This is a genomic window from Paraburkholderia sp. 35.1, assembly GCF_050436525.1.
Classification (GTDB): Bacteria; Pseudomonadota; Gammaproteobacteria; order Burkholderiales; family Burkholderiaceae; genus Paraburkholderia; species Paraburkholderia tuberum.
In genome coordinates, this window is record NZ_JBNDMJ010000002.1 from 1,835,389 (window position 1) to 1,893,059 (window position 57,671).

49 protein-coding genes and 2 pseudogenes (2 of these 51 only partly in view) are annotated in these 57,671 nt (G+C 64.7%); 14 read left to right on the forward strand and 37 right to left on the reverse strand.

Annotated elements, in window-relative coordinates:
- A protein-coding gene (locus tag OKW27_RS14455; RefSeq protein WP_429333886.1) for a YceH family protein crosses the window boundary here: on the forward strand, positions 1-470 show its 3' portion. 226 nt of this gene lie to the left of the window's left edge; the window shows 470 of its 696 coding nt (coding positions 227-696); its start codon lies off the left edge, out of view; its stop codon occupies positions 468-470.
- A 49-nt stretch (positions 471-519) separates the two neighbouring features.
- Here the strand turns inward: OKW27_RS14455 and OKW27_RS14460 are convergent, their stop codons facing one another.
- From OKW27_RS14460 to OKW27_RS14485, 6 genes are all read right to left on the reverse strand, one after another.
- Positions 520-1,038 carry an SLATT domain-containing protein gene (locus OKW27_RS14460; RefSeq protein WP_429333887.1) on the reverse strand — a complete coding sequence of 173 codons (519 nt, stop codon included), beginning with the start codon at positions 1,036-1,038 and terminating at the stop codon, positions 520-522.
- Between the two features lie 22 nt (positions 1,039-1,060).
- A complete protein-coding gene (locus OKW27_RS14465; protein WP_013091688.1) occupies positions 1,061-2,104 on the reverse strand; it encodes a rod shape-determining protein in 1,044 nt (347 codons plus the stop codon).
- Between the two features lie 146 nt (positions 2,105-2,250).
- Positions 2,251-3,108: an IclR family transcriptional regulator gene (locus OKW27_RS14470; RefSeq protein ID WP_429334599.1), complete on the reverse strand. Its 858-nt coding sequence runs from the start codon at positions 3,106-3,108 to the stop codon at positions 2,251-2,253.
- 90 nt (positions 3,109-3,198) lie between these two features.
- Positions 3,199-3,927, reverse strand: coding sequence for an SDR family NAD(P)-dependent oxidoreductase (locus tag OKW27_RS14475; protein ID WP_429333888.1), 729 nt, complete (start codon positions 3,925-3,927; stop codon positions 3,199-3,201).
- Between the two features lie 13 nt (positions 3,928-3,940).
- Entirely contained in the window at positions 3,941-5,242 is a 1,302-nt protein-coding gene (locus OKW27_RS14480; protein ID WP_429333889.1) for an MFS transporter, read from the reverse strand.
- Between the two features lie 105 nt (positions 5,243-5,347).
- Entirely contained in the window at positions 5,348-5,869 is a 522-nt protein-coding gene (locus OKW27_RS14485) for a 2,4'-dihydroxyacetophenone dioxygenase family protein (RefSeq protein WP_090809981.1), read from the reverse strand.
- Between the two features lie 276 nt (positions 5,870-6,145).
- On the opposite strand from OKW27_RS14485, the gene OKW27_RS14490 reads away from it, so the two are divergent.
- Positions 6,146-7,564, forward strand: a complete 1,419-nt coding sequence (locus OKW27_RS14490) for a trypsin-like peptidase domain-containing protein (RefSeq protein WP_090809983.1) — start codon at positions 6,146-6,148, stop codon at positions 7,562-7,564.
- 63 nt (positions 7,565-7,627) lie between these two features.
- On the opposite strand, the gene OKW27_RS14495 is transcribed toward OKW27_RS14490, so the two are convergent.
- The 5 genes and pseudogenes from OKW27_RS14495 to OKW27_RS14515 all read right to left on the reverse strand — a co-directional run bounded on the left by OKW27_RS14495 (position 7,628) and on the right by OKW27_RS14515 (position 16,387).
- Positions 7,628-9,109 (reverse strand): efflux transporter outer membrane subunit, encoded by a 1,482-nt coding sequence (locus OKW27_RS14495; RefSeq protein WP_429333890.1) that lies wholly within the window; start codon positions 9,107-9,109, stop codon positions 7,628-7,630.
- Positions 9,102-12,299, reverse strand: coding sequence for a multidrug efflux RND transporter permease subunit (locus tag OKW27_RS14500; protein ID WP_429333891.1), 3,198 nt, complete (start codon positions 12,297-12,299; stop codon positions 9,102-9,104). Before OKW27_RS14500 ends, OKW27_RS14495 begins: the two co-directional genes overlap by 8 nt.
- Positions 12,300-12,310: 11 nt before the next feature.
- Positions 12,311-13,519 (reverse strand): efflux RND transporter periplasmic adaptor subunit, encoded by a 1,209-nt coding sequence (locus OKW27_RS14505; protein WP_429333892.1) that lies wholly within the window; start codon positions 13,517-13,519, stop codon positions 12,311-12,313.
- A 379-nt stretch (positions 13,520-13,898) separates the two neighbouring features.
- A pseudogene (locus tag OKW27_RS14510) lies at positions 13,899-15,366 on the reverse strand (amino acid permease).
- A gap of 361 nt (positions 15,367-15,727) precedes the next feature.
- Positions 15,728-16,387 carry a hypothetical protein gene (locus tag OKW27_RS14515; RefSeq protein ID WP_429333893.1) on the reverse strand — a complete coding sequence of 220 codons (660 nt, stop codon included), beginning with the start codon at positions 16,385-16,387 and terminating at the stop codon, positions 15,728-15,730.
- Positions 16,388-16,799: 412 nt separating this feature from the next.
- On the opposite strand from OKW27_RS14515, the gene OKW27_RS14520 reads away from it, so the two are divergent.
- The gene (locus OKW27_RS14520; protein ID WP_429332122.1) at positions 16,800-18,227 is read left to right on the forward strand and encodes an ISNCY family transposase; all 1,428 of its coding nucleotides are present in this window, start codon (positions 16,800-16,802) and stop codon (positions 18,225-18,227) included.
- A 657-nt stretch (positions 18,228-18,884) separates the two neighbouring features.
- On the opposite strand, the gene OKW27_RS14525 is transcribed toward OKW27_RS14520, so the two are convergent.
- Positions 18,885-19,307 carry a hypothetical protein gene (locus OKW27_RS14525; protein WP_429333894.1) on the reverse strand — a complete coding sequence of 141 codons (423 nt, stop codon included), beginning with the start codon at positions 19,305-19,307 and terminating at the stop codon, positions 18,885-18,887.
- 45 nt (positions 19,308-19,352) lie between these two features.
- On the opposite strand from OKW27_RS14525, the gene OKW27_RS14530 reads away from it, so the two are divergent.
- Both OKW27_RS14530 and OKW27_RS14535 read left to right on the forward strand, forming a co-directional pair.
- Positions 19,353-19,745 (forward strand): hypothetical protein, encoded by a 393-nt coding sequence (locus OKW27_RS14530; protein ID WP_429333895.1) that lies wholly within the window; start codon positions 19,353-19,355, stop codon positions 19,743-19,745.
- A 254-nt stretch (positions 19,746-19,999) separates the two neighbouring features.
- Positions 20,000-20,404 (forward strand): helix-turn-helix domain-containing protein, encoded by a 405-nt coding sequence (locus OKW27_RS14535; protein WP_090809994.1) that lies wholly within the window; start codon positions 20,000-20,002, stop codon positions 20,402-20,404.
- Positions 20,405-20,474: 70 nt separating this feature from the next.
- Here the strand turns inward: OKW27_RS14535 and OKW27_RS14540 are convergent.
- Positions 20,475-21,431: pseudogene (locus OKW27_RS14540) on the reverse strand (pyridoxamine 5'-phosphate oxidase family protein); the annotation flags it as partial.
- A 43-nt stretch (positions 21,432-21,474) separates the two neighbouring features.
- Complete coding sequence (locus tag OKW27_RS14545) at positions 21,475-22,116, reverse strand: glutathione S-transferase family protein (RefSeq protein ID WP_429333896.1); 642 nt, start codon at positions 22,114-22,116, stop codon at positions 21,475-21,477.
- Between the two features lie 109 nt (positions 22,117-22,225).
- Here OKW27_RS14545 and OKW27_RS14550 point away from each other — a divergent pair, with 109 nt between their 5' ends.
- Together OKW27_RS14550 and purU are read left to right on the forward strand one after the other, a co-directional pair.
- Complete coding sequence (locus OKW27_RS14550) at positions 22,226-23,140, forward strand: LysR family transcriptional regulator (RefSeq protein WP_090810000.1); 915 nt, start codon at positions 22,226-22,228, stop codon at positions 23,138-23,140.
- Between the two features lie 136 nt (positions 23,141-23,276).
- Positions 23,277-24,152, forward strand: coding sequence for a formyltetrahydrofolate deformylase (gene purU / locus OKW27_RS14555; protein ID WP_184046876.1), 876 nt, complete (start codon positions 23,277-23,279; stop codon positions 24,150-24,152).
- 58 nt (positions 24,153-24,210) lie between these two features.
- Here purU and OKW27_RS14560 read toward each other — a convergent pair whose 3' ends face one another.
- The 10 genes from OKW27_RS14560 to OKW27_RS14605 all read right to left on the reverse strand — a co-directional run bounded on the left by OKW27_RS14560 (position 24,211) and on the right by OKW27_RS14605 (position 36,672).
- Complete coding sequence (locus tag OKW27_RS14560) at positions 24,211-25,068, reverse strand: glycine betaine ABC transporter substrate-binding protein (protein ID WP_090810004.1); 858 nt, start codon at positions 25,066-25,068, stop codon at positions 24,211-24,213.
- A gap of 183 nt (positions 25,069-25,251) precedes the next feature.
- On the reverse strand, positions 25,252-26,442 hold the full coding sequence (locus OKW27_RS14565; protein ID WP_429333897.1) for a 2Fe-2S iron-sulfur cluster-binding protein: 1,191 nt from the start codon (positions 26,440-26,442) through the stop codon (positions 25,252-25,254).
- Positions 26,443-26,476: 34 nt separating this feature from the next.
- Entirely contained in the window at positions 26,477-27,763 is a 1,287-nt protein-coding gene (locus OKW27_RS14570; protein WP_429333898.1) for an aromatic ring-hydroxylating oxygenase subunit alpha, read from the reverse strand.
- A gap of 73 nt (positions 27,764-27,836) precedes the next feature.
- Complete coding sequence (locus OKW27_RS14575) at positions 27,837-28,616, reverse strand: electron transfer flavoprotein subunit beta/FixA family protein (RefSeq protein WP_429333899.1); 780 nt, start codon at positions 28,614-28,616, stop codon at positions 27,837-27,839.
- Positions 28,613-29,800, reverse strand: a complete 1,188-nt coding sequence (locus OKW27_RS14580) for an electron transfer flavoprotein subunit alpha/FixB family protein (RefSeq protein WP_429334600.1) — start codon at positions 29,798-29,800, stop codon at positions 28,613-28,615. Before OKW27_RS14580 ends, OKW27_RS14575 begins: the two co-directional genes overlap by 4 nt.
- 7 nt (positions 29,801-29,807) lie before the next feature.
- Positions 29,808-31,733, reverse strand: coding sequence for a (Fe-S)-binding protein (locus OKW27_RS14585; RefSeq protein WP_429333900.1), 1,926 nt, complete (start codon positions 31,731-31,733; stop codon positions 29,808-29,810).
- Between the two features lie 2 nt (positions 31,734-31,735).
- A complete protein-coding gene (locus OKW27_RS14590; protein ID WP_429333901.1) occupies positions 31,736-33,799 on the reverse strand; it encodes an FAD-dependent oxidoreductase in 2,064 nt (687 codons plus the stop codon).
- Between the two features lie 25 nt (positions 33,800-33,824).
- Positions 33,825-34,364: a DUF5943 domain-containing protein gene (locus tag OKW27_RS14595; RefSeq protein ID WP_429333902.1), complete on the reverse strand. Its 540-nt coding sequence runs from the start codon at positions 34,362-34,364 to the stop codon at positions 33,825-33,827.
- A gap of 43 nt (positions 34,365-34,407) precedes the next feature.
- Entirely contained in the window at positions 34,408-35,379 is a 972-nt protein-coding gene (locus OKW27_RS14600; protein WP_429333903.1) for a dipeptidase, read from the reverse strand.
- Between the two features lie 18 nt (positions 35,380-35,397).
- Positions 35,398-36,672 (reverse strand): serine hydroxymethyltransferase, encoded by a 1,275-nt coding sequence (locus tag OKW27_RS14605; protein ID WP_429333904.1) that lies wholly within the window; start codon positions 36,670-36,672, stop codon positions 35,398-35,400.
- A 418-nt stretch (positions 36,673-37,090) separates the two neighbouring features.
- On the opposite strand from OKW27_RS14605, the gene OKW27_RS14610 reads away from it, so the two are divergent.
- Positions 37,091-38,086, forward strand: a complete 996-nt coding sequence (locus tag OKW27_RS14610) for a GlxA family transcriptional regulator (RefSeq protein ID WP_429333905.1) — start codon at positions 37,091-37,093, stop codon at positions 38,084-38,086.
- A 320-nt stretch (positions 38,087-38,406) separates the two neighbouring features.
- Positions 38,407-39,588: a class C beta-lactamase gene (gene ampC, locus OKW27_RS14615; RefSeq protein ID WP_429333906.1), complete on the forward strand. Its 1,182-nt coding sequence runs from the start codon at positions 38,407-38,409 to the stop codon at positions 39,586-39,588.
- Positions 39,589-39,600: 12 nt separating this feature from the next.
- Here ampC and OKW27_RS14620 read toward each other — a convergent pair whose 3' ends face one another.
- Genes OKW27_RS14620 through OKW27_RS14645 form a run of 6 tightly spaced genes read right to left on the reverse strand, consistent with a single transcriptional unit; the run spans position 39,601 to position 46,572 of the window.
- The gene (locus tag OKW27_RS14620; protein WP_429333907.1) at positions 39,601-39,864 is read right to left on the reverse strand and encodes a hypothetical protein; all 264 of its coding nucleotides are present in this window, start codon (positions 39,862-39,864) and stop codon (positions 39,601-39,603) included.
- A 31-nt stretch (positions 39,865-39,895) separates the two neighbouring features.
- Entirely contained in the window at positions 39,896-40,552 is a 657-nt protein-coding gene (locus tag OKW27_RS14625; RefSeq protein WP_429333908.1) for a sarcosine oxidase subunit gamma, read from the reverse strand.
- Positions 40,542-43,544, reverse strand: coding sequence for a sarcosine oxidase subunit alpha family protein (locus OKW27_RS14630; protein WP_429333909.1), 3,003 nt, complete (start codon positions 43,542-43,544; stop codon positions 40,542-40,544). The genes OKW27_RS14625 and OKW27_RS14630 overlap by 11 nt, the downstream gene beginning before the upstream one ends.
- Entirely contained in the window at positions 43,541-43,876 is a 336-nt protein-coding gene (locus OKW27_RS14635) for a sarcosine oxidase subunit delta (RefSeq protein ID WP_018425086.1), read from the reverse strand. The genes OKW27_RS14630 and OKW27_RS14635 overlap by 4 nt, the downstream gene beginning before the upstream one ends.
- Before the next feature lie 17 nt (positions 43,877-43,893).
- A complete protein-coding gene (locus tag OKW27_RS14640; protein ID WP_429333910.1) occupies positions 43,894-45,138 on the reverse strand; it encodes a sarcosine oxidase subunit beta family protein in 1,245 nt (414 codons plus the stop codon).
- A 39-nt stretch (positions 45,139-45,177) separates the two neighbouring features.
- Entirely contained in the window at positions 45,178-46,572 is a 1,395-nt protein-coding gene (locus OKW27_RS14645) for an L-serine ammonia-lyase (protein ID WP_090810029.1), read from the reverse strand.
- Positions 46,573-46,896: 324 nt separating this feature from the next.
- Here OKW27_RS14645 and OKW27_RS14650 point away from each other — a divergent pair, with 324 nt between their 5' ends.
- Entirely contained in the window at positions 46,897-47,979 is a 1,083-nt protein-coding gene (locus OKW27_RS14650; RefSeq protein ID WP_184046846.1) for a GlxA family transcriptional regulator, read from the forward strand.
- Between the two features lie 31 nt (positions 47,980-48,010).
- On the opposite strand, the gene OKW27_RS14655 is transcribed toward OKW27_RS14650, so the two are convergent.
- The 5 genes from OKW27_RS14655 to OKW27_RS14675 all read right to left on the reverse strand — a co-directional run bounded on the left by OKW27_RS14655 (position 48,011) and on the right by OKW27_RS14675 (position 52,860).
- Positions 48,011-49,003 (reverse strand): GlxA family transcriptional regulator, encoded by a 993-nt coding sequence (locus OKW27_RS14655; protein ID WP_429333911.1) that lies wholly within the window; start codon positions 49,001-49,003, stop codon positions 48,011-48,013.
- 20 nt (positions 49,004-49,023) lie between these two features.
- On the reverse strand, positions 49,024-49,926 hold the full coding sequence (gene choW, locus OKW27_RS14660; RefSeq protein ID WP_429333912.1) for a choline ABC transporter permease subunit: 903 nt from the start codon (positions 49,924-49,926) through the stop codon (positions 49,024-49,026).
- A complete protein-coding gene (locus OKW27_RS14665; protein ID WP_429333913.1) occupies positions 49,919-51,094 on the reverse strand; it encodes a quaternary amine ABC transporter ATP-binding protein in 1,176 nt (391 codons plus the stop codon). The genes choW and OKW27_RS14665 overlap by 8 nt, the downstream gene beginning before the upstream one ends.
- Positions 51,095-51,353: 259 nt before the next feature.
- Entirely contained in the window at positions 51,354-52,481 is a 1,128-nt protein-coding gene (locus tag OKW27_RS14670) for a VIT1/CCC1 transporter family protein (RefSeq protein ID WP_429333914.1), read from the reverse strand.
- Between the two features lie 67 nt (positions 52,482-52,548).
- Positions 52,549-52,860 (reverse strand): hypothetical protein, encoded by a 312-nt coding sequence (locus OKW27_RS14675; protein WP_176078901.1) that lies wholly within the window; start codon positions 52,858-52,860, stop codon positions 52,549-52,551.
- Between the two features lie 198 nt (positions 52,861-53,058).
- Here OKW27_RS14675 and OKW27_RS14680 point away from each other — a divergent pair, with 198 nt between their 5' ends.
- Together OKW27_RS14680 and OKW27_RS14685 are read left to right on the forward strand one after the other, a co-directional pair.
- Positions 53,059-53,565 carry a hypothetical protein gene (locus tag OKW27_RS14680; protein WP_429333915.1) on the forward strand — a complete coding sequence of 169 codons (507 nt, stop codon included), beginning with the start codon at positions 53,059-53,061 and terminating at the stop codon, positions 53,563-53,565.
- A gap of 245 nt (positions 53,566-53,810) precedes the next feature.
- On the forward strand, positions 53,811-54,188 hold the full coding sequence (locus OKW27_RS14685; protein WP_429333916.1) for a BON domain-containing protein: 378 nt from the start codon (positions 53,811-53,813) through the stop codon (positions 54,186-54,188).
- A gap of 18 nt (positions 54,189-54,206) precedes the next feature.
- On the opposite strand, the gene OKW27_RS14690 is transcribed toward OKW27_RS14685, so the two are convergent.
- Positions 54,207-54,776 carry a helix-turn-helix domain-containing protein gene (locus tag OKW27_RS14690; RefSeq protein ID WP_184046833.1) on the reverse strand — a complete coding sequence of 190 codons (570 nt, stop codon included), beginning with the start codon at positions 54,774-54,776 and terminating at the stop codon, positions 54,207-54,209.
- A 185-nt stretch (positions 54,777-54,961) separates the two neighbouring features.
- Here OKW27_RS14690 and OKW27_RS14695 point away from each other — a divergent pair, with 185 nt between their 5' ends.
- The gene (locus tag OKW27_RS14695) at positions 54,962-56,356 is read left to right on the forward strand and encodes an LLM class flavin-dependent oxidoreductase (protein ID WP_429333917.1); all 1,395 of its coding nucleotides are present in this window, start codon (positions 54,962-54,964) and stop codon (positions 56,354-56,356) included.
- Between the two features lie 47 nt (positions 56,357-56,403).
- Positions 56,404-56,967, forward strand: a complete 564-nt coding sequence (locus tag OKW27_RS14700) for a flavin reductase (RefSeq protein WP_429333918.1) — start codon at positions 56,404-56,406, stop codon at positions 56,965-56,967.
- A gap of 221 nt (positions 56,968-57,188) precedes the next feature.
- Here OKW27_RS14700 and OKW27_RS14705 read toward each other — a convergent pair whose 3' ends face one another.
- On the reverse strand, positions 57,189-57,671 hold the 3' portion of the coding sequence (locus OKW27_RS14705) for a DUF1501 domain-containing protein (RefSeq protein ID WP_429333919.1). The gene runs 663 nt beyond the window's last position; the window shows 483 of its 1,146 coding nt (coding positions 664-1,146); its start codon lies off the right edge, out of view; its stop codon occupies positions 57,189-57,191.

Sequence of the window (57,671 nt, forward strand, 5' to 3'; positions counted from 1 at the left end):
TGAGCCTCGTGTTCGAGGGCAGCAGCAGCCGCGTGCCGCGCTTCGAGCACAACATGAACCGCGTGCTCGGGCTGCCGGGACAGTCGATCGCGCTGCTGACCACGCTGCTGCTGCGCGGCGCGCAAACGGCCGCCGAATTGCGCCTGAACAGCGCGCGCCTGCATGGCTTCGCCGATATTTCGTCGGTCGAGGCGTTCCTCGACGAACTGGCCGCGAACGATCCGCCTCGCGTCGTCCGGCTGCCGCGCATGGCGGGCGAGCGTGAGAATCGCTGGATGCATCTGTTGTGCGGCGAGTTCAGCATCACCGAAGCCGCGCAGTCCGCGCTCGCCGAGGACGACAGCGTGCCGCTGTCGGCATTCGAGGCGCTGAAGGCCGAGCAGAAGCGTCTCGCCGATGAAGTCAGCCGTCTGCAAGCCGTCGTGCGGCGCATGGCGACCGAGCTGGGTATCAACGCGGACGATCTGTGATCTGAAACGGAAACGAAAGCGAAGGCGAAGGCGCGCCCCGCCGCCTGTTTCACGCATCACGCCGACGCGGCCTATCCGCCAGCAATGTGCGCTGCGTGCGATAGAAGATCCGCGGCGGCACGTTCGGCGAGTCTTCGGCGAGACGGTCGAGTTCGGTACGGATCCCGGTGAGGTAGTGCGCTTCGCGCGCATCGGCGTCACCGGCAAACACCGCTTCGAGCCGCCGACGCACCGCGCCGTAGCGCGCACCGGCCGCGCGATGCTTCTCGGCACGCTCCGCATAGCGCAGGAACGTCTGCAACGCGGCCGACAGCGCCGCCGCCACGCTGACGAGCCCAACGACTATCCGCATCTCGATCGACACCGGCGGCGCGCTCAACGACGCGAACACCGCCGTGCCGACGAACGCGGTCAGCGCGGTCACGAGCCAGCCCATGCGGCGCTCGCGCGCCGACAGCAGATCCGCCATGTCGTAATGGCTCATCTGCGATTCGCGCGCGCGGCGAATCCATTTCAACAGCAGCTCGGTTTCGTCGGCGGGCGGCTCGTAGGCTGGCAGGGTCGTCATCGTTCAGCGTTCGGCACGCGCATCAATCGTAGGAAAACGAGCTGCCGAACTTCTCGATCCGCTCCAGCGCCATGCCCGAGCCGCGTACGACGCAGGTCAGCGGCGCCTCTGCAACGAACACCGGCAGGCCGGTTTCCTCGGCGAGCAGACGGTCGAGATCGCGCAGCAGCGCGCCGCCACCCGCGAGCGTGATGCCGCGCTCGGCGATGTCCGCGCCGAGTTCCGGCGGCGTCTGTTCCAGTGCGATCTTCACCGACGACACGATCTGATTCAGCGGATCGGTCAGCGCTTCGAGGATTTCGTTGCTCGACACCGTGAAGCTGCGCGGAATGCCCTCGGACATGTTGCGGCCTTTGACTTCCATCTCCATGACCTCGGAGCCCGGAAACGCGGAGCCGATTTCCTTCTTGATCGCCTCGGCGGTCTGCTCGCCGATCAGCATGCCGTAGTTGCGGCGGATGTAGTTGACGATGGCGTCGTCGAACTTGTCGCCGCCGACGCGCACCGAGCCTTTGTACACAATGCCGCCGAGCGAGATCACGCCGACCTCGGTGGTGCCGCCGCCGATATCGACGACCATCGAACCGGTGGCATCCGACACCGGCAGGCCGGCGCCCGTCGCCGCGGCCATCGGTTCCTCGATCAGATAGACCTGCGAGGCGCCCGCGCTATGCGCGGCCTCCTTGATCGCGCGGCGCTCGACCTGGGTCGAACCGCACGGCACGCAGATGATGATGCGCGGCGATGGCGCAAACAGCCGCGACTCGTGCGCCATCTGGATGAAGCGCTTGATCATCTGCTGGGTGATGTTGAAATCGGCGATCACGCCGTCTTTCATCGGGCGGATCGCCTCGATGTTGCCCGGTACCTTGCCGAGCATCTGCTTCGCTTCGCGGCCCACGGCGAGGATGATCTTCTTGCCGTTCGGCCCGCCTTCCTGGCGGATCGACACGACCGACGGCTCGTCGAGAACGATGCCCTTGCCGCGCATGTAGATCAGCGTGTTCGACGTACCGAGGTCGATTGCCAGGTCGTTGGAAAAGTAGCCGCGCAGAAAACCGAACATGCGTATTCCTGTCTTTGCGAAGGCGGGCGCGTGAGCGCCGCCGGGAGCTTGTCGGGGTCTGCCGCTTGCACGCGGCGGGCGGCCAGAGCGGCCGCGCGACAGCAAGAATAGCAGTTTATCGGCGGGCGCGGCCGCACTATCGTCCGCTATCTGCCGCTCGCCGGCCCCAGCCGCGCCGCGATCGTGCGGCATGCCGCAAGCAGCGGCTCGATGTAAGTGGCTTGCACATCGTCGCGGCGGCGGAAGGTCGGCATGCTGATGCTCACGCAGCCGGCCGCGCGGCCGTCCGGGCCGCGAATCGCGGCGCCGTAGCAGCAGATCGATACTTCGTTCTCCTCGCGGTCTTCCGCGTAGCCGCGCTGCGCGGTCGCGTCGAGCTCGCGGCGCACGGCGTCGAGGTCGGTCAGCGTGTGCTCGGTGAAACGCTCGAGCGGCGCGTTCTTCAGCAGCGCCTCGCGCTCGGCCACGCTGAGTGTCGCCAGATACGCCTTGCCGACCGAACTCGACGTCAGCGACACGCGCGTGCCGATGCGCGATGCCATGCGCACCGCGTGCGGGCTTTCGAGCTTTTCGATGTAGACCATCTCGCCCTGGCTGGGCACCGCGAGGTGGATCGTCTCCGATGTGAAGTCGCGCAACGCCATCAACGCATCGACGGCCGCGAGCCGCAGATCCGAGCGCTCCCAGCTATGGCTCGCAAGGTTGATCAGGCGCGGTCCGAGGCCGAAGGTGTTGGCGCTGCCGCTCGCGACGATCAGCCCTTCAGCCTGCAAAGCCGCGACGATGCGATGGACGGTCGGGCGTGGATAGCCGCTCGCCGCGCTCAGCTTCGCGACGTTGGGCGGCGTTGGCGCATCGGCGATCAGTTGCAGCACCGCGATGAACTTCGAGAACGCGGCGGCGCCGGCGACGGCCCTGGAGTCGGCTTTGTCGTCGGCGTGCCCGACAGCATCATGGTCGGCGGCGCCGGCGTGGGAACGGGGTTTGGAAGCGGAACTCGACATCACACAGAGGTAGGGCAGAGCAGGGGTACGCAATTATGCCTTTATCGATGGCGTCAAACGACGGCGGCGCCGCTTCACGCGCCGACTCGATCACGCGACGAGATATCCGCCGTCGACCGGCACGATTGCGCCCGTCATGAACGACGCCGCCGGCGAGCACAGGAACACCGCGACCTGCGCGACTTCCTCCGGCGTGCCCCAGCGACGCAGCGGCGTACGTTCCAGGATCGCCAGCGAGCGGCCATCGTCGTCCTGCAACGCCTGGGTGAGCGGCGTTGCGATCCAGCCCGGCGCAACCGCATTGACGCGAATGCCGTCGGCGGCATAGGCGATCGCGAGTGACTTCGTTAGCTGCGCCACCGCGCCCTTGCTCGCGCTATAAGCCGGCACGAGACCGCCGCCGAAAAAACTCAGCATCGACGCCGTATTGACGATGCAGCCCGCCGACGCCTTCAACGAGTCGCGCGCGGCGGCGCACACGCGCATCGTGCCGTTCAGATTGATATCCATCACGCGTTCGAACACGTCGAGCCGATGTTCTTCGACGCGGCTGATCACGCCGGCGCAGTTGACCACGATGTCGAGGCGCTCGAACGCGTTCACCGCGGCCGTGACGGCGTTGCCCGAGCGGACATCCAGCGTGACGCGCGCAATCTCGCGATCGAGCGTATCGGGCGTGCCTTCGGGCAGCGGCAAACCAGCCGCCACCGTGTGCGCGCCAAGCTGCGCGAGCGTGTTGGCGATCGCCGCGCCGATACCGGACAAGCCGCCGGTCACGAGCGCGGTCTTGCCTTCGAGGAGCTGGTTCTGGAATGTCATGGGAGAAGCCGCCTCAGGTGGGTTGGGTCTCGATCGAGCTCGCGAGCGGCGCGGGCGCCACTTCCTGGACGACGAACAGATAGACGAGCGCCGCCGCGAACGCGACGGCCGCGCTGATCAGCAGCGCGTTGACGAACGAATGCGTCCGATCGACGACGATGCCGGTGATCACCGGCGCGAACGAGCCGCCCAGATAACCACCGAAGTTCTGCATGCTGCCGAGCGACGCCACCAGATGTCGCGGCGCGGCGACGCTGACGAGCGCCCATGCGCTGCCGCTCGACAGGTTCACGAACAGCATCGCGAGCGACACGTAGACGATCGCGAGCGTCGTGCTCGGTGTGTAGGCGGCCGGCACCGTGAATGCGGCGGCGCCGACGAGACCGACGCACAGCGGCCACTTGCGGCTGCGGATCGGCGCCATGCCGCGCTTCAACAGATAGTCGGCGATCACGCCGCTGCTCGCCATGCCGATCGTGCCGAACACATACGGAATCGCGACGAGCCAGCCGGTGTGCGCGATGCTCAGATGACGCTCACGCTCCAGATAGCCGGGCAGCCACGTCAGATAGAGCCACACCATGTAGATCACGCCCATGAAGCCGAAGATCATGCCCCACGTGTTGCGCAGCTTGAACAGCGCGCCCCATTCGGACCAGCTGAGGCCCTGCGGATTCTCCTGGCCGGTCGCGCCTTCGTTCAGATGCGCGGTTTCTTCTTCGGTCAGCGCGATTTCGCTGCGATTGCGATAGACGAGGTACCACGCGAGCGCGACGACAACGCCGGCCACGCCCATGATGACGAACATCGTTCGCCATCCGAAGGAAAGCATCAGCACCGTGAGCAGCGGCGGCGCGATCATCGGCGCAATGGTGGATGACGAGATGAAGGTGCCGATCGGCGTGCCGCGCTCGCGGACCGCGAACCATTCGCTGACGACTTTGGCGCCGGCAGGAAACAGCGGCGCCTCGGCGATGCCGAGCACGACGCGCGCCGTGAGAAAGTGATTGAGCGTCTGGATGAAGCCGCCCGCGACCTGGGCGATCGACCACACGAGCATGCCGAGGCCGAGCATCACGCGCGATCCGAAACGGTCCAGCAGCGCGCCGACCGGCAACTGCGCGAACGCATACGACAACGAGAACGCGGACAGCAGCAGCCCCATCTGCGAAGCGGACAGATGCAATTCCTCGCTGACCAGATGATTCGCGATCGACAGCGTGCTGCGGTCGAGATAATTGACGATGCCCGCCACCGTCAGAAAGACGACGGCGACCACCTGGATACGTTTCAGACGCTGCGACTTCTGAAGCATGTTTGTCTCCTGCGCAATGGGTCCTGCTGTGTGGGAATGGTGTTGCCGTGCCTGTCGGTATTGCGGTGTCCTGGCTGTTGGTTCTGTTGGGGCTGGCGCGGCCTTTTACCGGACGAACTGCTCGACGTAGTCTTCGCCGAGGCCCACCGCCGCGTAGTGCTTGCGGCACATGTCGATCTTCGTGAATACGTCTTCGTAACCGGTGTAGTTCCCGTACGGATCGCAATAGAACATCACGCCGTTGACCTGGAAGTACGTGATCATTTCCTCGACGTCCTCGGGCACATATAACGTATGCGTTTCGCCCGGCGGCTCGTACACGTAGCTGCCTTCGGTCGCGACCCAGTCATGCTCGAGATAACGCCAGCGGCCCTTGAGCACCATGCCGTGCACGGCCTGCGGATGACGATGCCGACTCAACACGCCCGAGCGGCGTACGCGCAGCAGATTCATCCAGTATCCCTGCGACGCATTCAGGCACAGTGGGCGGAACGACACGTTTTCTGCCTGCGGGACCCACACGCGTTCGTCGGTCGGAATCGCGAAGGGCACGACGATTTCCTTTTGCGCTTCCTTCGGGAACGGTAGCTGGTAGGGCGTCAGGTCGGATTGATTGGCCTCTGGCATGGGAAATTCCTCGCGAAGTGTGCAGAAAAAAGCAATGTCCACATTGTGGATAAAAAGTCCATAATATGGTTATTATCGGAACCGCTTTGGGTGGGGTCAATCCTGGGGAAATTACTGGTCAGGCACGATAAAGCGACGCCGCCGCACGACACGGAAAAAGCGCCTAAAACAAGGCCTGCGCGCGCATTCTGATCGAACACCATCTTTAAGTCTGCTTTAAGTGGAGGCCACTACATTACGCATCCTCCACGTAACCCTCCGCAAGACTCCCTGACTATGACCACCAAAAACTATTGGCGCGGTAGCGCTGCGATCTGCGTCGTCCTCGCAATCGGCGGCGCGTACGCTCTCAGCCATCGCAATGCCGATGCGTCGGTGAACGACGCGCAGGGCCCGACGTCGTCGCTGCACGCGGCGGCGGATGTCGTCGGCTCGCGCTCGTCGGCACCGGACTTCTCCAGCATCGTGACGCGCTATGGCCCGGCGGTCGTGCATATCGGCGTGAAACAAGCCGCGTCGGTCGACGAGAACGGTCAACGCAAGAGCGGCGGCGAAGCGCTCGGCTCGGGTTTCATCATCAGCCAGGACGGGTACATCCTGACCAACAATCACGTCGTCGACGGCGCGACCAGCGTGACCGTGAAGCTCACCGACGGTCGCGAATTCCACGCGCGCGTGATCGGCAAGGACAAGGCCACCGACGTCGCCGTCGTCAAGATCGACGCGACCAATCTGCCGACCGTGAAGATCGGCAACCCGGACAGCAGCAAGGTCGGCGAATGGGTCGTGGCGATCGGCTCGCCCTACGGCTTCGACAGCACGGTGACCTCGGGCATCATCAGCGCGAAATCGCGCTCGTTCTCCGACGATAGCCCGATCCCGTTCATCCAGACCGACGTGCCGGTCAACCCGGGCAACTCGGGCGGTCCGCTGTTCAACCTGAACGGCGAAGTGATCGGCATCAACTCGATGATCTACTCGCGCACCGGCGGCTTCCAGGGACTGTCGTTCGCCATCCCGATCGACGCGGCGATGCACGTGAAGGACCAGCTCGTGAGTACCGGTCACGTCAGCCGCGGCCGCATCGGCGTGGGCGTGCAGCCGCTCAGCGCCGACAAGGCCAAGGCGCTCGGCCTCGACTCGACGGGCGGCGCACTGGTCGGCTCGGTCGATCCGAATGGTCCCGCGCACGCAGCCGGTCTGCGCCAGGGCGACGTGATCGTCGGCGTGAACGGCAAGCATATTGGTAACACGACCGAATTGATCGGTCAGGTCGCGCAACTGTCGCCGGGCAGCAAAGCGACGATCAGCGTGTGGCGCAACGGCGGCGAAAGCAAGCTGGCGGTGACGGTGGGCGCGCAGCAAGCGTCGGACATGGCGTCGGCCGCGCCACGCGAAGAGCAGCAGGAACAACCGCAGCAGCAAAACCGTCCGCGTCTCGGCGTCGCCGTGCGTGCGCTGACTCAGGACGAACAGCAGCAAGCGCAGCTGCCGGGCGGCGTGGTGGTGCAGCAGTCCACCGGTCCGGCCGCCGAAGCCGGCATTCAGGCGGGCGACATCATCGTTGCCGTCGACGGCAAGGTGATTCACGGCGTCGAGCAACTGCGCCGCATGATCGCTCAGGCGGACGACAGCGTGTCTGTCACCGTGGTGCGCGATGGTGAACAAGCATCGGTCGACGTAACGCTTGGCTGATGAGTAGAACCCGCCGGTGCAATGCCGGCGGCGGGCACGACGCGCTGCTGTGGCGCGCGTGCCTCAGTTGGACGGTTGGCCCCCCTCAGCGTGAGACGTGCTTTGCGAGACGTCCCGCGGCTCGTCGGGCCCGCCCCCCAATGCGACGTAAAGCGACACCCCGTTCTGCAAGGCCGTCGCCCGAAGCTGGATCAGCTGCTGCTCGGCGGCAAACTGATTGCGTCGCGCATCCACCACCTCGAGATAGATCGAGATCCCGTTTTCGTAGCGCAGCTCCGCCGTTTCGGCGAGTTGCCGCTGCGCCTGCACCGCCTGTTCCTGCGCCGCGATCTGTTCCTTGTAGCGTTGTCGCGCGACCAATGCGTCGGACACTTCACGAAACGCGTTCTGCACCGTGCGCTGATAATCGGCGACCAGTTCGTCGCGTCGCGCGCGCGCCTGCGATAGTTGCGCCTGGCGCTGTCCCGCATCGAAGATCGGCATGCCGACCAGCGCGCCGAACGACCATGCCTGCTTGGCCGGCACGAACAGATCGCCGAGTTCGGGCGACACATATCCGAAGCTACCCGTCAGCGCGATGCGTGGAAAAAAGTCCGCGCGAGCGGCGCCGATGTCGGCATTGGCTGCGCGCAGTTGCTGCTCGGCCTGCTGGATGTCCGGCCGGTCGATCAGCAGTGCGGAGGGCAGGCCCGCATCGAGCTCGCGGAACTGCGCGGCGTCGGCGATCGGCGGCGCCGGCGGTAGCGACCCGCTGAGCGGGCCGCCGATCAGCACCTCGAGCAGATGGCGCTGCTGCGCGGTGGTCCGTTGCAGCTCGGCCAGCTGCGTCTGTGCCTGCGTGACCAGAATGGCCGCCTGGTCATAATCGACCATCGACGTGACGCCCGCGTCGAGCCGCATCTTCGCGACTTCCAGCGCGTAGCGCCGACTGTCGAGCGTCTGTTGTGCAAGCTCGATGCCTTCCTCGCCCGAGCGGATCGCGTAGTAGTTCGACGCGACATTGCCGATCAGTGACAAACGGAACGCGTGCTGCGCGTCGACAGTGGCCAGATATCGACGCCGCGCGGCTTCGCTGGTGTTGCGCACGCGCCCCCAGAAGTCGAGTTCGAACGACGTCACCGCGGCCTGCACGTTGTACTGGTTGAACTGGACCGAGATGTCCGTGTTGTCGAACTCGGGATCGAACGAACCGAGTGGCGCCCTGGTGCGGGTCGCACCCGCGTTCGCATTGACCTGCGGCAAACGCGCGGCGTTCTGGATGCGATAAAACGCGCGCGCCTGCTCGATGCGCGCGATCGACGCGGCGAGATCGCGGTTATGCTCGAGCGCCGCCTCGATCAGCAGCTTCAGTTGCGGATCGGCGAAGAAGGTCTGCCAGTCGACTTCGCTTGCCAGATGCGCGGCGGCCGGATTGGCGGTCTCCGTCGTGTCGAAACGATCCGCGATCGGCAATTGGGGCTGCTGATAGTTCGGCGCAAAGTTGCAGGCGGCGAGCGAGCAGCAGAAGAGGGGCAGCACCAGGCGCACATGAAGGCATTTACGCATCGCGCTGCCCTCCACCCGAATCGCGCGGCATGGCTGTCGGCAGATCGTCATCGTCGAGATCGGTGCTGCGTTTCTTGCGGCTCAGCCAGCGTCGCGCGGCGACATAGAACAGCGGCGTAAAGAAGACGCCGAACATCGTCGCGGTCAGCATGCTGCCCATCACGCCGGTGCCGACCGCGCGGCGGCTCGCCGCGCCCGCGCCGGTCGCGAGCACGAGCGGCAGCATGCCCAACACGAACGTGACGCTCGTCATCAGAATCGGGCGCAGACGCTGCTGTGCGCCGCTTTTGGCGGCGGCTAGCGCGTCCCTTCCTTCGGATTCCTCCTTGATCGCAAATTCGACGATCAGAATGGCGTTCTTCGCGGCAAGGCCGATGATCGTCACGAGGCCGATGTTGAAATACACGTCCGCGGACAGTCCCCGCAGCATCGTCAACAGTACCGCGCCGATCACGCCGAACGGGATGATCAGCAACACCGCGACCGGAATCGCCCAGCTCTCGTACAGCGCCGCGAGCAACAGGAACACGACCACGAGCGACAGCCCGAGCAGCATGCCGATCTGGCCGCTCGCCTGTTTTTCCTCGAGCGCGGTGCCGGTCCATTCGTAAGTCAGGTTGCCGGTCAACACGTGCGACGCGATGCGCTCCATCTCGGCGATCGCCGCGCCGCTCGAGCGGCCGGGCGCGGCCTGACCCGACAGCGTCGCGGACGGAAAGCCGTTATAGCGTTCGAGCTGCTGCGGTCCGGAAATCCAGCGCACGCGCGTGAACGCCGAGAACGGCACCATCTCGCCGCGGTTATTGCGCAAGCGCAGCGAAGTCACGTCCTCGGCACGCATGCGTTGCTCGGCGTCCGCCTGCAACAGCACGCGCAGCACGTTGCCCTCGAACACGAAGTCGTTCACGTAGTTCGAGCCGAACGTCAGCGCAAGCGCCTGGTTGACCTGACCGATTTGCAGGCCTAATGCGCGCGCCTTCACGCGGTCGATGTCGACATACAGTTGCGGCGCTTCCGGCATGCCCTCGGCGCGCACGCCCGTGAGAAGGGGGCTTTGCGACGCCTCGATCATCATCCGCCGCGCGGCCTGTTGCAGCGCTTCGCCGCCGATGCCGCTGCGATCCTGGATCTTCATCGTGAAGCCGGTCGCGTTGCCGAGCGACGGAATCGGCGGCGGGTCGAGCGCAAAAATGATCGCCTCGGGAATCTGCCGAAACGCCGCATTCGCGCGACGCACCAGCGCGCTCGCCGAATTGGCCTCGCCCGAGCGCTCGTCCCACGGCTTCAGATCGACGAACGACAGAGCCGCCGATTGCCCTTGGCCAAAGAAGCTGAAGCCCGTCACGGACGCGACGTTGCGCACTTGCGGCTGGGTTCGCAGAAACGCCTCGACCTGGTCGATCGCGTGCTGCGTGCGCTGGTCGGTCGAACCCGGCGGGCCGGTATACGTAATGAAGATATGCCCCTGGTCCTCGGTCGGCAGAAAGCCCGTCGGCAGCCGCGTGAAGAAAAACACGGTGATCGCGCAGGCCGCGACGAACACCAGCAGCCAGCGCAGCGGCGAGCGCAGCATCGCATCGACGCCCACGATATAGCGTGTGGTGCCCGCGTCGAGCCCACGATTGAAGCCGTCGAACACGCGATGCAGCAGACGCGAAGCCGCGTTCTTCGGCCGCTCTTTGGCGGCCGCCTCGCTGCGCAACAGCGCCGCGCACAACGCCGCGCCGAGTGTCAGCGCCAACATCGTCGACAGCAGGATCGACACCGCGAGCGTGACCGAAAACTGCCGGTAGATGCCGCCCGTCGAGCCCGGAAAAAACGCCATCGGAATGAACACCGCGACGAGCACCAGCGTACTCGCGATCGCCGCGCCCGATATCTGCCCGATCGCCTTCACCGTTGCGCGCGGCGCGCCGAGCCCTTCCTCGCGCATGATGCGCGCGACGTTTTCGACGACGACGATCGCGTCGTCGTTGAGGATACCGATCGCGACCACCATGCCGAACAGCGACAGAATATTGATCGACAGCCCGAACAGGTAGAGCCCCGCGCACGTGCCGATCAACGCGATCGGCACCACGATCGTCGGGATCACGGTCGCGCGCCAGTCCTGCAGGAACAGGAACACCACGACCGTCACGAGCAACAGCGCCTCGACCATCGTGCGGATCACGCCATGCACCGAGGTCGTGATGAACGGCGTGGTGTCGAACGGCACGGTCCACGCGACGCCGCGCGGGAAGATCGGCTGCAATTCGGCCATGCGCTGGCGCACCGCGTTGGCGACTGCGAGCGCGTTCGCGCCGCTCGCGAGCTGGATCGCGATCCCGGCCGACGCCTTGCCGTTGACGGTCAGGCGGTTGCCGTAGCTGTCGTTGCCGAGCTCGACGCGCGCGACGTCGCCCACCCGCACGGTCGAGCCATCCGGATTCGCGTGCACGATGATTTCGCGGAACTGCTCGGGCGTCGTGAAGCGGCTTTGCGTGACGATCTGCGCGGTGAACTCGGAGCCCGGCGCGATCGGCTGATCGCCGAGGCTGCCGCCCGCGGTCTGGCTGTTCTGCTCCTGGATCGCCTGCAGCACCTCGCTGGCCGACAGCCCAAAGCCCGCGAGCTTGCGCGGATCGAGCCAGATCCGCATCGCGTACGACGAGCCGAACAGCTGCACGTCGCCGACGCCGTCGATACGGCGCAGCTCGTTGACGATGTTGTTCGACGCGAAGTTGCCCATCGCGACGGCGTCGGTGGTGCCGTCGGTCGCCTGCAGTGCAAGCAGCATCAGAAAGCCCGACGACGCCTTCGTCACGCTCAAGCCGATCTGACGGACTTCGAGCGGCAGGCGCGGTTCGACGCGGCTCAGACGGTCCTGCACCTGAGTGCGCGCGATGTCGAGATCGGTGCCGGGCTTTAGCACCACGGTGATCTGCATCGTGCCGTTCGAGCGGCTCACCGACGACATGTACAGGAAATTCTCGATGCCGTTCAGCTCGTCTTCGACGATCGACGTGACGGTACGCTCGAGCGTGCTCGCGTCCGCGCCGCTGTAGACCGCGCTGATGGTGAGCGACGGCGGAGCGACGTCGGGGTACTGCTCGACCGGCAGCAGCGCGAGCGCGATCGAGCCGAACAGCACGATGAAAAGGGCGATGACCCACGCGAAGACCGGCCGGGCGACGAAGAATCGATTCATCGGCGAGCCCGTCAGTGCGCGGTCGAAGCGGGAGCAGGGGACGCGGCCGAATGCGCCGCTGGCGACGCATCGGGGGCGGGCCGCGCGTCGACCCGTTGACCGGGCTGCACCTTCTGCCAGCCATCGACGATCAGGCGCTCGCCGGGCTTCAGACCGTCGCGCACGGTCCAGCGTCCTTCGCCCTGCTCGCCGAGATCGATATTGCGGCGGACCACGGTGCCGTCGTCGGCGACCAACGCGACGCTTGCAATGCCGTGGTCGATCTGCACCGCGCGCTCGGGAATACGGATGCCCCGCACATTGCCCGCCGCGATGATGCGCCCGCGCACGAACTGTCCCGGCAACAGCGTGCGGTCCGGATTCGCGAACTGCGCGCGCACCGTCTGCGTACCGGTCGACGGATCGACGACGAGATCGGCGAAGTCCAGAAAACCGCGCTCGTTGTAGAGCTGGCCGTTGGCAAGGATCAGTTGCACCTCGACGTGCTTCATGCTGGTCGGCTTGCGCGCGCCCGACTGGATCTCCTGCTCGACGTCGAGCATTGCGGTATTCGACTGCGTGAACACCGCGTTGATCGGCGTCAGTTGATTGACCTGCGTGAGCAGCGTGGCCGCACCCGCGCTGACGAGCGCGCCTTCGGTGACGAGCGCGCGGCCCGCGCGTCCGGCGATCGGCGTGCGTACGATGCAGCGATCGAGCCGCAGTTGCGCAAGCGAAACCGCAGCTTGCGCATCGGAGACATTGGCCTGCGCCTGCTGCATCGTCGCGAGCGCGGCGTCGTATTCCTGCGCGCTGACCGCATGACGGCCGACGAGTGGCTTGAACCGGTCCACCACCGACGCCGCGTTGTCGCGCACGGCGGTCGCGCGCGTGAGCGCGGCCTGCGCCTGCTGCAACTGCGCGCGATAGTCGCTCGCGTCGATCTGGAAGAGTGGGGCGTTGGCCGGCAGGTCCGTGCCTTCCCGATAGAGCGTGCGCTGGACGATGCCGTCGACGCGCGCGCGAATCTCGGCGGTGCGCACGGCCTCGATGCGGCCAGGCAACTCGACGATATCGGCGACAGGGGTGGTGGAAACCGTTTCGACCAGCACGGGAACCGGTGGCATCGACGCGGCGGTGGGAGTCTGCGACCGCTCGTTGCAGGCGGCAAGCAGGAGCGGCAAACCGGTGATCAGAAGCGATACGGCACGACTACGCAGGCGGAGTGCGGAGCAAAGCAAGAGAAACTCCTTTGATCAAGGCAGTCTTTTTTGCGCGTGAGATCGGTGACGGTTTTAACGGTTTGCGGTCGAATTAACTATTCAGAACGTGTGTGGGTGCGTTAATGCGGGGAAAAGATTTCTATTGATCCTACCGTGTCTGGGTGGCTTGTCAATTTATTCTTGGTGGCCGCGAGTGGAATGGACTCGCGACCACCAGGCAACCACCAGGCGGCGGACACAGCGGTCACGACCGGGGGATTCCCGCTCGCAGACGAGATCTTGAATGGTAATTGTCAATTACATGTCAATTGCCATCCAGCAATTGCCGCAATTCAAAGGCATGCAATTGTCATCGAAATCGATGCGCCTGAAAATAATATTCCGAGTCGCCACACACTCACGTACGTTTGCGCTCCGGATGCCGCAACGCCGAATGGTTGCGGCCGTATGACAGATAAATCGTCATGCCGATCACGAGCCACACGACGAGCCGCAGCCACGTGACGAGCGGCAAGCCCACCATCAGCAGCAGGCAGAACAGAATGCCGAGCACTGGCACGACCGGCACGCCGGGCGCCCGGAATGGACGCGTCGCCTCGGCGTCGCTGCGCCGCAGATAGATCACCCGCGCCGCACACGAGGACGAACGCGAACAGGGTGCCGATGCTGACCATCTCGCCGAGCACGCCGATCGGTGTCAGCGCCGCGACGATCGCGACGACGGTGCCGATCAGGATCTGACTCAGATAGGGTGTATGCAGACGCAGATGGACCCTCGAGAAAAAGTGCGGCAACAAACCGTCTTGCGACATCGTGAAGAAGATGCGGCTTTGTCCGTAGAGCAGCACGAGTATCACGGTGGTCAGCCCCGTCAACGCGCCGATTTTGATCAGGATCGAGAACCACGTGAGCCCGATCACGTCGACGCCCTTGGCGATCGGATCAGGAACGTTCAGCTCGGGGTACGCAACGAGGCCGGTCAGCACGCCGGCGACGAGGATGTACAGCACCGTACAGATGATCAGCGAGCCGAGAATGCCGATCGGCATGTCGCGCTGCGGCTGTCGCGCTTCCTGCGCGGCGGTCGACACCGCATCGAAGCCGATGAACGCGAAGAACACCACGGCCGAGCCGCGCAGAATACCGCTCATGCCGAAACTGCCGAACTGGCCGGTATTGGCAGGAATGAACGGATGCCAGTGTTCCGGCTTGATGAAAAACACGCCGACGGCGATAAACGCGACCACCACGGTCAGCTTGATCGCGACCATCACGTTGTTGAGCCGCGCCGACTCCTTGGTCCCCAACACGAGCAACGTGGTCAGGATCGCGATGATCAACACCGCCGGCAGGTTGATCACGCCGGTGACCGTCGAGCCATCGGCCAGTTTGACGACGGTGCCGGGGGCGGCGGCGAGGGTAGGTGGAATGTCGATGCCGACATTGCGCAACAGGCTCACGATATAGCCGGACCAACCGACCGCGACGGTCGCGGCGCCCATCGCGTACTCCAGGATCAGGTCCCAGCCGATCATCCACGCGAAGATCTCGCCGAGCGTCGCATACGTGTACGTGTAGCTGCTCCCGCACACGGGCAGCATCGCCGCAAGCTCCGAATAGCACAGGCCGACGAACGCGCACGCGATGCCGCCCAGCACGAACGACAGCGTGATGGCCGGCCCCGCGAACTGCGCGGCGGCGGTCCCCGTCAGCACGAAGATGCCTGCGCCGATGATCGCGCCGATGCCCATCGCGGTGATACTCGTCGCGCCCAGCGTTTTCGACAGGTGACGGCCTTCTTCGGCGTCGGCGCTGGCGACGATATCAGCAACGGTTTTGCGTGCCATGTAACCGGTATCGGCCATGATAAGTCGTCCCTTTTCAGTGTTGTTCAGGCACGAACCGGTTAGGCTGCCATCGGCTCGTGGAGCACGACAAAAACATCCGTCGCCGCGCACGGCAATGGCCACGGCAAGTGCGGAGAAAGCATCTAACGGAAAATTCAGTCTATGCCGGATTAAAGGCAAAGTGAAATCCGCTTGCTTTGTCGGCGCGATAGGGCAGTGCGATGGCAGGCGCGCGCAGCGGCGGGCGTGCCGCGGGCCGTGGTGCATTTGTGCATTGCGATCGCAAGCAAGGCCTCTGGTTCGATTCAGGAGGACTTACGATGTGCGATTTCGGAATCGGCAAGCCAACGTGGACGATTTCAGGCTTGCGGGGCGGTCCTCAGCCGATCCGTCCGCGCCGCAGCACGCCGCTCAGACCGAGCGAGTGGCCTGGGTCGTAGTAGTGAATGAGGAGCGTGCGCCGCTGTCCGTTCTGTACGTCGAGGTTCGCATGCTGAAGTGCGAAGCCGTTGAATTCGTAGACGCTGCCCGGCTTGACCGGAATGCGCTTGCAGTTGCCGACCCGCAGATCATGCAAGGTATGCCAGCTGCGCCAGCTGAGCGGCAGGCTTTGCAGGAAGCCATGGCGCATCTTGCAGATCACGTTGGTCAGCGTCGTTACGGACAGGCGCGGCTTGCGGTACATCACGAGGTCGCCGTTGTGAACTCCGTCGGGTGCGAGCTGAAGCGGAATCAGCAGCGTCAGCAGGTGCGAGTCGTAGTGGCGGCAGTGGCTCTCGGTCAACGAAGTCTTGCTCGCACAGCGCAGTACGTGGAACGGCTCAGTCGGTAAGTTTGTCCGACCGAACTTCGCGGCCATCGCGCGCGCATTCGCGCAGATCGTCTGTTCGAGTTCGCGAAAGGCCTGACCGCGACGCAGCATCTCTGCAATCTCTGCGCCGGACTGCGAGCGCGGTGCCGTCGTGCCAAACAGGTGGTCGATGAAGTCGTTGATTTCGACGATCGTCTCCTGCGGAATCACGTCATCAAAAGACTTCAAAGCGACGCTTTTGTCGATTCGAATCCGCTTAGTCTCTGTATGCCCACGCACGTCTGTCAGGGTGTCCATAGCCCAAATTTCCATTCGCTTTTTATTCTACGACCGTATTGCAAAATATCCCCTACGAGGCGCGCACAATGTGCGCCAGCGTACATAAAGCCCTCAGGCGATTGAGCTCGATCATTAAATCTAAAGCGGACTTCTCTGACAGCTTTGGTAAATCTCGTTGGGCCGATTTGGAAAATGCTGCGACTGCGACGCTTCAGCTTTGCTTAGGTACGACATTACAGTTTTGCCGTTACATCACATGTGGGAGCAAAGTAGTAGTGTCGTACCTGAGCAAAGTACAGATGTCGTACCCCAGGGATCTGTAGCGCATGCTGGTGCGGTTTTCCTGCCTGTGGAGACCGCCATGACGCGCACCGGGACGATCACGATGAGCATGCAGGAGCTTGACCGGCTGAAGGTCATTGAGGCGGTTGCCGAGGCGCGGCTGATGACCTGGCGCGCTGCTGAACGGCTGGGTTTGAGCCGACGCCAGGTCGAGCGGCTTGTGATCCGCTACCGCGACGAAGGCGCCGCTGGGCTCGTTTCGCAGCGGCGCGGCGTGCGCAGCAATCATCAGTTGCCGCAGACGGTGCTTGACCGGGCGCTCGGACTGATCCACGAGTGCTACGCGGATTTCGGGCCGACGCTCGCGTGCGAGAAGCTGCGTGAATGCCATGGGCTGGTGCTGTCGAAGGAAACCGTGCGGCACCTGATGACGGACGCGGGCCTGTGGGTGCCGCGCAAACAGCGACCGCCGAAGGTCTATCAGCCGCGTGCCCGACGCGCCTGTTTCGGCGAACTGGTGCAGATCGACGGCAGTGACCATCACTGGTTTGAGGAACGGGCACCGGCGTGCACGCTGCTGGTGTATGTCGACGATGCCACCAGCCGGATCATGGCGCTGCACTTCACAGCGACCGAGTCGACTTTCAGCTACTTTGAGGCGACGCGCGCGTATCTCGAAAGGCATGGCAAGCCGGTGGCGTTCTACAGCGACCGCGCCAGCGTGTTCCATGTCAAGAAGCGCGCGGAGACGGCGGGCAAAGGCGTCACGCAGTTCGGCCGCGCGATGTACGAGCTGAACATCGACGCGTTCTGCGCCAACAGCAGCCCCGCCAAGGGGCGTGTCGAACGGGCTCACCTGACGCTGCAGGACCGCCTCGTGAAGGAACTGCGTTTGCGCGATATCAGCACCATCGAAGCCGCGAACGCTTATGCCTGCGCCTTCATGGCCGCTTATAACGCGCGTTTCGCGAAGCTGCCTAGAAGCACGTACGATGCGCACCGGCCGCTGCGCGCCGACGAGAATCTCGACACGATCCTGACGTGGCGGGTCCAGCGCAAGGTGTCGGATGCGCTGACGCTGCTGAACGATCGCGTGATCTGGCTGCTCGACGATACGCCGGCGACCCGCAGGCTGATCGGCCGCTACATCGACGTGTGGGAGTATCCGGACGGGCGCCTTGAGATCCGCGCGGACGGCGTCGTGCTGCCCTGTGTGCCGTACGACAAGCTCGCGGAGATTGATCAGGGTGCCGTGATCGAGCACAAGCGCCTCGGTCATGCGCTGCAGGTCGCGCAAGCCCTGCAGGCGCAGCGCGACAACCGCCGGATCTCGGGCTCGCCATCACGTACGAATCGTGGTGCGGCGGTACGCAAACCCAAACCCTCACCCGGCACGAAGAAGCAACGCGCATTCACCCGAGCCGACCTGAACCAGGCAATCGTGCAGATCGCACAGCAGTCGAAGACGCCTTCAACACCTGGCCAACGGTCTGCACGCACTCGCTGAACGGACTGACACGCCCTGCCCGTTCAAGGCTGTCCTTCGACACTACGTGGATTCAAACCGTTAAAGACAGACTCAAACCCGACATCAAGACTACGACATCTGTATTTAGCCAGCCCTGCGACATTTCTATCTGGCCTCGACATCACAAATGTTGATAATTTATCTTATGTCAAATTGTGGATGCTTCAGAAAAATGCTTCCAGTACGCATCGCACAGGCCACCGTCGATGCGCGTGCCGCGTGTCGGCCCTCCGCCACAAGTGATGCACACACCGGTGCCCGGTGACCATCGCGAATCGTCCGAACCGCGGCTCTTTCGCCTGCCACAACTGACGCCGGGTGCAGCCCGATTCAGTGACCAACAAAACTGGCGCAACAATTCAATTCCAATTTTTATGGGCGGCCCCCCCCAATCAGAGCCCTCATGAATTAAGACGCGGCCGTGCGTACAGATTAATTTACGCACGCCACATGCCGAAATTAGACAACTGTTAAATACTGCTTTGCGCACCACGAGAATAAGCTTGGTAGCGAAAGCCAATGCCGCTATCGCAGCTCGCGCGGATTTTTTATCGTCGGCTATTGCCTTGTGGCTTAGAGACGTTTCGCATTTCTCTCAACCGGCGAGCGTGTCGTCGTTGAGCGACTGTGAATGGGCTACGTGCATTTCGACGTGGCATACGGGCGCAACGTGTTCGCCACCCTCCCACTTGCCGCGATCTGAGATGCATGTTCGAACACGCGCAGACGCTCGGCATCCGCAATCAGTCGCTTCTTCGTCATCGAGCGTCCCGCCGATCCGAAGCCCATCACCTTTTCGTACTCACGCGGCCTGCCGTGCCTGAAGCGATTAAAGAAGTCATCGCCCGGCAGGCCGTTGTCGAGGCTCATCAGGCAGCCGTAGTCGAGCGACGCGCAATCGCTCAGTGAACGCGCCGCGTTCTCCAATGCGCGATAGCGGCTTTGCAACGGTTCGTCGCGACCGAAAAGCGCGTGCAGTTCCTGATAAGTCACGAGTCTTTTGCGTTTCGCGGCACGCAGTAGCATCGCGGCAATATCGCGGGTCCTATCCATGTTCATGTCGTTCTCCTTACCGCCAGCTTGCAAGCGCCCAAATGGCAACCGATGAAAGCGCTGTCAGCTTTTATCGCGGTTATGCGTATCGAGTCGGAAACTACCCCCACAAAATACTTCCGGTGTTCAACGACGCAGCTAAAATTAAGCGGGTGGTTACTGGAGTCACGCTTCACAACGCCACTCTGCGCGAATGTCCCGTTTACATATAATCCGCTGGAAAAACGCCGCGAAGGATTTTCAATCTTCAGCACCTTTTTTGCAGCTTTCCGGCGAATCGCCATCCTGCATCGAAAGATGCATTCCAATTACATTCGCAAAACAGGAATCCGCGCACTCAAACGGTTCAGTCTTCCGAGCTGCTGCCCGCACTTAAAAGCGCCTGACGTCAAGCCGTATGCGGCCTGGCGCTATCCGGGCTGCCAGAGCGAGCCGACTGTTTAAAATCACGTCAATCAGGTTAGCAAACGTTAAATTCAATCGCAAGAGAGATATTTAGTATTTTAGAAAGAAAACATCGTGTAACCGCCTTACGGGCGGATTGCGTGATTTTCTATCAGAGGAAAGACGCGATTGATTTTTTATTCTTTTGGACACAGCGGGCGACTTTTCGATTATCTGTAGGTGGCGCGCCCTCCTCACTGTCTACCCCATAACCGATTGCAGTCCGGTCAGCGACCCAACGGCGGAGTTCTCCGATGCATCGACCAAATGACGATTTGCCGACCGTCGCGCGGCGTCTCACGGCGGGCAAGAAACTGCTCGACGGCGTCGCCGCGGCCGAGGTCGCGAGACAGATGGGCATGGCAAAGACCACCGTCGAGCGATATCGCAAGCTATTGGAGCAAGGCGGGCTCGAGGCGCTGAGAAACATGAGTGTCGGCGGCCGCCATTCCGCACTCGCGGTGGCTGATCTGGACTGGTTGGCCCAGGCGCTGAGGGCCTCGCCGCGGGACTATGGCTTCGACGCCGACGGCTGGAGCAATGCGCGCATGCGCGAGCTGATAAGCCGTCAGTTTGGCATTTCGTACTCGCGAGTCTATGTATGGCAACTGGCCACCAGACTCGGCGTGTCTTATCGGCTCGGCCGGAATGCGCAGTAAAACGGTGGCCGTACCCAGCTAAAGCACGCGCGTGCGCATCGGCTCAGGCGCTTTCTCGAACCTTTGGCAGAAACTGCGGCGCCAGTTCGACCTCCGACCATTGGAACGGCAACGCGCCGCGACTGCGCCGCACTTCGCTCACATGAAACCGCACGAGTCGCTGCGCGCCCGCAAATGCCGCGAGTTCGTCGCCGTCCCAGATGATCTCTGCTCGCACCGCCAGATAAAGCAGATCGCCGGTTGCGAAGTCGATAAACAGCAGACCCGCGCGCGGATCGTGCACGAGGTTGCCGATCGTGTTGAAAAAGCGGTTGCCGCTGTAGTCGGGCGTGGTCAGCGTAGTTGCGTCGTCCACGCGCACGAAGCCCGGCGCACCGCCGCGATGGGAAACGTCGATCCCCTTTCCCGGGCCCGCTTCCTCGCTCAGATTCGCGCTGGCGATAAAGAACGTGTCCGCGCTCGCGAGCAACTCGCGGTCGGCACTGCTCAGAAGCGTGGCGATCTCGGGCTGCGCGCGCGTCGCGGCCGGGTCCCGCTCGATGAAAGACGGCGCGCGGCTCTGGATATACTTCGGGCAATTGCCGAAGCTCTGCATGACTTCGACCTGCAACGTGTCGCCTGCCACGGACCGGACGACGCCATTTGCCCGATTGCGCCGCCGCGTACGCGGCTCGATGCCCAGCGCACCGAGCTGCGCGCCTTCCCGCCAACCCGCGGCGAGCGGATCGCCAGCCAATGTGCCACCTTCGATGCGCAGTGTCCGCGCATCCGGTGACGAGACGAAACCCGGCGCACCCGCACGCAGCGTCGCCCACGGCTGAGCGCTCGCATCGACGCCGCCAATCACGACGAACGGCTGCGCGGCAAAGAACTCGCGATGCTGCTCAGGCATGAATCGGCGAATGCCCCGACGTCCCATCGACTCGGCCACCTCACGCACACCCGCGCGCTGCTGCGCATCCTGCTCGCCGGCATGAAACGGCGACGCGGCGCTTGCCCAGTTATTCAACGGGACGAACTCGGACATGATCGGACTCCTTTGCAAGATCTGACGCAGCCGTCAACGCGTATCACGCCGCCAGCAAGCCCGCCTTCGTCGAAGGCATCGCGATGAAACGCGGCAGTGCCTCCACGCGCTGCAGCCACGTGCGAATGTTCGGATACGGCTGCAACGACACGCCGCCCTCGGGCGCGTGAGCGATATACGTGTGCGCGGCGATATCGGCGATCGTGACGTTCGCGCCAGCCACGAACGGCTTACCGGCAAGCTCCTCGTCGATCACGTCGAACAGCTTGACGGCGATCTGCTTCGCACGTTGGTGGTCGAGCGGCGCGCCGAACACGGTCACGAGCCGCGCCGCGCACGGCCCGTAGGCGATCTGGCCAGCCGCGAGCGACAGCCAGCGCTGCACCGCCGCGGCGCCGCGCGGATCGTCCGGCAGCCACGATGCGTCGCCATAGCGCTTCGCCAGATAGACCAGAATCGCGTTCGAATCGAACAGCGTGAGCTCGCCGTCCTGAATCGTCGGCACCTGACCGAATGGGTTCAGCGCGAGGTACTCGGGCTTGCGGTTGTCGCCCGCCTTCATGTTCAGCTCGATGACCTCGAACGGCAGATCGAGCAGCGTCAGAAACAGCTTCACGCGATGACCGTGGCCTGAAAGCAGCGTCGTATACAGCTTGATAGGCTCGGTGGGTCTGGCAGCGGGCATGGATGGCTCCGGATACGTTGAATGACACGCCCAGCATAAGGCGTAGGCACTGTCGCGCGGAAGCCCGATAATCCGGGAAACACAGTCAAGCGAGAATGGACAATCGATCATGGCCGATGTGCGCAACGTGAACCTGAACCGCCTCGCGATCTTCGTCGCGGTCATCGACGCGGGCTCGCTGAGCGCCGCCGCGACGCGGCTCGGGCTCGCGAAGACGATGGTCAGCACGCACATGCAGAGGCTCGAGGCGGAAGTCGGCGCGAGCCTGCTGGTGCGCACCACCCGGCGGCTCGGCGTCACCGAGGCGGGCCGCACGTTCTACGAGGCGAGCGTGAAGATTCTGCGCGCCACCGAGGACGCGCTGAACGCGCTGGGCGGGGAAACCTCGCCGGTGCGCGGCACGCTGCGCGTCAGTGCGCCGAACGACTACGGCACGCTCGTCGTCGCGCCCGCGCTGGTCGAATTGCGCCGCACGCATGCGCAGCTCGACGTCGAGCTGCTGAGCAGCGACCGCTACGTCGATCTGATCGCCGATGGCATCGATGTAGCGATCCGGCTTGGTCGCCTCGCGGATTCCAACTATCGCGCGGTGAAGCTCGGCAGCTTCGTCAAATGGCTCGTCGCGAGTCCGGAGTTCCTGCGCACGTGGGGCATGCCGGGCACGCCGGCCGCGCTGGAGACGCTGCCCTATTGCGCGTTGTCGGTGCTGCCGCATCCGTTGACGCTCGATTTGCGGCACGTCGACGGCAAGATCGCGAGCGTGCGCTGCGCGTCCGCGTTGCGCGTCAACACGGCCGATGCCTGCCGCGCGGCGACGCTCGCGGGCGGCGGCATCGGTCTGTTGACGGATTTTTCGATCGCGGACGACGTCGCGGCGGGACGGCTGATCCGGCTGCTGCCCGAATGGGCGAGCGCACCGGCGAGCATTCAGGCCGTGTTCCCGCCGACGAGTCACCCGCCGGCGAAGGTGCGCGCGTTGATCGATACGCTGAAGCGAAGGCTCGCGGCGGAGCCTGCGGATTAGCACGGCCGATCCTCCTGGCGCTCCCATTCCAGCGCAACGGCGGTTAGCTTCTATCCGCGTTATCGCCCGATTTGCTCTACTGCGACGATGCGCGCCGCACCCCGCGGCCTCGCCTGATCGTCAATGTGGAGAGCTTATGTCCGCCATTTCCCGTCCTGCTCAAGGGGTTCTCACCGTCGCGTGTCCGAGCGCGGCGGGCCAGGTTGCCGCCGTCGCTGGCTTTCTCGAACGGCATCGTTGCTATGTCGACGAACTCACCGTATTCGACGACGAACTGAGCGAGCGCTTTTTCGTGCGCTGCGTGTTTCACCACGTCGATCGCGACGATGCGCTGCAGATCGCCACGCTGAAGCAGGAATTCGCGCCGATCGCCGAACGCTTCCGGATGACGTGGGCGATCCACGATCTGTCGAGCCGGCCGAAAGTCCTGATCATGGTTTCCAGGCTCGAACACTGTCTCGCCGACCTGCTGTTTCGCTGGCGCATGGGCGAACTGAAGATGGACATCGTCGGCATCGGCTCCAATCATCGCGATCTCGAACCGCTCGCGCGAGCGCACGGCCTGCCGTTCCATCATCTGCCGATTACAGCCGACACGAAGCCACAACAGGAAGCCGGCCTGCTCGAGCTGTTCGATACGTCCGGCGCGGAACTGCTGATTCTCGCGCGCTACATGCAGATCCTGTCCGCCGAAACGAGCCGGGCGCTCGCCGGGCGCGCGATCAATATCCACCATTCGTTCCTACCCGGTTTCAAGGGAGCGAGACCGTATCATCAGGCCCATGCGCGCGGCGTCAAGGTAATCGGCGCCACCGCGCATTTCGTCACCGACGATCTCGACGAAGGTCCGATCATCGAGCAGGGAGTCGAACCGGTCGATCACTCGTACAGCCCCGAACGGCTGCTGACGACCGGACGCGACGTCGAATGCATTACGCTCGCGCGCGCGGTCAAGGCGTTCGTCGAGCGACGTGTGTTCATCAACGGCGAGCGCACCGTCGTGCTGCGGTAAACAGAAAAACGCCGCTGAAAAGCGGCGTTTTCGTGTGCTGCGCCGACGCCAGGCCGAGTTACTTCACCCAGCTATCCACCCGGTCCGCATGCGCGCTGACCCACGCGTCGGCCGCTGCGGCCGGCTTTTCGCCATTCTGCGTGGCCAGCATCACCGTGTCGATCTCGCCCGGCTTCCATTGGAACTTCTTCAGGAACGCGACCACTGTCGGCGCTTTTTTCTCGAGTTCGGGATTCACCACGCTATCCACGTGCTCGGCTTCACCGAATACCTTCTTCGGATCGTCGAGGAATTTCAGCTTGTACTTGGCGAACATCCAGTGCGGCTTCCATCCGGTCACGATGATCGGCTTGCTGGCCGCCTCCGAGCGCGCCAGTTCGGCGGTCATCGCGCTTCCGGAACTCGGCATCAGCTGATAGTCGAGCCCATAGGCCTTGATCGCCTCGCTGGTTTTCTGCATCACACCCGCGCCGGCGTCGATGCCGACGATGCGCGCGCCGAACTCGGCTTTCTTCGCCTGCAGATCGCCGACGCTCTTCACGTCCGCGTTGTCCGGCACGATCAGACCGATCTTCGCGTCGTTGAAGTTCGGCCCGAGGTCGACCACCTTGTCCTTGAAGTTGTTCCAGTAGGCGCCGTGCGTGACCGGCAGCCACGCGGATAGCGTCGCGTCGAGATCGCCGCGCGCCACGCCCTGCCACATCACGCCGGCCGCCACCGGCACCAGTTGCACCTGATAACCGAGGCGTTTTTCGATCACCTCGGCGGCCACGTTCGAGGTCGCCACGCTATCGTCCCAGCCCTCCACGTAACCGATCTTGATGGTCGGTTTCGAATCGGCCGACACGCCCGCACTGACCGCCGCCAGCATCACCCCCAACGCGCTTGCCACCACTACCTTTCCGATCAGTCTCATCGACGTTCTCCCGTTGATCCATTTGCCCATTGACGCGTTTGCCATCGAACCGCACATCGCGTATTTAGAATCGCCAACCAGAATTGCCGGGTAGCGTTGTTTTTCGACATGCAGTTGTCCGCATGCGACATCCACGCAAATCCGCCCAGTGTTTGCCGTGTTGTTGTGGTGTGATCAGTCGTATTACTTGTCGACGACGAGATCGGTCAGCGGCTTGCTACAGCACAGCAGCACCATGCCCTGATCGATCTCGCGCTGACGGATACCGCCCGCGTGCTTCATCGCCACTTCGCCGGACACGAGCTTCACCTTGCAGGTGCCGCACATGCCTTGCGTGCACGACGCCGGCAGCCGCACGCCCGCCTGCTTCGCCGCATCGAGCACATGCTGGCCGCCGCCGCACTCGATCTCGCGATGACTGCGCGTAAAGCTCACCTTGAAACGCGTGGCGGTTTCGGCCGGCGCGCACGTATCGCTCAGCGTGTGCGCGAGATGCGCTTCGGCCAATTGCGCGGCCACTTCGCTGACGGTCTCGAACGAGAAGCTTTCCTCGTGATAGTGCTGGCGATCGAAGCCGCCTTCATCGAGCAGATTGCGGACCGCCTGCATATACGGCGCGGGGCCGCACGTGAAAATCTCGCGCTCCAGAAAATCCGGCGCAATCAGTTTCAGCAGCGGCAGCGTCAGAAAGCCGGTGATGCCGGGCCAATTGGTGCGCGTGCCCACGCGTTCGCAGACGAACGCGGTGCGGAAATGCGCCTGATTGGCGGCGATCAGATCGAGCTCGCGCGCGAAGATGATGTCGTCCGGCGTGCGCGCGCTGTGCACGAAGACGATATCGCTGTCCTCGCCGAGTTCATGATGCGCGCGGCTCATCGACATCAGCGGCGTGATGCCCGAGCCCGCCGACAAAAACAGCAACTTGCGCGCCGGATGCCGCGCGCAGGTGAATTCGCCGGCTGGGCCCAGCACGCGTACCTGCATACCGGCATGCAGATGGTCGTGCAGCCAGTTGGACACCGGGCCGCCCGGCACACGCTTGACGGTGATCGAAATCGTATGCGGCCGGGTGGGCGCAGACGAGATCGTATAGCAGCGATTGACGCGCTCGCCGTCAATCTCCAACTCCAGCGTGATGAATTGCCCCGGCTCGAACACGAACGCCCGACCGGATGGCGCGCGGAAGAAGAAACTCTTCACGTCGTGCGTTTCGCCGCGGACCTGGCAGCACTCCAGCGTGTCGTCGGCGTCGCTGTTCCAGCACGCCGGCAGCGCGTCCCAGAAGCGCGGCTGCGTGACGCGGCTCGGCGCGTCAGCTGGATTCTGCAAAGTCTGCTCGATGTCCGGTTGAAACATGGCCTGATCGCGCATCATGGTTGTCCCCCCGCTTCTCATTGCGGTCTTGCGCTCAGCGCACGAACGACACGACTTTCTCGTCGTGCACCGCCCGTGAGTTCCCGTCGTAATCCCCGAGACGGCCGATATACCACTCGCAGAACTTTTCGACGAGTCCTTCGGTGAACGGCGAATAAGGACCCGGCTCATACGCGCTGCTCGTCGCGCCGCGCTGCGAATATTCGACGAGCGCGCGATCCTGGTCGTTGGTCGCGCGCCACACGGCGGTCAGATTGTCGAGGTCGTAATCGATGCCTTCGCGCGCGTCCTTGTGCACGAGCCATTTGGTGCGCACCAGCGTCTTGCCGGCCGACAGCGGAATCACCGAGAAACTGACGATGTGGTCGCTCATGAAGTGATGCCACGAGTTCGGCTGGGTCCAGAACGACAGGCCGCCGAGATCCGCATGCTTCAAACCGCCGAGCAGCTTCTTCGAGGCGACCTTCGCGTCGAGTGTCTGCGATTCGCCGTCGCGATCGAGCGGCAGACGTTGCGTACGAAACCCGGTGACCAGGTCGGCGAGCCGCTCGATTTCCGCCGACGGCAACTGCATCGCCTCCCACTGCGCGGTGCGGCGCGCGACCGTCGTCTCGAACGCGGCCATGCCCTCCTCGTTCGCCGGCGTGCGCTGATAACCGAAACCGTATTCGTACAGCGAGATGGTCAGCTCCGGATGGTTCGCCACGCAGTGATAGCACTCGCGATTGTTTTCCATCGTCAGCTTCCAGTTGCCTTGCTCGATGATGTCGATCGACGCGGCGATCTTGCAGCCGGCCAGATCGTGCGGCAACAGATACGGTTCCATCGCGGCGCGCATCACGGCGAAATCGGCGGGCGGCCGCTCGGCGAGGCAGATGAAAATCAATCCGGCGAGATTTTCGACATGCACCGCTTTCAGACTATGTTTGCAGCGCTCGAACTGCTCGCCCATGTGCTCGGCGAACATCAGGTCGCCATTGAGGCTATACGTCCAGCTGTGATACGGACAGACGATATTGCCGAGCGAGCCCTTGCCGGTATTGCACAGACGCGCGCCGCGGTGGCGGCATACGTTATGAAACGCACGCACCCGCATGTCGTCGTCGCGCACGATCAGGATCGAATCGTCGCCGATCTCGACCGTCACATAGTCGCCCGGTTCGGGCACGTCGGGCTCGACCGCGACCTGAATCCAGTGCCGACGGAAAATCGCATCGATGTCGAGCGCGAAAATATCCTCGCTCGTATAGAACGGCGCTTCCAGCGTGTAATTCTGCTTGCGGCGTTCGATCATTGCGCGAACGTCTGCGGAAACTTTCATTGTTTGCTCCGTTGCGTGTCACGTCTGGCGCCGCGCCAGGCCCTCCTGGTCGCATGCTGGCCCGAGCCGGAATTCAGTAATCCACCAGTTGATGCTCGCGCAAATACGCGAGTATCACTTGTGCTTTTTCGACGGAACTCCCTTCAATTACGACGCTGCCGCCGCGGCTCTCGGTCGTCGTCGCCGACAGCATGCGCGCGTGGCCCGAGCGCTTTTCGGCGGCGGCGAGGCGCACCGGTTTCGCTGTGGCGGGGCCGATCGTCCATGCGGACTGTTCGGGAGTGGTGCCGTGCCGCGCGTCGGCGACCGGCGCGACGGCGCGCTCGATCGTGCCTTCGCGCATTCGTGCATACGCGTACGACGTCGCGACGTTCGCGAGCGGATGCACGGCAACCAATGCCGGCAGCCGCACTTCGACGCGCCGTCGTAGGCCCTTCGGCATGAACTGCCGGACCTGCGCTCGACCGTCGCGCAGCGCCAGATCGACGGCGGCGCCGACGAGCGGCACCGCCAGCGCATGCGCGACGCGATACGGCAGCATGCCGCTATCGAAACCGCCTTCGGCGCGCGTGCCGGTCAGCACCAGCTCGTAGTCACGCAAACGCCCGACGAGTTGCGGCGCAGGATCGGCGTCGGGCGGCATCTCGAGCACTTCGACCGAACCCGCGCCGAGCGCCAGATACTCGTTCAACGCGGCGTTCGACGGATCGCCCGCGTGCAGCACGTCGAGCGTCGCGCCATGCGTTCTGACGAGCGACAGCGCCAGCGTCAACGCCGCCGCATCGTTGCGGCTGTAGCGCGCGACGCCGCTGACCGGGTGACGTCCGACTGAAACCAGCACGGCGATCTTCATGCGAGCACTCCTTCGGCAAGCTTGCCCGGCCGCAGCAGCGCGGCCGAGGTGGCGCGGGCACCGCGCGCCGCGGCCGCCGCCTCGTTGAGCGCCGCGATGGTTTCCTGCGCGTCGGCGATCACGGTCAGATTCGCGCGCTTCGCGATCGGCGCGCTCGCGTCGAGATTCACCGCGATCACATGGCGGCAATCCTTGATGCCTTGCAGATGCTGCACCGCCCCCGAGATGCCGAACGCGATATACACGCTCGCCTCGACGGTCTTGCCGGTCGCGCCGATCTGCTTGTCGCGCGTGAACTTGCCGTCGTCGACGGCAACCCGGCTGGCACCGATCGCCGCGCCGAGGGTCGTCGCGAGTCGCTCGAACGCGGGCACGTCGCTGACGCCGTTGCCCGCCGACACGATGAAATCCGCCTCTTCCAGCGCGACCTGCGCGGCGTCGATTTTGTCGATGCCGAGATCGTGTATCGCGCGTTGCGCGACCGTGCTGTCCGCTTCGCGCTCGAAGCGCCACGCGACCCGCTCGCCCGCGCCGACGAACGGCAGCTTCGGATCGACCGCATTCGGCTCGAGCAGCACGACCTCGGGCAGCGCGCGGCTGGCGAGCGCCGAATTCGCGCGAATATAGGTGCACACGTGCCCGGCAGAGATCTCGACGACGTGCGTCGCGACGCTTGCATCGGCCTCCGCCGCATAGCGGCGGCCGAGGTCGCCGTCGCCGGTCGCGTTGTCGGGCAGCAAGACATGGGCTGGCGCATAGGCCGCGACGCAGGCCGCCAGCGCATTCAGTTCATCGTCCGGCGCGTACGTGCGGCGATCGAACATCGGCAATTCGATCAGCTTGTCGGCGCCGAGCGCGGCGGCATCGCCGGTGAATTCGCCGAACACCAGCAGCACGACTTCGCTGTGCGTGTCCGCGATCAGCGCGGCGGCCGCGAGCGTCTGGCGCGCATGTTCATCGAGCGCGCCGCGCTCCGCGTGCGCCGCGACCAGCAGCACATGGCGCGGCGCGGCCGTCGTGCGGCGCGGCTTCGGCTGTTCGCGATGCGCGGCGTGACGCGCATCAGCCAGCGACGCACTGCCGCCGGCGTCCGCGATGCCAACGACGCCGAGCGTGATGCGCCTGAGTCCCTGTGCCGTCACCGTGAACGGCCGGCGCGGATCGATTCGTTTGAGCGTATTCATCATCGCGTTACTCCAGCGCCGCGGCGACCAGTTCGGCCACGTCCAGCACTTCCGGTCGCGGCCCCACCACCCCTTCGAGCATCGCGGTGCAATTCGGGCAGCCGACCGCGACGATTTCTGCGCCGCTCGCGCGCGCGTCGTCGATACGGATGTCGGGAATCCGCCGTTTGCCGGGAATATCGATGAGCGGTGCGCCGCCGCCACCGCCGCAGCAGCGTCCACGCAGGCCGTGACGCTCCATCTCGACCACCTTGATACCGATGCTCTTCAGCACCCGGCGCGGCGCTTCCGTCTCGCCGTTGTAGCGGCCCAGATAGCACGGGTCGTGATACGTGATGTTGCGCTCCGCGACGGCGGCGGCCGCGCGCGGCGACAGCTTGCCGCTCGCGATCAGTTCGTCGATCAGCGCCGTGTGATGCTGGACCTGATAGAACCCGCCGAGCGCGCGATACTCGTTGCGCAGGCTATGCAGCACATGCGGATCGGCGGTAACGATGCGCGCGAACGAGTACTGCGCGAGCGTCCCGATCAGCGTACGGGCCAGTTGCTGAAACGTCGCTTCGTCGCCGAGCCGCCGCGCGGTGTCGCCGGTATCGGTCTCGACACCGCCCAGCACCGCGTAATCGACGCCCGCGCGGTTCAGCACCTTGACGAGCGCGCGCAGCGTGCGCTGATAGCGCATGTCGAACGCGCCTTCGCCGGCGATCAGCAGCACGTCCACGTGACGGCCCGGCTGCGCGAGCTGCACCTGCAGATCGACGGCCCAGTCGTAGCGCGCGCCGATGTCGTAGCCGTTGAGGCTGCCGGTTTCGCGCAGATTCGCGAGCGTCGCCGGCCCCTTGCCCGGCACGCTGCCTTCGACGAGCGTCTGATTGCGGCGCATGTCCACGATCGCGTCCACGTGCTCGATCAGCATCGGGCACTCCTGCACGCAGGCGCGGCAGGTCGTGCAGGACCACAGCGTGTCCGCTTCGATCAGCGTCGAGATCAGCGGCTTGGCGGGCGCGCCCGCGTGCTTGCCGACCGGAATGCCGGGCGTCGGGCTGCCTGCGTACTGCGCGTCGGTGCCGCCGACCATGCCGGTTACCAGATCCTGAATCAGCTTCTTCGGATTGAGAGGCTGACCGGCCGCGAACGCGGGGCACGCCGCTTCGCATTTGCCGCATTGCACGCAGGCGTCGAAGCTGAGCAACTGGTTCCAGCGGAATTCGACCGGCTTGCCGACGCCGTATTCCTTCGCGTCGAGCAGCGGGGTTTTAAGCGCGGTGGGCGGCACGGCATCGCCAGCGTGGCGCGCTGCGGTGGAATCGGCAAAGCGCTCCTGACGCGGATGAAACGCGAGATGCAGCAGTCCGGCCAACGCATGTTTCATCGGGCCGCCACGCGCCGCGCCGAACGTCATCGTGAACGCGCCCGCCGCGATCAGCAGCGCGACGATCACCGCGAGCGCACCGGACATCATCGTCGCCGGAAGCGCGATGAACAGCGCGAGACCGAGCGCGAACGCGCCCAGTAGCAACGGCAACTGATCCCACGGGCCGCGCGAGAGTCGCGCCGGCACCGTCTTCGCGCCATGCCGGCGGCACCACACGAACACCGTGCCGATCAGCATCGCCAGCGCGGCGAGAAAGATCAGTTTGTCCAGCCACGCCGAGTAGATCGCGAGACCGTAGTTGACGAACACGAGCGCCATCGCGAGGATCGCTCCGCCCGCCGTGGCAACGTGCGTGCGGGCGATATACGGATCGCGCGCGACCACATGATGCAGGTCGACGAAGTAACGCTTCGGGATCGCGAGCAAATTGGCCCAGCCATAGGCGCCCGCGACGGTCGCACGGCCCTCGCGCCAGTAGGCGGCGCGGCGCGCCAGCGCGAACGCGAGACCGGCCACCGACACCCACAGCAGGACGGTGATGACAAACACGGGGCTCATCGTCAGAAATCCTTGCAAAGGCGCAGCGCGTCGTAGATCGCGCCGTGAATGTTGTGCATCGAGATGCAGTCGCCGACCCGGAACAGCAGGAAGCGGCCGTCGCCGAGCTGCTCGTCGAGACACGGCTGCGGTTCGGACGCGAACAGTTTGTGCACGTCGACCTGGCCGCGATTGACCGATTCAGGCTTCAGCTGCCAGTAAAGCCGGTCGTTCGGCGTACTGCCGTTTTCGATCACCACCTGATCGACCGCGCGCTCCTCCTGCTCCTCGGTGTACTCGTTGCGGATCACGGCGATCTTCTTGCCGTCCTCCTCGTACACCCTGTCGAGCCAGTAATTGGGCGTATGGATCACGCCTTGCGCGTACAGACGGCGATAGAAGATCGGGAACGTGGTGCCGCCGACGTCGTCGGCGACCTTCACGTCGGGCGTGACGATCTCCACGTTGGCGCCGCGGCTCGCGATGAAATCGGCCACACCCGCCCCCGCATGCGTGCTGACGCCGTCGTACACGAGCACGTTCCTGCCCGGCTCGACTTTGCCGGCCAGCACGTCCCACGAACTGACCGCGAGCCCCGCGTCGACGCCCCACGCCGCGACCTGCGACGTGAACGCCGAACCGCCGGTGGCGAGCACGACGATGTCGGGCTTCTCGGCCATGATGGTCCGCTCGTCGGCGGCGACACCGAGGCGGCGGTCCACGCCGAGGCGCTTCGTCTCCATGTCGAACCAGCGCACGATGCCCGCCATCTGCTCGCGCTGCGGCGCTTTCGCCGCCAGCATGATCTGGCCGCCCACGTGATCGCTCTTTTCGAACAGCACCACGTCGTGACCGCGCGACTTCGCGACGCGCGCCGCTTCGAGCCCCGCCGGCCCCGCGCCGACCACCACGACCTTGCGCTTCGGCCCGCGCGACCTGGCGATCACGTGCGGCATCGTCGCTTCGCGCGAGGTCGCCGCGTTCTGCACGCACAGCACGTCGAGCCCGTTGTACTGACGGTCGATGCAGTAGTTCGCGCCGACGCACTGCTTGATTTCGTCCTCGCGGCCATCGCGGATCTTGATGACCATATGCGGATCGGCGATCTGGGCGCGCGTCATGCCGACCAGATCAACCATGCCGCCCGCGAGCAAGCGCTCGGCCTGGCCGGCGTCGCGAATGCTTTGCGCGTGCATCACCGGCACCTTGACGACCTGCTTGATGCCGGCCGCGAGGTGCACGAACGGCTCGGGCGGCAGCGCCATCGGCGGCATGCAGTTGGCGAGCGTATTGTGGGTGTCCGCGCCGGAACCGATCACGCCGAGATAGTCGATCAGACCGCTTTCGCTCATCGCCTGGGCAATCTCTTTCAGCTGCTCGTGATCAAGCCCGTCTTCATGGAATTCGTCGCCACACATGCGCAGGCCGACGCAGAAGTCGGCACCCACGGCCGCGCGCACCGCCTGCAACACTTCGACGCCGAAACGCAGGCGGTTTTCGAGCGAGCCGCCCCATTCGTCGGTACGGAAGTTGGTGCGCGGGCTCCAGAACTGATCGATCAGATGCTGGTGCGCCGCCGAGATCTCGATGCCGTCCATGCCCGCATCCTTCACGCGCTTCGCGGCCGCCGCGAAGTCGCCGATGATGCGGCGGATCTCTTCGACCTCGATGATCTTCGCGTTGCCGCGATGCACCGGCTCGCGCACTCCCGACGGCGACATCAGATGCGGCCAGTGCTCGCCGTGAAACGCCGAGCGGCGTCCCATGTGGGTGGCCTGAATCATGATTTTCGCGCCATGCGCATGCATCGCTTCGGCGAGCCGCGCGAGCGGATCGACGATCCGGTCGGTGGCGAGATTCACCGACTTCCACCAGCCTTGCGGGCTGTCGATCGACACCGGGCTCGAACCGCCGCACACGGCGAGTCCGACTCCGCCCTTCGCCTTTTCCTCGTAGTAGCGGATATAACGGTCGCCGGGCAGGCCACCCGGCTCCGCATAGACCTCCGCGTGCGCGGTACTGACGATGCGATTGCGCAGCGTCAGCTGGTTCAACGTGAGCGGCTTGAAAAGGTTCGGGTAACGCATCGCGATCGACCTCGGAATGCCCGGATTAGATTGACGCGAGCGGCGAGACTTCGAACACGCAGTGCTCGTGTCCCTCCGCCGCGCAGCGTGCTTCTTTCGACTGCGACGGCGGGCCCTTGCGCGCGCCGTCGGGCGCGGTATCGTTGACCCTGTCCATCGCGCCCGCGAACCAGCCGGCGAACATGTAGCAAAGCTTGCCGGTCTTGCCCGGTTGCGCGAGCACGAACGACGAGTGCCGCAATTCGATCCGCGCATGCGAGCTGGCCGGATCGGCTTCGATGATCCTGAAGATGCCCCAGCCGCGCTGCGACAGACGGTTCAGGTAATGCTCGAATACCGCCATGCCGGCAAGACCATGTTGCTTCGCTTCCTTCTCGCACCAGAAGTAGGCGGACTTGTGACCGGCCTTGTAGAGAATCCCGGCGTACGTATCGCGGCCGAGCGCTTCCTCGACGGCGACGTGGTTGTTGGTGAAGAAGTGGCGCGGCACGTACAGCATCGGCAGCGCGTCGGTGGTCCAGACGCCGGTGTCGGGATCGACGTCGATAGGCAGTTGCGGTTGCATGGGAAGGCTCCGTTTTTATCCGCTATAAAAGAAGGGGTAAAGCTCACACCGTCCAGACTTCGCCGAACACCCTTACCCAGTTTTCGCCCATGATCTTGCGGATGCGCGTCTCGCTCCAGCCGGCGCGTTCCATCGCGGCGGTCAGGTTCGGAAACTCGCCGATCGTGCGAATGCCTTCGGGATTCACGACCTTGCCGAAGTTCGTCAACTGGCGATAACGGCCCTTGTCGTGCGTGATCCAGTCGAAAAACTCGGTGCTGTAGCCCTGCGTGAAATCCGTGCCGATCCCCACCTGGTCCTCGCCGATCAGGTTCACCACGTACTCGATCGCCTCGATATAGTCCTCGACGGTCGCGTCCGGTCCGCGCTTCAGGAACGGCGGGAACATCGTCACGCCGACGAAGCCGCCCGCGTCCGCGATCTCCTTCAACTGCTCGTCGGTCTTGTTGCGCGGATGCTCCTTGAGCCCGGACGGGCAGCAATGCGAATAGCAGACCGGCTTCTTCGACGCCGCGATCGCCTCCGACGACGTCTTGCCGCCCACATGCGACAGATCGACCATGATGCCGACGCGGTTCATCTCCTGAATCACTTCGCGCCCGTAGCCGGACAGACCGCCGTCACGTTCGTAGCAGCCGGTGCCGACCAGGTTCTGCGTGTTGTAGCAAAGCTGCACCACGTTGACGCCGAGATCCTTGAACGCTTCGATATAGCCGAGGTTGTCCTCGAACGCATGCGCGTTCTGGAAGCCGAAGATGATGCCGGTCTTGTTCTCTTCCTTGGCGCGGAAGATGTCGTCGGTGGTGCGCACCAGCGTGAGGATTTCGCTGTATTGGCGGATTTGCTGCTTCATTTCGGCGATGTTGTCGACGGTCTTCTGAAAATTTTCCCAGACCGACACCGTGCAGTTCACTGCGGTCACGCCGCCCTTGCGCATGTCCTCGAACACCGAGCGCTCGAACTTCGAAATGTTCAGCCCGTCGATGATGATGCTGTTCTCGTGCAGTTGACTCATCGTTTGCTCCACGCGTACTCAGTAAATGGGAAAGCGCTCGCACAGCGCGAAAATCTCGCGGCGCACGCGTTGTTCGGTTGCGGCATTGCCTTCGGGCGACACGCGCAGCGCATCGAGCACCTCGACGATCAGACGCCCGACCTCGCGAAACTCGCTGACGCCGAAGCCGCGTGTCGTCCCCGCCGGTGTGCCGAGGCGGATGCCGGAGGTGATGGTCGGCTTCTCCGTATCGAACGGAATGCCGTTCTTGTTGCAGGTGATGCCCGCGCGCTCCAGCGCCTGTTCGACCTGATTGCCCTTGAGCCCCTTCGGCCGCAGATCGACCAGCAGCAGATGGTTGTCGGTGCCGCCCGTCACCAGATCGACGCCGCCCGATGTGAGCACCTCGCCCAATGCCCGCGCGTTCGCGAGCACGCTGTCGATATAGGTTTTGAAGTCCGGCTGCAGCGCCTCGCCGAATGCGACCGCCTTGCCGGCGATCACGTGCATCAGCGGGCCGCCCTGCAAGCCGGGGAACACGGCAGAGTTGATCTTCTTTGCGATCTCCTCGTCGTTGGTCAGCACGAATCCGCCGCGCGGACCGCGCAAGGTCTTGTGGGTGGTCGACGTGACCACGTGCGCATGCGGGACCGGATTGTCATGGCGGCCCGCCGCGATCACGCCGGCGATATGCGCCATGTCCACCATCAGCTTCGCACCGGCGCCATCGGCGATCGCGCGCAGCCGCACGAAGTCGAGCGCGCGCGGATAGGCGGAGAAGCCGGCGATCAGCAGCGTCGGCTTGTGCTGTTGCGCCAGTTCCTCGATCTGCTCGTAGTCGATCAGCATCGTGTCGCGCCGCACGCCGTACTGCACCGCGTTGAACCACTTGCCCGACATCGCGGGTTTCGCGCCGTGCGTCAGATGGCCGCCCGCGTCGAGCGACATGCCGAGCACCGTGTCGCCGGGCTTCGCGAGCGCGAGCATCACCGCGCCGTTGGCCTGCGCGCCGGAATGGGGCTGCACGTTGGCGAACTTCGCGTCGAACAGCTGCTTGATGCGATCGAGCGCCAGCGTCTCGATCGCGTCGACGTATTCGCAACCGCCGTAGTAACGCTTGCCCGGATACCCTTCCGCGTACTTGTTGGTCAGCACCGAGCCCTGCGCGTCGAGCACCGCGCGCGAGACGATGTTTTCCGACGCGATCAGCTCGACTTGCGACTGCTGACGCTCGAGCTCTTTCAGAATGGCGCCGCGCACGGCCGGGTCGCGCGCCGCTAGCGAGTCGTCGAAGAAGGGATTCGGGTTCGACATGGAAGGTCCGTGAGATCGTTGACGGGAAGGCCGCTACGGGTTGCCGGCGGAATCGCGCTACCGCTTTGCCTTGGGTCTATTCTTGACGGTCGCCCGGCGCGTCTATTTACGAATTCAGACGCGTTCTTTGCCTTTTCCGCCATGCGCAACCTGTTTCGACAAGTCGGCGCGATCCGCGCGCTCAGCGCTGCACTACAACGCAGTATTCCTGCGCCGATCGGGTGCGCTGCAAGGGCGTCGCCGCGCTGTTCCGGTGCCGCGCGGATGCTTTCATCAGTCGATTGCTTAGCTATTCCAGGCTTTGTGCGCAGTATCCAAGGGTTTAGCCTGATGGCACGGTAGTTGCCCTGATACTCAGAATTCAGATAGTCGCCCTCCCCACGGCGACGCGACATTTACATCAGGAATCACCGTTCCCATGTCCACCGATCGCACGGCATCGTTGTCGCATTTCGCATTCATGCCGGTCCCCAACTTCACGATGATCGCCTTCTCGAACGCGATCGAAGTGCTACGCATGGCGAACTATCTGACCGGCCAGACGCTTTACCGCTGGTCGATCGTGAGTCCCGCCGGCGGGCCGGTCATGGCGAGCAACGGGTTATCCGTCGATACGGGGTCGGTCGAATGCGTCGGGCAACCCGACATCGTGTTCGTGGTCGGCGGCATCGACGTGCAGCGCTCCACCACCGCCGAGCATCTGTCCGCGCTGCGCCGTTTCGCGCGCATGGGCTGCGTGCTGGGCAGTCTTTGCACGGGCACCTATGCGCTCGCGCGCGCCGGCCTGCTGGCCGGTTATGCGTGCGCGATCCATTGGGAAAACATGTCGGCGCTGAAGGAAGAGTTTCCCGATACGCGCTTTCTGAAAGAGCTATTCGTGATCGATCGCGATCGCGTGACCTGTACCGGCGGCGTCGCGCCGCTCGACATGATGCTGAACCTGATCGCGCCGCGTGTTGGCACCGCTCGGGTCACGCAGATCGCCGAGCAGTTCATCGTCGAACACGTGCGCGACACCAGCGCGCAGCAGAAGATGCCGCTCGTCGCGCGGCTCGGCTCGGCCAACAAATCGCTGTTCGAAGTGATCACGCTGATGGAGAACAACATCGAGGAGCCGCTGTCGCGCGAAGAACTGGCGCGGCTCGCCGGCATGTCGCAACGGCAGTTGCAACGGCTGTTCCGCGAACATCTGGGCATGACGCCGACGCACTACTATCTGACACTGCGCCTGCGGCGCGCGCGCGAGTTGCTGTTGCAGACCGACATGTCGATCATGCACATCACGATGGCCTGCGGTTTCCAGTCGGCCTGCCACTTCTCGAAGAGCTATCGCGATGCGTTCGGCACCGCGCCGACGCGCGAGCGTCGCAAGCAGGTGCCTTCGCTATCCGGTGCGCCAGTGATGGCGGCTTGATCAATGAACAGAAGCGCCGCGTGCCCGGCAGGTCACGCAGCGCTTTAGCGGCCAATCAAACTCAAGCCGCCTTCAACAACCCGGGCGGGTCGATCACAAACTTCTTCGGCGCGCCGCCGTCGACGTCTCCATGTTCGTGAGCGGCACGCCGCACACGCTGCGGGGCGCACCGTTTCACCAGCGTAGCGGCCTACAACTTTTTCTTTACCCCCGCGCAACATATCCTCGTTTGCCATCGGTTCGCAAAAGCCCGATAGTGCTGCCTCAGCCGAATCGCCGATCTGCCGATTCACACTCCCCCGACCGAGGACCCGTTTGCCATGAAGACCCGAGCGCTCAAACTGATAACAACCGCTACGTTCGCGCTGTTCACGCTCTGCGCGATCTCACCCGTCGGCCACGCGGCCGAGCCCACCGCCGCGCAACTCCAACCGACCATCGATGCCGCGATCAGGCCGCTGATGGCGAAGTACCATATCGCCGGCATGGCGATCGGCGTGATCGACGACGGCAAGCCCTACGTCTACAACTACGGCGTCGCATCGACGCAAACCGGCAAGCCGGTCACACGCGATACGCTGTTCGAACTCGGCTCGGTCAGCAAGACCTTCACGGCGACGCTCGCGTCGTATGCGCAGCTCGACGGCAAGCTGTCGTTGTCGGATGGCACGGAGCGCTATCTGCCGACGCTGCGCGGCCGCCCGTTCGGCAAAGTCAGCCTGCTGAACCTCGGCACGCACACGCCTGGCGGTCTGCCGCTCCAGGTGCCGGACGACATCCATAACGACGCGCAATTGCTGCGGTACTTCCACGACTGGGAGCCCGCTCATGCGCCCGGCACGTTCCGCACCTACTCGAATCCCGGCATCGGCACGCTCGGCCTGATCACCGCGAAGACCATGGGACAGGATTTCACCGTGCTGATGCAGCAACGCGTGTTTCCGGCGCTCGGCATGAAGAACAGCTACATCGACGTCCCCGCGGCGAAAATGCCGGACTATGCGCAGGGCTATGCGAAAGACGGTGCGCCCATCCGCCTGACGGGCGGCGTGATTTCCGCCGAAGCGTACGGGGTGAAGTCGACCGCCGCCGACATGCTGCGTTTCGTGCAGGCCAACATGAACCTGATTCCGCTCGACAGTCAGTGGCAGCGCGCGATCACGGACACGCATACCGGCTACTTCCAGGCCGGGGTGCTGACTCAGGATCTGATCTGGGAGCAGTACCCGTATCCGGTCGCGTTGCCGACCTTGCTGGAGGGCAATTCGCCGGAGATGGTCCTCAACGGCACGCCGTCGACCGCAATCAAACCGCCGCTGCCGCCGCAGCAGAACGTCTGGATCAACAAGACCGGATCGACCAACGGCTTCGGCGCGTATGTCGCGTTCGTGCCGCAAAAGCGCATCGGTATCGTGATGCTCGCCAACCGAAATTTCCCGAACGAAGCGCGCGTGAGCGCCGCGCATCAGATCCTCACGGCGCTGGATGGCGGCAAGCCCTGATACGGCGTGGACTTACGGGCGCAGCCGCGCACGCGCTGCGCCGGCGATCCGCGCGAGCGCATCCGCGCTCAGACGGGCCGCGATTTTCTCGACGTACGCATGATGCCGCGCTTCGAGCGGCGCACCGAGCTCCCGCGCGAGCAGATAGCGGATCAGCGCAATGCGCCGATGACGCAGCGCGATACTTTGATCGAGCAGCGCGAGCGCGGCGCCGGCATCGCGCTCATCGCGCGCGCGTGCCGTGAGAAGCGAGGTGGCCGCGCGTGCCGACGTCATGGCGACATCAGCAAAGCGAAGCGCGCGTCGCTCAGCACATCAACGGCTCGGCGGCGTCGAGCATGATCCTGACGAAGTAATCCGCGAAACTGCGACGCACGACGATGTCGAAACTGTCGGCGCCCGTGGGCAGCAACGTAATCGACGCCTTGAAATAGTGGCTCTGCGCGCACTGCCCCACCCCGAAAAGTTTGGGATGCAGATCGAGTGGACAGCCGCGCGCGAGCACGTCGCGCGTGCGCGTGCCGCTGATTTCGAGCACCGTATAGCCGCTGCCCACATCGACCGCCGATGCGAACACGCCCGCGAACGCCGCGCCGAGCTTCGCCTGCAACGGCGCCGTGCGCGTCGCATCGTGCGCGGTTTCCGAACGCACGAGCCATTCGTCCGGGCCGAGCCAGACCATGTCGTAGCCGTTGCCGCGCGCGACGGTGTTCGGCTTCTCCGGCGGCTTGCAGCCGATCACCTGTTCCACCGCGCGAATGAACGCCGAGTCGCGCGTATCGCCGCGCACGTTCACGAGTTCGAGAAATGGCCGCTCGCCGAGCCGGAACGCGGCAGTCGCGTTGGCCTGATGCTGTTTCAGCAGCCCATCCACACCGACCAGCGGCGACTCCTGCCACGCGGCGTTTTGCCGCCCGAGCGTGCGGTCCACGATGGACACCGTCCCGCCTGTTTCATTCCACATGTTGACGTGCTCCTTCGCTGTCGTAGAACACCGGACTCGCGATCTTCGCCGCGATCTGTTTGCCGCTCGCGAGCGGAATCGTGACGGTCGTGCCGATCTTGTCGAGACCGCCCTTGACGACCGCCATCGCGATCGAGCGTTGCAGAATCGGGCTGTAATAGCTCGACGTGACGTGCCCGAGCATCGGCGCGGTGTCGCCCTGGAACGGACCGGCGACGATCTGCGAGCCCTCGGGTATCACGAACGACGCATCCTCCGCGAGCAGCCCGACCAGTTGCTTGCGTCCCGCCTTCGCGGTGTCCGAGCGGGCGAGCGAGCGCTTGCCGAGAAAGTCCTTCGACTTCGCGACGAGCCCGCCCATGCCGAGGTCGTGCGGCGTCATCGAGCCGTCCGTATCCTGGCCGACGATGATGTAGCCCTTCTCCGCGCGCAGCACGTGCATCGTCTCGGTGCCGTACGGCGTGATGTCGAACTCGGCGCCCGCGGCCATCAACGCTTCCCACACCGCGCGTCCGACGTTGGCCGGCACGTTCACCTCATACGCGAGTTCGCCCGAGAAGCTGATGCGCATCACGCGCGCCGCCGCGCCCGCGACGGTGCCTTCACGATACGTCATGAACGGAAACGCCGCGTTCGCGAAGTCGATGTCGTCGCAGACCTTTTGCAGCACCTTGCGGCTCATCGGGCCGACTACCGCAAAAGTTGCCCAGTGATCGGTGACCGACGCGAGCCGCACGCGCAGGTCGGGCCATTCGGTTTGCAGCCAGCGTTCGAGCCACGTGAGCACACGCGCCGCGCCGCCGGTGGTGGTCGTCATCATGTAGTGCTGCTCGGCGAGGCGCACGGTCACGCCGTCGTCGAAGATCATGCCGTTTTCGTCGAGCATCAGGCCGTAGCGGCACTTGCCGACTTCGAGCCTGGTCCACGGATTCGTGTACACCCAGTTCAACAGTTTCGCGGAATCGGGGCCCTGAATATCGATCTTGCCTAGCGTCGACGCATCGAGGATGCCGACGCTCGTGCGCACCGCGAGCGCTTCGCGCGCAACCGCCGCGTGCAGATCCTCGCCCGTTTTCGGGTAATACCACGGACGCTTCCAGTTGCCGACGTCCTCGAACGCCGCGCCGTGTTCCACGTGCCATTCGTGCACCGCCGTCTTGCGCACCGGATCGAGCAATTCGCCCAATTCCCGGCCGGCGAAAGTGCCGAACGTGACCGGCGTGTAGTTCGGCCGGAACGTCGTCGTGCCGGTCTCGGGAATGGTCTTACCGAGCGCCTGGGCGAGAATCGCCATGCCGTTGATGTTGCCGAGCTTGCCCTGGTCGGTGCCGAAGCCCATCGCGGTGTAGCGCTTCACGTGTTCGACGGATTCGAAGCCTTCGCGCGCCGCGAGGAAGATATCGGCCGCCGCGACGTCGTTCTGGAAATCGACGAACTGCTTGGCCCCGCGCGTGGCCAACTCGCGTCCGCCGACGAGCCACAGCGGTTCCAGCTTCGTTTCGCTCAGTTCGGCGACCTGCACCGGCTTTGGCCGCGCGACGATGTGCCCGGCGGCGCGCGCCGCTTCGACGCCGGCGTCGAGCGCGAAGCGGATGCCCTGGCCGAGCGTGAAGTCGCCCGCGCAGGCGCCGACGCTGGTCTCTGGCTGGACCGCCTTGCCCGGCACGAAGCAGGCCTTGTCGTCATGCCAATGGGCCTTGCCGCCCGACTGCGCGAACAGATGCAGCACTGGGCTCCAGCCACCCGACATCGCGAGCAGATCGCACGGCAGTTGGCCCTGCTGAGCGGTGATCTGCCCTTTCGCATACGAGGCGAGCGACACCGACGCGACGCGCAGCTTGCCATGCGCCGCCGTGACGACCGTGCCGTTCAGCACCTTGATGCCATGGCGGCGCGCGAGCGCCGGCAGCGTGCCTTTCGATTCGCCCGCGCGCGGATCGATGACGCTCACCTGCGCGCCGGCCGCTTTCAGGTCGAGCGCGCATTGATAGCCGTCGTCGTTGTTCGTGAACACGATCGCATTGCGACCCGGCAGTACCGCATACCGATGCAGATAGCTCGACACCGCCGACGCGAGCATCACGCCAGGCAGATCGTTGTTGCCGAACACGATCGGCCGTTCATGCGCGCCGGTCGCGAGAATCACGCGTTTCGCGCGGATCTTCCACAGCAGTTCGCGCGTGCCCTTGCGCTGCGACACGGGCAGATGATCGGTCAGGCGCTGGGTGACCGTGACGAGATTGTGGTCCTGATAGCCGAACGCGGTGCTGCGGCTCAGGATCTTCACATCGGGCAACTGCCGCAATTCGTCCTCGATTTTCTGCACCCACCGCAGCGCGGGCTTGCCGTCGATCTCCGCGCCGCAGGACAGCAGCGAGCCGCCCAGCTCGGGCTGATCGTCGACGAGCGTCACGCGCGCGCCGGACAAGGCCGCCGCGTGCGCGGCCGCGAGCCCGGTCGGGCCGCCGCCGACGACCAGCACGTCGCAATGCGCGAAGCACTTGTCGTAGCGGTCCGCGTCGCGCTGTCGCGGCGCGGTGCCGAGGCCGGCCGCGTCGCGAATCGCTTCCTCGTACTTCGGCCAGAGTTTGCGCGGCCACATGAAGGTCTTGTAGTAGAAGCCCGCCGGAATGAAGCGCGCGATCTTCTGGTTGATCGCCATGCGGTCCTTCTCGATGCTCGGTTTCGCGTTCACGCTGCTCGCGACGAGCCCCTGGTACAACTCGACTTCGGTGGCGCGCGCGTTCGGCACCGTGTAGGCGCCGGTCTCCAGTTGCACGACCGCGTTCGGCTCCTCGACGCCCGCGGTCACGATGCCGCGCGGCCGATGATATTTCCAGCTGCGCGCGACGAAATGCATGCCGTTCGCGAGCAATGCGGACGCGAGCGTATCGCCTTGATAACCCTGATACTCGACGCCGTTGAACGTGAAGCTCAGCGCGATCGCGCGATTGATGCGCCCGCCGGTCGGGAGTCGGTCTTTCTGGCTCATGATGCTTTGCCCTCTTGTGCCTTTACCTGTGCGTTTGCTGCCTGTGTATCGGTACTGTCCAGCGCCAGCAACGGACGCTCGAACGTCTGATAGCCCTGGAACGCATAGCTGACGGTGTCGCGCTGCGCCTTGAACCAGCGGCGGCAGCCCTGCGTGTGGAACCATTGCTCGCGATGCACGCCGCGCGGGTTCTTGCGCATGAAAAGGTAGTCGCCCCATTCCTTGTCGGTGAGCTTGTCCGTGTCGAGCGGGCGGGCGATGTCCGCCTCGCCGCCGCACGAGAATTCGGTTTCGGCGCGAGGACCGCACCACGGGCATTCGATCAGCAGCATCTGTGTCTCCTTGTCGACTAGTGGGCCACGGCGGCAGCGCCATGCTCATCGATCAGATGACCGGAATAGAACCGGTCCAGCGAAAACGGCGCGTTCAACGGATGGGGTTCGTCCTTCGCGATCGTGTGCGCATAGACCCATCCCGAGCCGGGCGTCGCCTTGAAGCCGCCCGTCCCCCAGCCGCAGTTGAAATACAGTCCCTTCACATCGGTCTTGCTGATGATCGGGCACGCGTCCGGCGACACGTCGACGATGCCGCCCCACTGCCGGTTCATCCGCACGCGGGAAAACACCGGGAACATTTCGACGATCGCCTCGAGCGTGCCCTCGATGACCTGGAAGCTGCCGCGCTGCCCGAACCCGGTGTACTGATCGACGCCCGCGCCGATCACGAGATCGCCCTTGTCGGACTGGCTGATATACGCGTGGACCGCATTCGACATCACGACCGTGTTGACGACCGGCTTGATCGGCTCCGACACCAGCGCCTGCAACGGATGGCTTTCGAGCGGCAGCCGCACGCCGGCCATGTCGGCGAGCGTCGACGTGTTGCCGGCCGCGACCACCGCGACCTTCTTCGCCTTGATGAAACCCTTGGTCGTGTCGACGCCCGTCACCTGGCTGCCGTCGCGGCGAATGCCGACGACCTGGCAGTTCTGCACGATGTCGACGCCGGCCTGATCGGCGCCGCGCGCGAAGCCCCACGCCACCGCATCGTGCCGGGCCACGCCGCCGCGCCGCTGGATCGATGCGCCGAGCACCGGATAGCGGCTGTTCAGGTTGATGGTCGGCTCGAGTTCCTTGATCTGCGCGGGCGTGAGAAATTCGGCGTCGACGCCGTTCAGGCGGTTCGCGTTGACGCGGCGTTCGGTGTCGCGCACGTCCTGCAGCGTATGCGCGAGATTCATCACGCCGCGCTGGCTGAACATCACGTTGTAGTTCAAATCCTGCGCGAGCCCTTCCCACAGCTTCATCGCCTTCTCGTAGAGCGCGGCGGATTCGTCCCACAGGTAGTTCGACCGCACGATCGTCGTATTGCGCGCGGTGTTGCCGCCGCCGATCCAGCCCTTCTCGAGCACCGCGACATTGCGCACGCCATGCTCCTTCGCGAGGTAGTACGCGGTCGCGAGACCGTGCCCGCCGCCGCCGACGATCACGACGTCGTATTCACGTTTAGGCTCGGGGCTGCGCCATTGCCGCTCCCAGTTCTCGTGATACGACATCCCGTTGCGTAGCAGGCTGAATATCGAATAGCGGCTCATCGTCGTTCCTTGGCGGTTTTGCAGATGCGGTGTAGCGGTTCAACACTCGATGACGTTCACGGCCAGTCCGCCGCGCGACGTCTCCTTGTATTTCGTCTTCATGTCGGCGCCGGTTTCGCGCATGGTGCGGATCACACTGTCGAGCGACACCACGTGCTTGCCGTCGCCCTTCATCGCGAGGCGGGCCGCGTTGATCGCCTTGATCGCGCCCATCGCGTTACGCTCGATGCACGGAATCTGCACCAGCCCGCCGACCGGATCGCAGGTCATGCCGAGGTTGTGTTCCATGCCGATTTCGGCGGCGTTCTCGACCTGGGTGGGCGTGCCGCCCATCACGGCCGCGAGCGCGGCGGCGGCCATCGAGCAGGCCACGCCCACTTCGCCCTGGCAGCCCACCTCGGCGCCGGAGATCGACGCCGTTTCCTTGTAGATGATGCCGATCGCCGCGGCGGTCAGCAGGAAGTCGACGATGCCGGCGTCGTTCGCCGCATGCATGAATTTCACGTAGTAGTGCAGCACTGCCGGGATCACGCCGGCCGCGCCATTGGTCGGCGCGGTGACGACCCGGCCGCCCGCGGCGTTCTCCTCGTTGACGGCCATCGCGTACAGGTTGACCCAGTCGAGCATCGACAGCGGGTCGCGCAGCGATTCCTCCGAGCGTGCGCGCAAGCGCTCGCACAGCTCGGCCGCGCGACGCTTCACGTGCATCGGGCCGGGCAACTCGCCGCGCGCCTTGCAACCTCGCTCGACACATGCGGCCATGGTGCGCCAGATCGCCAGCAGGCCCTCGCGCACGTCGGGCTCGGGCCGGGTCGCGCATTCGTTGCGCAACGTCACTTCGGCGATGGACAGGCCGCTTTCGCGGCACACGCGCATCAGATCGTCGCCGGTGCGAAACGGATACGGCACCTCCGCGTTGGCGCGCCGGCCGTTCACGCGATCGCCGTCGCGATTGACGACGAAGCCGCCGCCGATCGAGAAGTACTCTTTTTCGACGAGCAGTTGACCGTTCTCGTCGAAGGCCTGGAAGCGCATGCCGTTCGGATGCACGACGCCCGAGCCCGGCGCGCCCGGCATCAGCTTGCGCAAGAAGCCGACATGTTCGCGCTCGTCGAACGCGACCGGATGCTTGCCGAGCAGCACGAGCTGTCGGGTCTCGCGGATCGCGCGCAGCCGCGGCTCGATCAGCTCAGGATCGAGCCGGTCGGGCAGATTGCCTTCGAGGCCGAGCAGCACCGCCTTGTCGGTGCCGTGGCCCTTGCCGGTCGCGCCGAGCGAGCCGAACAGCTCGGCTCTGACGCGCCGCACGAAGCCGAGCAGATTCGCGTCCTCGATGTGCGATGCGAAGCGGCATGCGGCGATCATCGGCCCGACCGTGTGCGAGCTGGATGGACCGATGCCGATCTTGAACAGATCGAAGACGCTGACGTTCATGGCGTGCCTTGTGCGTTGTGTCTTGCGTGTTGCGATGGCCGGAAGCGCTTCGACTCGACTCATGCGCCCGGACGGAATGTGCGTCTATTGCACCGCACGCCGGGCCGGATCGATAGAATAAAAACGGCATCGCAATGGGATGGCGTCGTCAGGTGAACCGCCAGGCGGGTCTTCCGGCGCATTTGCGATGACTTGGGACGCATTTGCGACAGGCGCCCCGATTGCGGCCGGCAATGCTGAAGGTCCGTGGTGCTATCCTCGCTTCACCGTTTCGGTCAACGTTCGTTCCTCTTTCGCCGTTCTTTTCACCGACCCGCCGCGCGCATGAATTCCGCTGAAACGCTTGCCCCTCCCTCACTCGACACAGCCACGAAGCAGCGCATCCGCTTCGGCATCATCCTGCTGCCGAACTTCACGCTGACCGCATTCGCGGGTTTCGTCGACCTGCTGCGCCTGTCCGCCGACGAAGGCGACTTCAGCAAGCCGGTGCGCTGTTCGTGGAGCGTGATCGGGGAAACCCTGGCTCCGGTGCGCGCGAGTTGCGGCATCCAGATCACGCCGTGGGAAACCTTCGAGACCGCCGGGAAGTTCGACTACGTGGTGGTGGTCGGCGGACTGCTGCACTCGGGGCCGGCCGCTAGCGAGGCGACGCTCGCGTTCATCCGCCGCGCCGCCGCCCGCGACGCGACGCTGGTCGGCATGTGCACCGGCGTGTTCTCGCTGATGCGCGCGGGCGTGCTCGACGGCCATCGGATCTGCGTGAGCTGGTTTCACTACTGGGATTTCATCGAGCGCTTTCCGTCGGTCGACGAACAGATGCTGGTCGCCGACCGGCTGTTCGTGATCGACCGGCGACGCATCACCTGTTCCGGCGGCCGCGCGTCGATCGACGTCGCCGCCGCGATCCTGCTGCGTCATTTCGAAACCGCCACGGTGCAGAAGGCGCTGCGCATCCTGCTCGTCGACGACCTGCAGAAAGGCAACGCGCCGCAGCCGCATCCGCCCGGTCTCGCGCCGGCCTCGCATCCGAAGGTCAAGCGCGCGATCCTGCTGATGGAGCAGCACGTGGGCCGCGCGCTGCCGCTCGACGAACTGGCGGGCAAGCTCGATCTGTCGCCGCGTCAGCTCGAACGGCTGTTCAAGGCGCAGACCGGCAAGGCGCCGCAGGCCTACGCGAAGCTGGTGCGCCTGCGCACCGCCGCGTGGTTGTTGACGAGCTCAGACAAAACCGTCGCCGATATCGCGTCGAGCTGCGGCTTTTCGGACGCCTCGCACCTGGGACGGGAATTTCGCAAACAGTTCGGCGTGCCGCCGATGATGTATCGCGAGCAGCGCGGCACGGCGCAGCAAGCCGACGACGGCTCGTGCTACGACGAAACGTTTCCGGGCCGCGCGCAGGCGATCTGAATCCGCGCGGCCTGCGAGGCCGCGGCACCCGCTACTCCGGCATGCGCCGCTCGACGCTCGGCGCATGTCCGAACTGCGCGCGATAGGCCTTGCTGAAATGACACGGAGAATGAAAACCGCACACCGCGGTCACGCGCGCGATCGACGCGTCGGTATTGCGCAGCAGATCGCGCGCTCGGCGCAGCCGCAAGCTCAGGTAGTAATGCGTCGGCGACATGTTCAGGAATAGCTTGAACATCCGTTGCAAATGACGCTGCGACAGGTTGACGAGCCGGGCGAGTTCGTCGAGCGATAGCGGCTCCTCGATGTTCGCTTCCATCAGCCGCACCACTTCGATCAGCTCGGTGCGCGACAGGCCGACCCGCGCGTCGACCGGAATGTGCTGGTAATCGGTCGAGCCGCGAATCCGCTCGACGATGAATTGCTCGGACACCTGCGCGGCCACCGCGGCCCCCAGCCGCATGCCCACCAGATGCAGCATCAGATCGAGCGGCGCGGTTCCGCCGGTGCAGGTCAACCGGTCGCGGTCGATCACGAACAGTTCGTCGTCGAAATGCACGTGCGGATAGCGCTGGTGCAACGGCGACATGTCCTCCCAATGCACGGTCGCGCGATAGCCGTCGAGCAGCCCGGCCGCGAGCAGCGCATACGGACCCGTGCAGATGCCGCCGAGCGGCACGCGGTGCGCGGCCGCCTCGCGCAGCAGCGCGATCACCGCGTCGTTCACATACTCGCGCACGTGCCAGCCCGCGCACACGAACAGCAGGTCCGGCATGCCGGCCTCGGCGAGCGTGGTGGTCGGTTTCACCGTGATGCCGTTGCTCGCGCGCGCCGGCTCGCCGTCCGGCGTGATCACGGACCACCGGTAGTGCTGCGCGCGGCCCACGTAGTTCGCCATGCGCAGCACCTCGACCGCGCTCGTGAACGCGATCATCGAGAAGTTCGGCAGCGTCAGGAAGCCGACGTGCGCGACGGCGCACAGCCGCGCATCGGCTTCGGCGGAGGCGATTGCGTCGCGCTTCATGGACGTATCGAATCAGGCCATCAACCGTGTTGCGCCGCCGGCTCGCGGCGCACTTTCATCGCATTGCGCAAACCGGCGAACAGGGGCGCGCGTACCTTGCCCGGCGCCCGGCCGAAGCTCTCGGTGATGCGGTCCAGAATGATCGCCAGCATCACGACCGACATCCCGCTTTCGAAACCGAGTCCGATATCGAGCCGCTGGATGCTCGCGAGCACGTCGTTACCGAGGCCGCCCGCGCCGACCATCGACGCGATGATCACCATCGACAGCGCCATCATGATGGTCTGGTTCACGCCGGTCATGATCGACGGCAGCGCGTTCGGAAACTGCACCTTGTACAGCAGTTGCCACGGCGTGCAGCCGAACGCCTGTCCCGCTTCGACGATTTCGCGATTCACGTGCTTGATGCCGAGCGCGGTCAGACGCACCGCGGGCGGCATCGCGAAGATCACCGTCGACAGGATGCCCGGCACGCGGCCGAGACCGAACAGCATCGCGGCCGGAATCAGGTAGACGAACGCGGGCATCGTCTGCATCAGATCGAGCACCGGGCGCACGATCATTTCGATGGCGCGGCTCTTCGCCGTCCAGATGCCGAGCGGCACGCCGAGCACGAGACTGATCACCGTCGATGACAGCGTGAGGCCGAGCGTGATCACCATCTGATCCCAGAAGCCGGTGCCGTAGATCAGCAGCAGCGCCGCCAGCGTGAACAGCGCGAAGCGCCAGCCGACGCGCCACAAGCCGATGCCGACGAAGAACGCCATCAGCGCCCACATCGGCACGGCCTGCAAACCGTGCTCGACCGCCGCGGCGAAACTCTCGATGACCTTGCCGATCGTGTCGAAGGTCTGCGCGTCGTGATCGAGCAGGTAGTGAACGCCGCGATCAACCCACGCGCCAACTGGAATGACTTCAGACATGAGAACCTCGATGGCGCGTGAGAACGGTCAGCACGTTCGTCTTGTTGACCGAACCGCAGTACGAGCCGTCCGCTTCGACGACCGGCAGCGGCACGCGGCTCGCCACCACGCGCGCGACCACGTCGTCGAGCGGCGTGCTGCGGCGGATGCATTCGATCTGGTTGAGCTGCGGCGACGCGCTGCCCGTCGCATCGCGGCACACGAAGCCGCGAATCCGGCGCTCGCTATCGAGCACGAACGCGTAGTCGGCGCTGCCGTTGAGCGTCGCGGCGACGCTCGACGCATCGATCTGCGGCGCGTGCATCAGCGGCACGTCGTCGGTCTGCATCAGATCGCCGGCCGTCAGATAGCGGCTCGTGTCGATGCCTTCGAAGAACGCGCGCACGTAGTCGTCGGCCGGGTTCTTGATGATTTCCCGCGGCGTGCCGATCTGCACCACGCGCCCGCCTTCCATGATCGCGATGCGCGTGCCGATGCGCATCGCCTCCTCGAGATCGTGCGACACGAACAGGATCGTGCGCTGCTGCTCGCGTTGCAGATCGAGCAGCACGTTCTGCATCTCCTTGCGCTTGAGCGGATCGAGCGCGGAGAACGCCTCGTCCATGATCATCAGCGACGGGTTGACCGCGAGCGCGCGCGCGAGCCCGACGCGCTGCTGCATGCCGCCCGACAACTCGGCCGGCAGTTTCTGCGCGAACGGTGCAAGGCCGACCTGTTCGAGCACCGTCAGCGCCCGGGCCTCGCGCTCCTTACGGCCGACGCCCGCGACTTCGAGCCCGAACGCCGCGTTGGCCAGCACGTTGCGCTGCGGCATCAGCGCGAAGGACTGGAACACCATGCTCATGTCCTTGCGGCGCAACGCGGTCAGCTCGGCGCGCGGCACGCCCGCGACATCGCGGCCGTCGATCAGCACCTTGCCGGCGCTGGGCTCGACGAGCCGATTGATCAGGCGAATCAGCGTCGACTTGCCCGAGCCGGACAGGCCCATCAGCACGAAGATCTCGCCCTCGCGAACCTCGAACGAAGCGTTGTGGACGCCGACGATCTGACCGGTGCGGGCAAACACCTCTTCTTTCGTGGCGCCGCCGGCCAGCATCGCGAGCGCCTGTTTCGGGTTGCTGCCGAACACCTTGCACAGCCCTTCGACCACGACCTTGGGGGAATTCATCGAGTGCTCTCCTCGCTTGCGGACGTCCGTCCGCGCTGTGCCTACATAGTTGCCAGAAAAAAGTGCGGCTAACCGACTAATTCCGACAACCACATGAGGAAATGCGACACCCGGCCATGCCGTGGACGCTCGGCGCGGCGAGCAAACCCTTGTGGGAGAAAGGATTGACGCGGATTGGCCGACGCGCGGAGCGTGTCGCCACAGAGGAGGCAGCGCTCCCGGACGGCGACGAGCGCGAGACGCTTCCGAGTTGAACCGGTCAGGAAATCGACACGCCCAGCAAGCGCCCGACGCCGAACGTGAACCCTGCCGCAATGAGCCCGATGACGATCTGGCGCAGCGCCGAAAACCCCGCGCTGCGTCCGTTGAACAACGACGTGAACACGCCGATCGACGCGAGCGCCAGCATGCTCAGCACGACACACTGAACGATTGCGCTGACGCCGCGCGTCCACAGGAACGGCATCACCGGGAAAATCGCGCCGAGCGAGAACAGGCAGAACGACACACCCGCCGCCGACCACGGATTGCCGCCCAGTTCCGCCGGATCGAGACCGAGCTCCTCGCGCGTGAGGGTGTCGAGCGCCTTGTCCTTGTCGCGCATCATCTGCGAGGCCACGCGTTTCGCCTCGCTCGCGTCGAGCCCTTTCGCGCGGTAGATCAGCGTGAGCTCGTGCTCCTCCGCTTCGGGCTGTTCTTCGATCTCCTCGGCTTCCTTGGCGATCTGCGTGCTCGCGAGTTCGCGCGCATTGGTGACCGACAGCCATTCGCCGAGCGCCATCGAACAGGCACCGGCGATCAGCCCGGCGAGGCCGGTCAACAGGATCGCCTTGTTGCCGGTGCCCGCGCCGGCGACGCCCATGATCAGGCAGAAGTTGGACACGAGGCCATCGTTCGCGCCGAGAACCGCCGCGCGCAGATCGTTGCCCGCCGCGGCGCCCTTGTGCCACGACTCGGCCGCGGCAATGCGCGCGCCGGACGACAGGTTGGCATTGCCGGTGCTCGCGAGCGTCTGCACGACGGCCGCGTGATGATGTTCGTCGGCCGACATGTGGCCCGCGTCGCGTTGGCCTTGATATTTGTTGCGGTCCGCGTATTCGGCTGCGGCGAGCGTCGGCAGCACGAAGTCCGCGCCGCACACGCGCACGAGCCCCTTCATCAGACGCGTCTTGACCGCATGGCCACGGCCCTTCGGTTCGATGCCATTGGCTCTGAGCTTGTCGGCCCACACTTGCGCGTGGCTGTGTTCGGATTGCGCGAGATCCTGATAGACCTGCTTGCGGGTCTCGTCTTTCTCGACCTGCGCGAGCGTCTCATAGAGGGCGGCGCTGTGCAGTTCGTCGGAGAGATTCGCCTTGTAGCGTTTCACTTCATGTTTCGTTGCCATGATCGCGCCTCGCAACTGCCCGGCGCCTCATCAACGATGAATGCCACGCCGGGCGTCCGCCTGTCCGTTACTGGCTGGCAGGCGCACCAACGCCGGCCTTCTTCTGGGCTGCCTGCAGCTTGTCCGGATAGTTCGGATCGTTCTGCGCCGGCTGGTAGCCCGCGTCTTCGAGTTTCTTCAACTCGGCGTTCTTTTTCGCGCGGGCCTGTTTGCGCTCTGCCTTGCGCTCGGCCTTGGTCGGCTTTGGGGTGGTCGTCGTCGCGCCTTCCTGGGCTGCGGCATCCGTCGAGCCCTGCGCGAGCGCGAGCGGAATCGTACCGGCCATCAGTGCGACGGCCGAAACCCCCAGCATGATTCGTTTAATGGCGAAGCTCTTCATCACTGATATCCCCTGAAAAAATTGGCAATAACGTACGAATTGCGGCTGCGAATCGTGAACCACACGCCGGGTCGCGCAGCCTCCACGCGAACCCGTCAACGGGAGCTTACTGCCAAATAGCGGGATGCGGGTCGGGAGCGTGGACGGCCCTTGGCGGCCTCGCTTTCAGAATTCTCCGCGTTTTGCCGAGATTGACTCATGAACAATAGTGGCGCGGATCGATTTCATCCTCTACTCGGACCGTCGCTTCGTTCACATCTTTCCGCCGATCGTGCTCTATCTATGAAACGCATCTCTACGCGTGTCGCATTGTTAGCGGGTCTCATTGCCGTGCTTTATCTCGGTCTGTTCGACCATACTCCGCAAGGAAGCGAGTGTCGCAAATCGGCACCTGTCCACGGCCTGTACACGGCAGAGCTTTGCCTGTTGCGATGGATTCCGGGCCGCAGTGGAAGCCCTGAATATGTCGGCAGGCTATTCGATGCAAAAACTGGGAAGCTGCTTGCACAGCGCACGTTCAGCACGCCTGTCCCCGATCTTTTCTGGTCAACGGGTCTGCGATACTCGCTGAATCCGTATTCGCCGCCCCGTTATCTCGGTCCGTCCGTCGAATTTTCCCGCGGAGATGGCGGTGAAGGAGATTCGAGTATTTCGTTACCTCCGTCGTTCTGGGACAAACTAGCCGCCGCGCGCCCGCGCTTATAGTCGGCTGCGTCGTATGCCGGTGCCTGTGTCTCACCGTGCTGGAATCAAGCCGCACGCACCTCCTTCCGCGATTCGGTTTTTTGGCATGTCCGCGCCGTCAGGAGTATCTTTTAACCGCGCCGGAAGCGCCAACACCACCACTCCTCTACAAGACAGACGCTTCCCAGAGTACAGACCTGCTCGACAAAGCGCGGCGTTTCTAACATGCAACGAAGCGACATCAACTTATCGAGGATGGTGAAACAGTGAAAACAGTCAATCTTTTGAAGGTGCTCGGTATTGCATTGTGCGTGGCAACCGCATCCAGCGCCTATGCCCAGGCGAGCGACGCGCAGGCGCCCGCCGCCACGGCAGCCGCGCCGGCCCCGACCGCCCCGTCGACGCGTGCGGCGGATCGCAAGCTCGGCCGCGACGTGCGGCGCGCGCTCGGTAAAGCGCCGGGCTTCAATGTATCGAACGTGTTCGTGCGGGCGCGCGGCGGCGCGGTGACGTTGACCGGCTCGGTGCCTCAGGGCGACATGATCCAGCAGGCCGGCGATGTTGCGAAAGGCGTGCCGGGCGTGACCTCGGTGACCAACAGACTCACCCTGAACCTGCCATCCCGCGGGAGTGGCGGGAGCTGAGCACAAGCTGGACGAAACTCAGCGCCGCACCAACCCCACCACATATCTGCACACCTCGGTGCCCGCATTGAAGAACTCGCATTCGACCGGCGCACCGAGTTGCAAACAATCCCCCGCTTCGAGCCGGTGCGTGAGCGCGCCCTCGCGAAACGTCAGCACCCCTTGCGTGACCCAGATCTGCTGATGCTGAAACACGAACGCATCCGACGGATAAGGCACTCTCACCCCAGTCGGCAATTCGATTTCGAGCAGTTCCAGCACGCCGCCGGTCGGCGGTGAAATACGCCGCCGCGTATAGCCGGTTTCGGGGTCCTCCCACAGCGACTGGTCCGCATGACGCACGAGCCGCTCGCCGGTCTGCTCGGCGAGTGCGAGCAACGTGGACAGCGTCAGCCCGAACGCGCCCGACAGCCGCCCGAGCACCGTCGCGGTCGGACTCGCCTCGCCACGCTCGATCTTGCTGATCATCGCCTTCGATACACCCGAGCGCTCGGCCAGCTCGGCGAGCGACCAGTTGCGCGCCTCGCGCTCGGTCTTCACGCGCGCGGAGATCGCCTGGGTCAGATCGATGGCGGAAGTTTCGGACATGGCGGGTTGTCGATGCAGAGGTGAGTACCGCGAAATTATATCGATGCGATGCGGCAGCGGGCGTGCAAACGGCGTTCAACGCGCCCTCATCCACGTCAGCGAATCATGTCTTGCATAGTGATTTTTCGTCCACTATATTAAACGCAACGCCATTGCCCGAACCCGCTCGTCAGCCGGAACACACCATGCCGAAGGAAATCGTTCTCAACGCGTTCGACATGAACTGCGTAGGCCACATCCAGCAAGGGCTGTGGACCCATCCGCGCGATCAGTCCACGCGCTACACGGATCTGCAGTACTGGACCGACTACGCGCGCAAGCTCGAAGCGGGCCTGTTCGACGGCATCTTTTTCGCGGACGTGGTCGGCGTGTACGACGTCTACGGCGGCAGCCCGGACGCGGCAATCGGCGGCGCCGTGCAGGTGCCGGTCAACGATCCGACGCTGCTGATTCCGGCGATGGCCGCGCTCACGCGGCATCTGTCGTTCGGCGTCACGTCGAATCTGTCGGTCGAGCAGCCGTTTCTGTTCGCGCGCCGCATGTCGACGCTCGATCATCTGACGCGCGGCCGGGTCGGCTGGAACATCGTGACCGGCTATCTGGACAGCGCATCGCGCGCGATCGGCCTGAGCGGCCAGATGGCGCACGACGACCGCTACGATCTCGCCGACGAGTACATGGAGCTCGTGTACAAGCTGTGGGAATGCAGCTGGGAAGACGGCGCGGTGCTGCGCGACAAGGCGCGCGGCGTCTATGCGGACGCGTCGAAAGTCCACGTGATCCATTACCACGGCAAGCAGTACCGCGTCGATGCGATGCACCTCGCGGAGCCGTCGCCGCAGCGCACGCCGGTGCTGTATCAGGCCGGTTCGTCCGCGCGCGGCAAACAGTTCGCGGCGGCACACGCGGAGTGTGTGTTCGTCAACGGCCAGGCGAAGCCGGCGGTCAAGACGATCGTCGACGACATCCGCGCGCACGCGGTGGCCGGCGGCCGCCGCGCCGACGACATCAAGGTACTGCTCGGCCAGACCGTGATCACCGGCCGCACCGATCAGGAAGCGCGGGAGAAATTCGAGGAGTACCGCCGCTATGTGAGCTCGGAGGCGGCGCTGGTGCATGCGGCCGCGTCGCTTGGCATCGACTTCGCGCGCTACGACCTCGACGAGCCGATCGAAACGGGCGAGAGCCAGGCGATCGTGTCGAACGTCGAAGCGATGACGCGCGCGGCCGGTCCGCAATGGACGAAGCGCAAGCTGCTCGAACAGATGGTGCTCGGCAGCCGCCAGCAGCCGCTCGTCGGTTCGGCCGACAAAATCGCCGACGATCTGATCGCGTGGACCGAGCAAACCGGCGTCGATGGCTTCAATCTGTCGCGCACCGTCGTGCCCGAGTGCTTCGACGATTTCATCGAACTGGTCGTGCCGCGGCTACAGGAACGTGGCGCGTACAAGCGCGCGTATCGTGACGGCACGCTGCGCGAAAAGCTGTTCGGCCATGCGCGGCTGCCTGAGAGCCACACGGCGGCGCGCTTCCGTTCGCCGGCTTGCGCGGCGGCGCCGGACGACGAGGCTCGCGGCTAACTCGACCACCGTTGTTTTGGCGAACCCGACTTCCAGCAGAGGTCCCCATGCTTGACAAGAGCACGTTCCGCGACGCGATGGCCGGGCTCGGCGCGGCCGTCAACATCATCAGCAGCGACGGCGAAGCCGGCCTTGCGGGCTGCACCGCGTCGGCGGTCTGCGGCGTCACCGACGAGCCGCCCACCTTGCTGGTTTGCATCAACCGCAGCAGCCGCAACAACGCGGCGTTTCGCAGCAACGGCAAGCTCTGCGTGAACGTGCTGAGCGCCGAGCAGCAGGCGCTTGCCGCGCACTTCGCCACGAGCGCGCTCGCGATCGAAGAGCGCTTCGCCGCCGCGCAATGGGACGACCTCGCAACCGGCGCGCCGGTGTTGCAGGGCGCGCTCGCGTCGCTCGACTGCGAGATCGAGTCGGTGACCGAAGTCGGCACGCACACGGTGTTCTTCTGCGCGGTGAAAGCCGCGCGCACGCAGGGCGCGGGCGATGCGCTGATCTACTACGGCCGCCGCTATCATCGCGTCGGCGAGCGCTCGGTTCACGCGACGCCCGCCGCTTCACCTGCCCCGCCCCACCCTCGCCAACGGCCCGGCCGCGATCGTCCGGCCGAATAGCGCGGCCGCGGTGCGCTCCGGATCGAGCGCAATACCTTCGCTCGCTGCACCGACGATCAACGCGTCGAGCAAAGCAGTCAGCGTCGGCTCACGCGATTCGCCATGCCGATGCGACGCGAACGCCCGTCCGCCGCGATCGCAGGTCGCTCGCCCACGGAATCCTCGATCGCCCATCACACCTCCGTCCCATCGTCATTGCACGCCGTTGTGCGATCAACGCGTCACGCCCGCACGACGCCCGTCATCGGTCTGCCCGCCATGGTCCGGCCAAACAGCGCTGCCGCCGTCCGTTCGGGATCGAGCCCGAGACTTTCACTCGCGGTGCCGGCGATCAACGCATCGAGCGAGGCGGTCGGCTTCAGGTCGCGCGACTGATACAGCTGATGCGGCGCGAGGCCCGGCCAATCGGCAATCACGCGTCCGCCCTGCACCGACCCGCCGAGCACCATCGCGACCGAGCCGGTGCCATGATCGGTGCCGCCCGTGCCGTTCGCGGCGGCGGTCCTGCCGAACTCCGTCGCGACCAGCACCGTGGTTTTGCTCCACGATGACCCCATGCCGTCGCGCAACGCCGCGAGCATCGTGTCGAGTGCCTTCAGTTGATTCGCGAGCCGCGCGTTCTGCGCGCTGTGCGTGTCCCACCCGCCGGTCTCGATCATCGCGATGCGCGGACCGTCGTCGCGCACCAGAAAACTGGCCGCGAG

Coding starts and splice junctions, on each gene's coding strand:
- OKW27_RS14695 (WP_429333917.1), top strand. CDS start 54,962: ATGCCGAAGGAAATCGTTCTCAACGCGTTCGACATGAACTGCGTAGGC.
- OKW27_RS14560 (WP_090810004.1), bottom strand. CDS start 25,068: ATGAGACTGATCGGAAAGGTAGTGGTGGCAAGCGCGTTGGGGGTGATG.
- OKW27_RS14490 (WP_090809983.1), top strand. CDS start 6,146: ATGACCACCAAAAACTATTGGCGCGGTAGCGCTGCGATCTGCGTCGTC.
- choW (WP_429333912.1), bottom strand. CDS start 49,926: ATGTCTGAAGTCATTCCAGTTGGCGCGTGGGTTGATCGCGGCGTTCAC.
- OKW27_RS14610 (WP_429333905.1), top strand. CDS start 37,091: ATGTCCACCGATCGCACGGCATCGTTGTCGCATTTCGCATTCATGCCG.
- purU (WP_184046876.1), top strand. CDS start 23,277: ATGTCCGCCATTTCCCGTCCTGCTCAAGGGGTTCTCACCGTCGCGTGT.
- OKW27_RS14495 (WP_429333890.1), bottom strand. CDS start 9,109: ATGCGTAAATGCCTTCATGTGCGCCTGGTGCTGCCCCTCTTCTGCTGC.
- OKW27_RS14595 (WP_429333902.1), bottom strand. CDS start 34,364: ATGCAACCGCAACTGCCTATCGACGTCGATCCCGACACCGGCGTCTGG.
- OKW27_RS14645 (WP_090810029.1), bottom strand. CDS start 46,572: ATGAACGTCAGCGTCTTCGATCTGTTCAAGATCGGCATCGGTCCATCC.
- ampC (WP_429333906.1), top strand. CDS start 38,407: ATGAAGACCCGAGCGCTCAAACTGATAACAACCGCTACGTTCGCGCTG.
- OKW27_RS14460 (WP_429333887.1), bottom strand. CDS start 1,038: ATGACGACCCTGCCAGCCTACGAGCCGCCCGCCGACGAAACCGAGCTG.
- OKW27_RS14630 (WP_429333909.1), bottom strand. CDS start 43,544: ATGAGCCAGAAAGACCGACTCCCGACCGGCGGGCGCATCAATCGCGCG.
- OKW27_RS14655 (WP_429333911.1), bottom strand. CDS start 49,003: ATGAAGCGCGACGCAATCGCCTCCGCCGAAGCCGATGCGCGGCTGTGC.
- OKW27_RS14565 (WP_429333897.1), bottom strand. CDS start 26,442: ATGATGCGCGATCAGGCCATGTTTCAACCGGACATCGAGCAGACTTTG.
- OKW27_RS14680 (WP_429333915.1), top strand. CDS start 53,059: ATGAACAATAGTGGCGCGGATCGATTTCATCCTCTACTCGGACCGTCG.
- OKW27_RS14535 (WP_090809994.1), top strand. CDS start 20,000: ATGCATCGACCAAATGACGATTTGCCGACCGTCGCGCGGCGTCTCACG.
- OKW27_RS14620 (WP_429333907.1), bottom strand. CDS start 39,864: ATGACGTCGGCACGCGCGGCCACCTCGCTTCTCACGGCACGCGCGCGC.
- OKW27_RS14475 (WP_429333888.1), bottom strand. CDS start 3,927: ATGACATTCCAGAACCAGCTCCTCGAAGGCAAGACCGCGCTCGTGACC.
- OKW27_RS14480 (WP_429333889.1), bottom strand. CDS start 5,242: ATGCTTCAGAAGTCGCAGCGTCTGAAACGTATCCAGGTGGTCGCCGTC.
- OKW27_RS14605 (WP_429333904.1), bottom strand. CDS start 36,672: ATGTCGAACCCGAATCCCTTCTTCGACGACTCGCTAGCGGCGCGCGAC.
- OKW27_RS14550 (WP_090810000.1), top strand. CDS start 22,226: ATGGCCGATGTGCGCAACGTGAACCTGAACCGCCTCGCGATCTTCGTC.
- OKW27_RS14575 (WP_429333899.1), bottom strand. CDS start 28,616: ATGAAGATCGCCGTGCTGGTTTCAGTCGGACGTCACCCGGTCAGCGGC.
- OKW27_RS14520 (WP_429332122.1), top strand. CDS start 16,800: ATGACGCGCACCGGGACGATCACGATGAGCATGCAGGAGCTTGACCGG.
- OKW27_RS14670 (WP_429333914.1), bottom strand. CDS start 52,481: ATGGCAACGAAACATGAAGTGAAACGCTACAAGGCGAATCTCTCCGAC.
- OKW27_RS14530 (WP_429333895.1), top strand. CDS start 19,353: ATGAAAGCGCTGTCAGCTTTTATCGCGGTTATGCGTATCGAGTCGGAA.
- OKW27_RS14580 (WP_429334600.1), bottom strand. CDS start 29,800: ATGAATACGCTCAAACGAATCGATCCGCGCCGGCCGTTCACGGTGACG.
- OKW27_RS14625 (WP_429333908.1), bottom strand. CDS start 40,552: ATGTGGAATGAAACAGGCGGGACGGTGTCCATCGTGGACCGCACGCTC.
- OKW27_RS14600 (WP_429333903.1), bottom strand. CDS start 35,379: ATGAGTCAACTGCACGAGAACAGCATCATCATCGACGGGCTGAACATT.
- OKW27_RS14690 (WP_184046833.1), bottom strand. CDS start 54,776: ATGTCCGAAACTTCCGCCATCGATCTGACCCAGGCGATCTCCGCGCGC.
- OKW27_RS14485 (WP_090809981.1), bottom strand. CDS start 5,869: ATGCCAGAGGCCAATCAATCCGACCTGACGCCCTACCAGCTACCGTTC.
- OKW27_RS14665 (WP_429333913.1), bottom strand. CDS start 51,094: ATGAATTCCCCCAAGGTCGTGGTCGAAGGGCTGTGCAAGGTGTTCGGC.
- OKW27_RS14650 (WP_184046846.1), top strand. CDS start 46,897: ATGAATTCCGCTGAAACGCTTGCCCCTCCCTCACTCGACACAGCCACG.
- OKW27_RS14700 (WP_429333918.1), top strand. CDS start 56,404: ATGCTTGACAAGAGCACGTTCCGCGACGCGATGGCCGGGCTCGGCGCG.
- OKW27_RS14500 (WP_429333891.1), bottom strand. CDS start 12,299: ATGAATCGATTCTTCGTCGCCCGGCCGGTCTTCGCGTGGGTCATCGCC.
- OKW27_RS14570 (WP_429333898.1), bottom strand. CDS start 27,763: ATGAAAGTTTCCGCAGACGTTCGCGCAATGATCGAACGCCGCAAGCAG.
- OKW27_RS14525 (WP_429333894.1), bottom strand. CDS start 19,307: ATGAACATGGATAGGACCCGCGATATTGCCGCGATGCTACTGCGTGCC.
- OKW27_RS14465 (WP_013091688.1), bottom strand. CDS start 2,104: ATGTTCGGTTTTCTGCGCGGCTACTTTTCCAACGACCTGGCAATCGAC.
- OKW27_RS14590 (WP_429333901.1), bottom strand. CDS start 33,799: ATGCGTTACCCGAACCTTTTCAAGCCGCTCACGTTGAACCAGCTGACG.
- OKW27_RS14545 (WP_429333896.1), bottom strand. CDS start 22,116: ATGCCCGCTGCCAGACCCACCGAGCCTATCAAGCTGTATACGACGCTG.
- OKW27_RS14585 (WP_429333900.1), bottom strand. CDS start 31,733: ATGAGCCCCGTGTTTGTCATCACCGTCCTGCTGTGGGTGTCGGTGGCC.
- OKW27_RS14675 (WP_176078901.1), bottom strand. CDS start 52,860: ATGAAGAGCTTCGCCATTAAACGAATCATGCTGGGGGTTTCGGCCGTC.
- OKW27_RS14640 (WP_429333910.1), bottom strand. CDS start 45,138: ATGAGCCGCTATTCGATATTCAGCCTGCTACGCAACGGGATGTCGTAT.
- OKW27_RS14470 (WP_429334599.1), bottom strand. CDS start 3,108: ATGTCGAGTTCCGCTTCCAAACCCCGTTCCCACGCCGGCGCCGCCGAC.
- OKW27_RS14635 (WP_018425086.1), bottom strand. CDS start 43,876: ATGCTGCTGATCGAATGCCCGTGGTGCGGTCCTCGCGCCGAAACCGAA.